The organism is Radiobacillus sp. PE A8.2 (genome assembly GCF_045635475.1).
Lineage (GTDB): Bacteria > Bacillota > Bacilli > Bacillales > Amphibacillaceae > JBJGXI01.
This window is the reverse complement of sequence record NZ_JBJGXI010000012.1, coordinates 1-57,671: the sequence shown is the minus strand read 5'-3', so window position 1 is coordinate 57,671 and position 57,671 is coordinate 1. Positions and strand designations below refer to the sequence as shown.

Genomic DNA, 57,671 nt, shown 5'->3' with positions numbered 1-57,671 from the left:
TTCCAATTGAGCAATCATAATTCGCGCCATAATATCCATTGCCCGATAAGATTTTCGTGGTAACAATGGATGGCTAACAGCTTGATTATATTTTTCGGAAAAATATTTCGCATCTTCTTCATCATAAAAATCCTCAAGTCCAAGTGGGTTACCGTTTTGGTCTTTCCATCCCATTATTTGTTTCACTTGATGTGGGCAAAAAGTGTGCCATTCACCAATGCTTTTACCATCTTCATCGATTTGTTCTAGTTTTTCCATGAACAAATCTGGAATCGATACACCAGTAAACACATCGTGCGCTTTACGGCGTTCATCCCCATTGTTAGTTTTTAAATCTAGGAATCCATTCATAATATCTTTGTGGAATACATCTAAAAAAATAGCAACTGCCCCTTGACGCTGACCTAATTGATCGACACTGACCGCTGTATCATTCAGCAATCTTATCCATGGTACAACACCAGAGGAATTGCCTTTGAATTTTTTGATATCGGAACCTAGAGCTCTCACTTTTCCATAATAAATGCCAATCCCGCCGCCGTCCTTACTAAGGCGAGCGATATCCCAATTGTTTAAGTAGATGCCGTCTAAAGAATCGTCAACTGTATCGATAAAGCAGGAAGATAGTTGTCCATAGCTTTTGCCGGCATTTGATAATGTTGGCGTTGCTACTGTCATATGTAAATTACTAAGTGCCCAGTATGCTTCTTCTATAAGCTCCAACCTTACAGAAGGGGCTTCATTTTGCATAATTGTCATCGCAATGACCATAAAACGCTCCTGTGGTAATTCATAAACATTTCGCTCATGGTCTCTTGCTATATATCTGTCCGCAAATAAAAACAAGCCAATATAATTAAATAGTTTGTCTTTCTGTGGGTCAATCGCTTGAGCTAAAGCATTAATTTCCTGCTCGGAATAGTGATCTAATAGATTAGTAGAATAAATACCTTTATCCGTTAATGTTTCAATTAACTCGTAAAAATTTCCGTATAATTGCGTACTGTCATATTTTCTGTTACGGGCAGCCTCCTGATACAACTGACGCAAATAGAAACGCGCAGAAGCATATGTCCAATCGGGCTGATCCATCGCAATATTATTTAAAGCATAAAACAACGCTTCTTGATTGGCTTGTTGCTCTCCATTTGATAATTCAGAAATGCGTTGTTTAATTTCAGTAATATTAAGATTATACTGGTTGGAAACTTCTTCTAATTCCTCTAATACTGCATGGATTTCTGATTTCAATTGTGTTGTCACTAAAAAACCTCCCATAAAATAATAAAAACCGCTCAAATTAGCGAGCGGAAGAAACGATAACACAAAAAATCAGAAACAATGTTCTTAATTTTTTGAAGCCATCGTTTCATCATCCCAATCCCCGAGAATTTTGAAACTTGAAAGTTAAGACAGGTTTCCTGACTTATGATCAACCTACTAAAAGCCCTTCCCATACTTTCCGTAATTTTTACGGGTAAGCATCAGTGGTATGCTCTGTTCGTCTCACTTACAGTTGCGGGGGCAGTTCTGGCGTGTACCAGATTCCCTTTACGCCCAAATAGGCATCTTAACTTCCGGCGGTACAATATGTGGTTTTGAGTTTGTGAAATAAAAACTATATATAGTATATTATAGCAATTGTTGCTATAATTCAACAAAATTTAAAAAATTTTATCTTTTGTTTTATGGGAATTTTAATCTGTACTACTAGCAAATCATCCTATAAACTTACTCATCAAACAAGTTCATACTCAAGTACCGTTCTCCTGAATCTGGCGCGATACAGACAACTTTCTTTCCTTTTCCTAATCGTTTGGAAATTTCGATAGCCGCATAAACGGCAGCACCACCAGATAATCCTAGAAAAATGCCTTCTTTACTGGCAAGCTCTTTGAACATGTTGACAGCTTCATCATCTGCAATTTGAATAATTTCATCATAAACGCTTGTATTTAAGATCGCTGGGATAAATCCAGGACTTGTACCAACTAATTTATGCTTTCCTGGTTTTCCTCCAGAGAGAACAGGTGAGCCTTTAGGTTCCACAACTGCGACATATAAGTTAGGAATTTTCTCCTTTAGTGTTTCCCCGGTTCCAGTCACCGTTCCACCTGTACCAGCAGTTGCTATAAAGGCATCCAAGTCCCCATCCATTTGCTCATAAATTTCTAAAGCTGTTGTTTTGCGATGAATATCTGGGTTGGCCCTATTTTCAAATTGCTGTGGGATAAAGCTATTAGGAATTTCTGCTTGTAATTGTTTAGCTTTTTCAATCGCTCCAGGCATTTTTTGAGCACTTGGTGTTAAGACAACTTTTGCTCCATAAGCTTGCAATATATTAATCCGCTCTTTTGTCATGTTATCAGGCATCACTAAAATAGCTTGATACCCTTTGGCAGCAGCCGTCATTGCTAGACCAATACCTGTGTTTCCACTAGTCGGTTCGATAATTGTGTCCCCAGGCTTAATTAAGTCTTGCTCTTCGGCTGCCTTAATCATATTAAAGGCAGCACGGTCCTTGACACTGCCTGATGGGTTAAACATCTCTAATTTAACATAAACGTCTGCTGCGCCTTCTGGTACAATTTTATTTAAACGGACAATTGGAGTGTCTCCAATTAGTTCTGTGATATTATTAACAACTTTCATGTATTAGCATCCTCCTAATAATCCAATCATTAGTCTCACAACTGATCACTTATTTAACAGGTCCATCCCATTCAAGCATGCCACCAGTCATATTGCTCACCTTGAAACCTTGTTCCTCTAAAAATTCACACGCCGCAGCACTTCTACGTCCTGAGCGACAAACAACGATATAATCTTTTGATTGATCTAATTCTTCAAACCTCGTGTCAACAAAACCAAGCGGTATATGAATAGCATCAGGTATAATCCCTTGAGCTACTTCTTCATCTTCTCGTACATCTAAAATCTTTACATCTTTATTATTTTTCAAAAGCTCTTCTACTTCATTTGGGTTTACTTCACGCATGATATTTTCCTCCAATAATTTAATGAACACTTTCGTTTGCTATCTATATAGTAACAACTTGTGATTATGTTAGCCAATAATTTTGTCTGCTTATGTATAACTTCTTTATAGGCTTAAGCCTTTTTCGCAGAGTTTGTTGTTTTTTATATCATGTTTGAAGTTAACTCCGTCGTAGTTTGACAAGTGCTTGACCCGCTACGGAAATGCCCTTCGCTTTCCGCGGGGGGCTAGTGAGCCTCCTCGCGCCTTCGCGCGAGGCCACTGAAAAAGTCCGATAAATTTTGAAAAAAGTGAATACCAAAAAAATCCATCCCCACTTTCCGCCTAAAAATCAGAAGTAAATCGAACTGGTTTCTCCACTTTTCTATAGAAAAGTAGCAAGATTTTGGGATAGTGTTTTTGAAAAAACTTCATTTTTAACAGACAAAGACTTTTTCAGTGGCCTTCCTTCGCGCTGCGGGGTCTCACTTACGCCGCTAGTCCCGCAGGAGTCGAAGGGCATTTCCTCCGCTGTTAGCTGGATTGCTCCTTACGTCGGGTGATTGGAGCTCCAGGCAGTCGACTCCTGCGGGAACAGCACGGGCTGAAGATCCACTCAGAAGCCGTGCCCGCGGAAAGCGACTGCCTGGAGCGGAAATCACGAGCACTACGTTACGACGGAGTTTAGTTATTTTGCGTACTAACATCAAACATTTAGAAAACAGTCTAGACTTATTAGCGTAGTCTTTACGATTAGACAGTTGATTCCTAATTAAGCTAAAATAGGTAATGATTGTTTAAAGAGAAAGGAATTCAATAAATGAGTGTATATGTAGTGGCTTCATCGATTGCTGTCATGGCAATTATCATTGGCCTAGGGTCCTTTATGGCATTACGATTGCCGGTTACTAAAGAATTAAAAACAGCGCTTATGTTTATTATTATAAATTTTGCCGTACCTGCAATCATTTTAAATGGTGTGTTTAATACGAAAGTAACCGACAGTCTCTTGCATAAAGTATTGATTATTTTTATCGTATCAATTGTATATCATATTATTGCACTGGTAGTGACGGTAGTAGCTGCAAAATTGTTTGGTTTTTCTGGTATCCATGCAAATAAAATGAGCATTCTTGCTAGCTTTGGTAATACCGGATTTATAGGTATTCCGTTATGCGCTACTATTTTCGGGCCTGTCGGGGGCTTATTAGCTGCCATTTTTGATGCGGCTTTAGATCTGGTCATTTTTACAGTTGCAATTCACATGCTGAAGCAAGAAGGGAAATTCCATATCCGACAATTAAAATCAGTCATTAATCCTCCACTAATCGCGATATGTTTCGGTTTAGTCGCTTTTGCGGCAGGATTTGAAGCGCCTCAATCTGTTAAACTATTAACAGACATGCTTTCTGGAATAGCTGGACCATTAGCAATGCTATATATTGGTATGTTAATTCCGCCGTTAGTGAAAGCAAAAAAACTTACTGCAGTTCCTGGTATGTGGTTTCCGCTTAGTTTTCGCTTACTAATTATTCCCGTGTTAACGATGATTGTATTATCAGTCTCGTTCTTTGATCTCGAGATTAAACAAATTGTTATTATTCAAGCAGCTATGCCTACTTTCATGTTAGCAACTGTGTTATTTGCAAAGTATGCAAATGACGAAGAGACAGCGGTAATTACAACGATTTATTCCACATTACTCTCACTAATTACAATACCTATTATATCCTTATTCGTTGTATGGCTTACAGATTTTGGTTGACAAAAATCTAGCTTTTACATATCAAAAAAAGGGAGCTTGTTTGGCTCCCTTTTTTTGATATAAGACAATTTCAGACTTACCTTATACAGCTAACTGCATCATATATAGTTCACAGTAAAGTTTAATACTTCTATATACGGATACGGATAACTAAAAAAATCAGTATCATGAAATTGACTAATATATGAAATTATAAATTGAAAAAGCTAAATTTAAAACAAGATTGGCCATGGCCGATTTTATTACCTTACACTTTGTTGAATTTTTCTACTAGATTAATAAGTTAAACAGTTGCTGATCTTTGTTAATTTCGATATAAGTGAAACCATTCTCAATCATTCGAGTGACTAAAGGCTGATAGTCTTCTTTGTGTTTTAGCTCAATACCAACGAGGACAGGTCCCTTATCACGATTGTTTTTCTTTGTATATTCAAATCGTGTAATGTCATCTGTTTTGCCTAGACATTCTCCAATGAATTCACGAAGCGCACCCGCGCGTTGCGGAAAGTTAACAATGAAATAGTGTTTATATCCTTCGTAAATTAATGATCTTTCTTTGATATCTTGCATTCTATCAATATCATTGTTTCCGCCACTTATGATACACACAATGTTCTTCCCCTTAATTTCATCTTTGTACTGGTCAAGCGCAGCAACTGGTAATGCGCCAGCAGGTTCAGCAACAATTGCATTCTCATTATATAAATCCAGCAACGTTGTACATACTTTACCTTCAGGGACAACAACAATATCATCAATCACTTCTTTACCTATTTCAAAAGTGATATTACCTACTTTTTTTACACTTGCACCGTCTACAAATTTATCAATTTTATCAAGGTTAACGACACGGTCTTGGTCAAGTGCCGTTTTCATCGAAGGTGCGCCCATTGGTTCAACTCCGATCATTTTAGTGCTTGGACTAATACTTTTAATATACGAACCTACCCCTGATATTAATCCACCACCGCCAACAGACATGAACATATGAGATATAGGTTCTTCAATTTCATCCAATACTTCTAAACCAATTGTTCCTTGTCCTGCAATTGTGCGATGGTCATCGAATGGGTGAATAAATGCCATCTGATGATTGTTGCAATATTCCATGGCTGTTTCAAATGAGTCATCAAATGTATCTCCGGTTAAGACTACTTCAACAAAGTCCCCACCAAAGAATGAAACGCGTGATACTTTTTGCCTTGGAGTTGTACTAGGCATGAATATCACACCTTTTACTTGAAGTGCTTTACAAGAGTATGCAACTCCTTGTGCATGGTTTCCTGCACTAGCACAGACAACACCAGAATTAAGCTCTTCAGGAGAAAGACCTTGCATCAGGTTATAAGCCCCTCTAATTTTAAATGAACGAACAACTTGCTGATCCTCTCTTTTTAAATAGACGTTACACTCGTAACGTTCAGATAAAATGGTATCCTTTTGCAAAGGGGTTCGAACAACAATATCTTTTAATACTTGATTAGCAATAATAATGTCCTTTATTGGAACGGATTTTGTTTTTGTACTCATACGATAGATCCTTCCTACAGTGAAATGGTTATGAATCATACTAACACAATCAAGAGGATTAGAAAACATATGAACAACACTTTTTTCAGAAAATAAACACTCTTTCCATAATTTGATCACAAAAAGAAACCAACTCGTGTATTTACATGAGTTGGTTAGCTTCTTTATTAGATTGCATTCTGCACGTCTAGATGATTTTTATTAGACGCAAATGTGGTGCTCAAAGCCGCTTTTTCGTCTTTGGATAGAAATGAGGCTTGAATACTATTCAAACTTAATTGATGTAGTTCTTCAACCGTAAACTTATATTTCTCCGCTAAAACAATCCATTCTTTAGTTAGCGTTGTATTGGATACTGTTAGATTATCTGTATTTACTGTAACCAACAATCCGCGATCAAAATAGTCACGGATGGGATAATCATTCCAACCATTACATGTTTTTGTTTGTATATTACTGATTGGACACATTTCTAATGGGATTTGTTTTAAATGTATGGAGTCTAATAGATCAAGATTATCTCTTAAACGAACACCATGACCGATTCTATTAGCTCCCAACTGATTGACAGCTACATCAATATTTTCTGGACCAGCTGCCTCTCCTGCATGTATGGTGATTGGTAAATCTTTCTTGTTTGCTAATTCGAACACTTGATGAAATAATTGTGCGGGATAAGTCGCTTCATCCCCCGCTAGATCAACTGCAACTAATCCAGCATCGACAAATCCAGTTGCTGCTTCAATAACCTCTTTGTTTTCTTCAATAGAATGATGACGTAAGCAACAAGCAATCGCATTTGCTTTTACACCATACATACGTTCACCTTTCTTTAATCCGTTAATGACCGCTTCGATTACTTGTTCCAAGGATAACCCTTTTTTTCGATGTAATTGTGGTCCAAAGCGCACCTCGATATATTTGCAATTTTGTTTAAATGCTTGCTCAACTGTTTCCATTGCAACTTGTTCTAATCCATATCTGCTATGCAATACACGTGAGACTAATTCAAACTTACTTAAGTAAGTAGTTAAGCTATCGCAATTATCATCTATTTGCATTAAACCCCTCAGTTGACGTTCATCATAAACGGGTAACTTAATCTTCTCTCTTTTTGCTAAAGATAAAACCGTTTTCGGCTTTACACTGCCATCTAAATGCAAATGAAGATCAATTTTCGGCATTTCCGTAATCCGGGCGTATAAATCATTCAAAATATCAATCTCCTTTTCGATTTAAATAATTTTAGAATATTTTAACTATTCTAACGCATTATTTCTTCACTTACTATTAACTTGTGAAGTTTCATGACAAGGAAATTTATAATAAAGTTAAAAAATATTCGCGGCTCTATAAGTGAGTTATATCAGAAGTGAAGTAAAATGCGACGTAGTGCTAGATGCAAAGTGGCGAAAAGATTGAGAGACCAGTTCGGTGGTTCTTTGCGACCACCAGCGTCCTTATTTAACTAAAAGGTACATGAATCATGTTAATTTTTAGTAAATAAGTGCTTTCATGTCCGCTAAATCGTCAATTCTGTAACTTCAAGCGAAATAGGCGCCCTCGTGTCCGCTTATCCTTGCCGGGGCCACACGACCTTCGTACCACACCGTGAAGGAAAGGGCGTACTTTGAAAGGCACTTTGAGTGAGTAGATGTTATACTTGTGCTTATGAGTGAAAGCGAAGTGCATTTCCGGAACGGGTCAAGCACTCTCTGTAAGGTTACGTCATGAGTTTAGTTCAAATTCGTCCTAATTTATATAAAGGTTCAGGAAAACCTTCTACTTTTTACAAATCAGGTCCTAAATTCATGTCAGTTCTTGCTGTAATTTCATAGAAAATAGCATCATCTGCGGTTGCCCAGGAAATAATTATCTTTAATTTCCTAGATTAACCTGTTTTATTTTCTGAGTTGATTTCTTCTTGGTAAAATTCATATGTCATTTCGTCAGGCATAATCATACTTATTTAAGCCTTATCTTAGTCAAAGAAAAAACAGCGTTCCAATTGAATCGCTGTTTTTCCATTGTCCCATTTATGATAGAGCTTTTGTTAATTGTGGTACGATTTGTTTTTTTCTAGATACGACTCCTTTGAGTGTTGCGATGTCGTTATCTAAGACAACATTAAATGCTGATTCAACTGCCGCTTTCTTATCACCAACAGCTAACACATCAGAATCATTTGTTAATATGTTTGTGACTACAAAAACAAATAAATCTAAGTTACTTGCTTTGATCGAGTTTAAAATTTCTGTTTCTAATTCAGCTTTGTTTTTTAAAATGTCTTCTGTATCAACAGTGTTCACTTGCGCAACTTCAACGAGATGCGCTCCCATGTTAAACTGTTTTGCATCAAGAGATATTAATTCTTTAATAGATGTGTCACTGAAGTCAGTTCCAGCTTTTAGCATTTCTAAACCATATTGTTCAGCATCTACATCAGCAATTGCAGCTAGTTCTTTTGCAGCTTTTACATCTTCGTCTGTGCATGTAGGTGATTTGAATAATAATGTATCAGATATAATCGCAGAAAGCATTAATCCAGCAGTTGACTTGGAAATTTGAACATTATGTTCTTTATACAACTTATTTAATATCGTTGCAGTACAGCCTACTGGCTCTGCTCTATAATATAAAGGATCACTTGTTTCAAAATTAGCAATACGGTGGTGGTCAATTACTTCGATCACTTGAACCTGATCAATGTCTTCTGCACTTTGTTGTTTTTCGTTGTGATCAACAAGAATTACTTGCTCAACTTCATTTGCAACAGCGCTGACGAAGCGAGGTTGATCGATTTTGAAATAGTCTAAAGCAAACTGTGTTTCTCCACTAACTTCACCTAAACGAACTGCTTCAGCCTCGTAACCTAGTCGTTTTTTTAATTCTGCATAAGCGATAGCTGAACTAATTGTATCCGTATCTGGGTTTTTGTGTCCGAAGACAAGTACTTTTTTCATCGAATTCCTCCATTTATGGTTTGATTTGTCCATCTCCACGAATAATATATTTGGTTGATGTTAGTGCTGGTAATCCCATCGGTCCCCTTGCATGCAACTTTTGTGTGCTAATTCCTATTTCTGCACCAAAACCAAATTCAAAACCATCCGTAAAGCGAGTGGATGCATTATGATAAAGTGCTGCTGCATCTACATTCGTAAAAAATTGTAGCACATTTTCTTCCTTTTCGGTAATAATTGCTTCAGAATGTTTCGATCCGTACGTATTTATGTGCATAACTGCTACATCTACATGGTCTACTATTTTTACAGCAAGAATTTTAGCTAAATATTCGGTTTTCCAATCGTCCTCATTAGCATCTGCAATGCTAGCATATTGCTGGGATTGTTTATCCCCTCTAAGCTCAACTCCGTGAGATTCAAGTGTAGCAACAAGTTCAGGTAAATATTGTTTAGCCCATGCTTGATGGATAATCACAGTTTCAATTGCATTGCAGACGGATGGGCGTTGCGTTTTAGCGTTTACCGCAATCTCGATTGCCATTTGTTTATTTGCTGTTTCATCGATAAATAAATGACAGTTTCCTGCTCCAGTTTCCAACACAGGAACAGACGCCTGTTCTACAACCGTTTGAATTAATTTTTGTCCACCACGAGGAATTAACACATCAAGGTATTCGTTCAATTTAAACATCTGTGCAGCTGTCTCTCTACTTATATCCTCGATTAACTGGACGGAATCCTCTGGTAGCTCAGATTTTTCCAAAGCACGGTGAATCACTTTTACTAGCGCCCTATTAGAATGAATGGCTGAAGAGCTGCCTCTAAGTAGCACAGCGTTACCTGTTTTTAAACAAAGACTTGCAGCATCAACGGTCACGTTTGGGCGTGCTTCATAGATCATACCGACAACACCGAGTGGGACGCGAATTTTCTGGATGTTAATGCCGTTTGGTCGTTTCCAGGCTTCCATTGTTTCACCTACTGGATCTGTTAACTCGGTTAATTGCCGCAAAGCTTCTGCCATATCATGAATACGTGCTTCTGTAAGTAAAAGACGGTCTAGTAGTGAATCATGTAATCCGTTTTGTTTCCCTGAAGCAATATCTTTTTGATTTTCTTCTAAAATAAATGCGGTATCCGCAGATAATTGATCAGCAATTAATAAAAGCGCGTCATTTTTTTGCGCAGTAGACTTATTCGCTATACGAAATGCGGCGTCCTTTACTTTTTTTGCTTTTACTAATAAGTCACTTTGATTGGTTATTATATCAGTCATTGTATAACCTCCTTTAATGATAACACGAGACGATCCCGGTGAATTACTTCTGGTCGTGGGCGATTTGTTTGCCGCATCGCTTCACTGCTCAGTTTTCCTTTAATCAAAAGTATATCGTCTGAAGAATAGTTCACTTGTCCTTTAGCTATTGTTTGGCCATCCATGTTAGTTATTTCAACAACGGCACCGGTATCAAAGCTACCTTCTATGTGACTAATTCCTGCTGGTAGCAAGCTTTTCCCCGCATGTGTAATGGCTTGTTCTGCCCCGTGATCGATTATTATCTTGCCAGCAATCGAAGAATGAAAAGCAATCCATTGTTTTTGCTTACGCAAGCTTTGCGTATGATCGTCACCAATATAAGTGCCGTCACCTGTGCCATTAACAATATCGAGTAATTTTTCCTCACCTGACCCTGAGCCGACGAACACATGAACCCCTAGCGATAATGCCGTTTGTGATGCCATTAATTTTGATTTCATACCACCTGTTCCAAACTTTGAATTCGAATCGTTGTTCGTTTGTTGTAATATTGCTTCGGTGATCTCCGGCAATATGTCATAACGTTTTGCCAATGGCATGGTTTTCGGATTTCCGTTATAAAGGCCATTAATATCGGTCAACAATATTAGAAAATCCGCATTAATCAGACCACTAACTAATGCCGAAAGCATGTCATTGTCACCAAAAGTCAGCTCATCAATTGCAACAGAATCATTTTCATTAATTATCGGGATAACCGATCTTTTTAAAAGCTCAGCCAGCGTGTTATAAACATTGCTATATTGCTCTTGATTAATAAATACATCTCTCGTTAAAAGGAGCTGCGAAGTAATTACGTTATATTGTTTAAAAGCCTCTGTGTATGCCTGGACGAGTAATCCTTGACCAACTGCAGCTGCCGCTTGTTTACCTGCGACTGTTACCGGACGCGCTGGATAACCTAAATATCCAAATCCGGCTGCAACAGCACCAGAAGAAATTAAAATTACTTCATAGCCTTGTTCACGAAGTTTTGCAATAGCTGCGACGTGTTCTGTTAATTTTCGCGTACTTAGTCCACCTTTTGTATTTGTTAATGAACTACTTCCTATTTTGACGACAATTCTTTTTCTTCCCATTGAACCACGCTTCTTTCTCCAAACTAAAAACCCTTTTCATCCAAACAATGTCATGTAAGGACGAAAAGGGTTTATTCCGCGGTACCACCTTAGTTGATATCTAATAAATAAATAGATATCCTCTTATACCTTTAACGCAGGAAACGGTCGAGTTATTAGCTCAACAGCTCAAAGGATAGGTTCAATCAATCGGTAACGTTGGAATCTTTCAGCCGGTGAATTCCATTCTCTTTCGTGCCGAGTATAATCTATTGGTCCTTATCATATGCCGAATGCTATTGTTAGCAATTATTATGCTTTACAAATGTATGATTGTCAATAATTTTTACAAAATTTAAACTATTTGTATTGCCATTGAATCCAATCGCCGCTATCAATTTCCTGTAAACCATCTGTACGGTCTTTCGAATAAACATATACAAGCGCTTTGTAACTTTGGTCACTTGCATATACAGTTTGAATAATTCTTTCATATTCATTATTCTCATGTTATCACCAAAAAAAGTCTCTAGACGATCCAACTTCTCTAACAACTGCTCAGTTACATTATATATTTCTCCAATCACCCGGTCATAACCACCTGTTACTAGAGCAGGATAGCCTTTTTCTGTGTCATATAACGTACCATACAAATATGCTTCTGATGTAACTAGATGTGCATGCTCCATAAACGAATGATTGCTAGCCCCTTGTCTTAATGTTCCATATACAAAAACATAATTCCCCATTTTGTTCCCCTTTTACAGCTATTTTTAAACAGATTAAGTTTTATTCGTCAATGAAATTGAGTAAACATACTTTACATATGAGAAAGAACTAAAAACAGTACAAGCATGAATTTTGTGGACAACTTTTAAAAAGCAAAAACATTACATATAAATTTAGGGAGTCTAGTGAAAGGTTGGAACTCACGACTTGCGCAAAGATGAAGGTAGCTACATTTCTCCTCATTTTAGTTTTATGTACGCTAATGTTGTTTACTATTGGAGGTGAAAATAGTAACTGAAGTTTATCTAGTAGAGAGTACTTCTGTGTAGTTGCGTTACTCCCATGAATCGAAAATTTCAGAACATATTTGCTCAGGTGATGAGGTGACACCATAGGCGATTGAACGAAAGTGATCTAATCATCCATAATTTCGAGATTTATCTTTATCAAAAAATAGTATCAATCGGACACTTTATTAAGAAGTGTCCGAAATTTTTGTTGCTTGTATTAACTCTCATTTTCAAGGTCTATTTCGACCTTTTTTCCGCCTACTGTTAGATAAGAATAAACTTCTAGTTCCGGTTTAACTTTAGATAATCCTGCTAAGTATGGTTTTACTAGGTCTTTAAAATCTTCAAAAACCCCTTCTTCTTGCAATTGACCGTAAACATACATTTTTTGTCCTTCAGTTAAGAACGCCATATAACCAACTGCCTTATTCTTATCGTCTACAATATTTAATACTTGCGCATCTTCCTTGAAAAATTCTGGAGAAAAGTATATTTGCATACATTTGTCCTCCTTTGCTTTATACATTAGAATTAGTATATTTATTATCACCTTTACTTACCTAGCATGGTTGAATAAAGCAAAAACATACCTGTATGACAAAGTGAAATTATGGAAGCTATCATGATCGATCTATTATTTCTTCTGCAATCAATTGGTAAGACCTTAGTCGGCTTTTATAATCATAGGTGATCGTAACAATCATGATTTCGTCTACTTGATATTTTTGTTGAATTTCTGTTAATTGTTTTTTTATTTGTTCGGGGTTGCCTACAATTAATTTTTCCTTTCTAGCATCCATCTCTATTTTGTCTTCGTTTGTAAACGAATAATTTAGTAATTCTTTTAATGATGGCAGATGGCTTAATTCGATTCCTTTTGAACTCTGTAACCACCAAAAGTTGGTTAGTTGTGCTATTTCTTCCGCCTCTTCTGTCGTATTTGCACAAATTACCGACAATGTTAGTAACGAATATGGATTTGATAACTGCTTACCTGGTTTAAAATGGCTACGATATGTATTAATAATCTCTTTTCCATCCTGATCACTCATAAATAATCCAAATGCGTATCCGGAACCTTTCATTGCTGCGAGCTTAGCGCTTTTCACACTCGTGCCTAGCATCCAAACCGCTGGAGGTATATTGGGGATTGGTGCTGCTTTTGTTTTTTTATAAAAATGATCATCAGGAAAATCATCGTTTAGAAAATGAAGAAGTTCTTCTATTTTATCAGGCATATTCCGGACGTTTTCTAAAAAGTTACCTGAAAGAGCCATGGAAGCTTCTGCAGATCCTCCTGGAGCCCGACCGACTCCAATATCTATTCGATCAGGAAATAGCGTTGCCAAAAGATTGTAAATTTCTGCTACCTTGTAAGGCTTGTAATGTGGAAGCAAGACTGCTCCAGATCCAATCCGTAATGTAGATGTATGGGCTCCAATATAGCTGAGCATAACTTCTGGTGCTGAACTTGCTAATTGCTTCATTCCATGGTGTTCAGCAATCCAATAACGAGTATAGCCGTAGTGCTCTGCTAATTGCGCCAGCTTCATCGATTCAACTAAGGCGTCTTGTGGTTCTTTTCCAAATGCAATCGGTGATTGGTCCAATATACTTAACTTCATAGGTGATCAACTTCCTTTTCGTAAATGAAATGAATAAAGAGCATTCTATAGCAAGAATGCTCTTTTATCTTGGCGCTTATTCGTAAGGTTTGTTGCATTTTAAAGTTCATAATTGAAGTGAAATGCGTCGTAGTGCATAGGTGCTCACTGATCATACATGTGCACCGCTCCGTCCCTACACTTTGCTTTCCGCGGGGGGCTAGTGAGCCTCGCGCCTTCGCGCTCCGGGGTCTCACTTACGCCGCTAGTCCCGTAGGAGTCAAATTGTAGGGACTACGCTTCATTAAAGGTGTTTAACACTAAGTTACGACGTATACTAGCTGATTTTGCACAATAACAATTTTGAAAACAGCCTGTAGCATAATGTTATTCCACTTCTACAATCCAACCAAATGGATCTGCTTCAGCTCCATATTGAATCCCAGTTAGTGTATCATATAACTTTTTCGCAATTGGGCCAATCTCACCATTGTTTATTTTTAGCTTATCGTCATTCCAAGCTAATTCCCCAACAGGTGAAATAACTGCAGCAGTGCCAGATCCAAATGCTTCTTCCAAGTGTCCATCTTGGTACGCTTGATAAATGTCATCCATTGAAATTTGTTTTTCAATCACAGGGATTTCCCATTTCTTTAAAAGCTCGATCACTGAGTTACGCGTTACACCTTCTAATATACTGCCATTTAACGCTGGTGTAACAATTTCTCCATTTATTTTAAAGAAGATATTCATACTGCCTACTTCTTCAATATAATTTCTTTCAACGCCGTCTAACCATAGTACTTGCGCATAGCCTTGTTCAGCTACAACTTCTTGTGCTTTCAAACTAGCAGCATAGTTTCCAGCCGTTTTTGCTTCTCCTGTTCCACCTGAGACTGCTCGAACAAACTTTGATTCGACTGCAATTTTTATTGGGTTAATGCCTTCTTTATAGTAAGCGCCAACTGGTGATAAGATAATGATGAATTGGTACTTCTTAGATGGAGCAACACCAAGGTATGGCTCAGTTGAAATGATAAATGGACGAACATACAACGATGTTCCAGGTGCCGTTGGAATCCAGTCCTTGTCTATGCTAACTAACTTTTTAATCGCTTCTAAACCAAAATCTTCATCAATTCTTGGAATGCACATGCGGTCGTTAGAGCGATTTAGTCTTTCCATATTTTTTTCAGGACGAAACAATTGCACGTTTCCTTGCTTTGTTACGTAGGCCTTTAAGCCTTCAAAAACAGTTTGACCATAGTGAAAAACAATTGCTGCAGGGTCTAGTACAAGGTTCTGATAGGGCACAATTCGAGGACTATGCCACCCTGTACTAGCTTCATAATCCATAATAAACATATGATCAGAATAAATCCGACCAAATTCAAGTTGGTTAGATTGCGGTATTTCCTTTTTATTTTCGGTTAATGTAACTGTGATAGAATTTTGATCCATAGTTGAAACTCCTTATCGAAAGTGATGAAATAGTAAATATTGTCTGTATCACTATTTTATTACTAAACTACTGTATAAAACAACAAATTAAGATTATATAGAGAATAATTTTAAAAACAAGCAACCCCACACTCTCTAATTAGTATGGGGACTCATTTCTATAATTGTTGAAGTGCATAAATAAAGCGATCCACCTCTCCATCAGAATTGTAAGGTGCTAAGCCGGCTCGGATCCAGCCGCCATCGGGATTTACTCCGAGTACATCCCCTATAGTAGAAGCATAAAAGTGCCCACATGCAACAAAAATAGCATGCTTTTCTGCTAAATATTCACATACTTGCTGTGGCGTATACCCTTCAACCCGGAAAGCAATCGTCGGTGTTTTTGCTACAGATGGACCAGCGTGAGTTAAGCTGACTTTGTCTATCTTTGCTAATGCTTCCCTGATTTTAGTTGCTAATCTGTTTTCATGTGACTCTATAGCATGATAGCCATTAATAATTTTTTCACGCCGAGTTCTACCTTCACCAAGAGATGCGTAAAATTCAATTGCCGGTTGAATACCTGCAATCCCCTCATGATTTTGTGTACCTGTCTCAAATTTATCCGGTATGTAGTCAGGGGCTGGCACTAGCTTATAAGGTACTAGGCTTTCCAACAACTTTTTTTTAATCGCAGCAATACCGATGTGTGGTCCGAAAAATTTATAGGCGGAGCATAATAAAATGTCTGCTCCTAATTGATCGCGATCGATGGCAATGTGTGGTGCAGCATGTACTGCATCAACAGCAACTAGTGCACTGACTTCTTTCGCACGTTTTGAAACTGTTTCCACGTCAACAATTGTTCCAATTGCGTTTGATGCATAACCGACAGCTACTAAGCGTGTCTTGTCATTAATTATCTTATTTAAATTACTAGTATCGAGTGTTAATGTTTGTTTGTTAATAGGTATCCATCGTACTTTGACACCACGTTCTTCAGCTATTACCAGCCAAGGGTCTACATTTGCACGGTGGTCCATTTCGGTAACGACGATTTCATCACCCGGATTCCACGTTTTAGCGAGTGCTCTTGAGATAGCTAGTGTTAATGTCGTCATATTGGCACCAAAAGCCACTTCTTTCGGATCAACAACCAAGAAATCAGCTACAGCCTTTTTAGCATCAACTATAATAGCTTCGGTTTCCCAACTGGATGGAAATGCACCGTGAAGATTAGCTCCGCCTCGTTCCATATAATTCGATATAGCTTTAATGGAGGAACTAATGACTTGTGATCCACCTGGTCCATCGAAATATGCAACTGGTTGATCATGATACGTTCTAGAAAGAGCGGGAAACTGTGAACGTACGTCATTAATTGGATATACCACTACTTTTTGTGTCATTAGAAATCATCTCCCCTTTGCAAATACTGTACAGCACCTAAAAATAATATTCGACAAAACTGCTATTATTCCCTTTTCAATCATACAAATATTTATCTGTTTTTGCTAATACTACAGAGCAATTATGTTACTATATCACTATATTTAATTAGGAGATGTCGATATGGAATCTATTACACAAGGTGAAAGAGTACATAGGTTTGAAGCAGCATTTAATCGTATCCACAAAAAACTTATAAACCTAAAGGGTCATTCAAAAGCATATGTTTCCTACGGAGAAGCTCTACAGGCGGCAAAAAAACTTCATAACGTTGTACTATATAATTATGACATTCTTAAACAATTTGGCAGGCTGCGTAATGCTCTTGTACATCGAAAAGTACGGGAAGACTTTTATATTGCTGAACCCCATGAAGAAATTGTTATAGAAATTGAAAAAATATGTCATCTATTACACGAACCACCAATCGCTTTAACTGTTGCTTCACAGCCTGTGATAACGTTTCACCCAAAAGATAGCTTACAGAGGATTTTAGAATCAATAAAAGAAAATGGATTTTCACAATTCCCTATTTATGATGAACATGGTTTTTGCGGATTACTGACAGAAGGTGGAATAGCAAAATGGCTAGCCTGTAATATTGAGCATAGTCGGGTATCATTATTGAATATTACTACAGCAGACATTTTACCTTATGAAAAAAAACATAATGTGCGTTTTCTTAGTAGAGAAAGTACGATTTACGATCTCGAAGCTACTTTTGAAGGAAGTTTTGAAAAAAACATGAAACTTGAGGCAATCCTAATAACTGAATCAGGAAAAGAACTTCATAGACCTATTGGTATTGTCTCTTCATGGGACTTAGTAAAAATTGATCACACTACTATTTCAATTGCTAGTCATGTATAAAGAATCGAGAATTATATTTGTAGCGGAGGTTAAATGAATGAGAGAAGTAATTAGTCTTATGGCTGAGATTGTAAATCAAATACACGATGTATTAATTACCATATTCGACGGATTGGGCTTTGGTTTATCTGATAAAGACCTCCATTTTTGGATTATTGGAATAATAGGGATTGTGACATTCTTCCTTGTTTATGCAAGCTTTAAACTAATCGAAAAATGGAAGTGGAGTATTACTGTTATTTCATTTATATACACCTTTACTGTCATGGTGGTATTAGTATTTGCTATCGAAATTCAGCAGGCGATAACTAACAGGGGTAATATGGAGTTTGCCGACGCTGTTATTGGATTGTGGGGATTTGTTGTCTTTTTCGTAGTTTATGCTCTGCTTGCTCTGATCATTTATTTTACTGTCCAATTTATGAAAAATCGAAAAAAGTAATGATAACTAACATATTATCGTTAAAGTGTTCCCAAATCTTCATATATATGGCATGTTTTTTATACAAAAACCCCTAATTTCACCCATAAAGGAATGAAATTAGGGGTTTTATATTTGTAGTTACACAGCTAATACAGTTGGCAGTGTAGATGCACCCATTAGATGCTCATCTACACAGCGAGCAACCTCACGACCTTCGTTAATTGCCCAAACAATTAAGCTTTGGCCTCTACGAGAGTCTCCAGCAGTAAATACGCCATCGACGTTCGTTTTGAACTCGCCGTATACAGCATCTACTTTACGATTTTTAATGTCTACACCGAACTGCTTAAGTACCGGTTGTTCTGGTCCTTCAAAACCAATAGCAATCAACACAAGCTGTGCTGGCCATACTTTTTCAGTGCCAGGAATTTCTTCGTAAACAAACATACCGTTTTCGTCGGTAACTTTTCTCATTTGCATGGTGTGCAACTCTTTTAACTTACCATTTTCATCGGCAACGAATTTCTTCGTTTGGATTGAATATTGACGCGGGTCTTCACCGAAATTCTCTTGTGCTTCTTTATGTGCATACTCCAAACTAAATACGTGTGGATACTCAGGCCACATGTTTGCAGACGTACGCGCTAATGGAAGTTGCGGGTGTTTACCAAACTGTACAACACTATTACATTTGTGACGAACAGCCGTTGCGATACAGTCAGCACCCGTATCTCCACCACCAATTACAATAACATCTTTTCCTTCTGCATTAATATAGTTTCCGTCTTCTAAGTTAGAATCTAGTAAACTTTTTGTTGATGCCTTTAGGAAATCCATCGCGTAATGTACACCTTCACTGTTACGACCTTGTATTTCTAAATTACGTTGTTTTTGTGCACCTGTACAAAGAATAACAGAGTCAAAGTCATTTTTTAGCTGCTCTGCGGTAATGTCTTTACCTACTTCTGTATTGGTTACGAACACAACACCTTCTTGTTCAAGTAAACGAACACGGCGTTCAACAACATCTTTTTCAAGTTTAACGTTAGGAATACCGTAAGTTAACAAGCCACCAATACGATCATCACGTTCATAAACGGTAACAGAATGGCCGGCTTGGTTAAGCTGGTCAGCACTCGCTAATCCAGCTGGTCCAGAGCCAACAATGGCAACTTTTTTCCCTGTACGTTTTGTAGGGATTTTTGGACTAATCCAGCCCATTTCAAACCCCTTATCTATTATCGCGCGTTCAATATTTTTAATTGCTACTGCTGGATCAGAAATTGCTACAGTACAAGACCCCTCACAAGGAGCAGGACATACCCTTCCAGTAAATTCAGGAAAGTTATTAGTTTTCATTAATCGCTCTAATGCTTCTTTCCATTTCCCTTTATATACAAGGTCATTCCATTCTGGAATTAAATTGTAGACTGGACATCCTGATGTTGCTCCGTTAACATCCATCCCAATATGACAGAAAGGTGTACCACAATCCATGCAGCGTGCTCCCTGTCTGCTTAAGACTTCATCAGAGAAAGGAGCAGCATATTCTTTCCAGTCTTTTATACGGGTACGCGGATCTCTTTCTTGTGCTTCTTCACGCTGTATTTCCATAAATCCAGTTGCTTTCCCCATTTTGCTCTCTCCTTTCTTACTGCACCACTGCTTGTTTTGTAACAGGAACAGGTTTATTTTGTTTCTTCGCTTGGAATGCTTCTAATTGTGCATCATCATCATTCAAGCCGGTTTGTTTATAAGCTTCTATACGCTGAAGCATTGATTTATACTCTGTTGGAATTACTTTTACAAACTTTTGTGTTGCTTCTTCAAAATTATCTAATATCGCAGCAGCCTTACTGCTGTTCGTATATTTGAAATGGTTTTCAATCATTGTTTTCAATTCTGAAATCTCTTCATCAGCTTGTAATGATTCAAATTCAATCATTTCCGTATTTGCAAGGTGTTTAAATTGTGCTTGGTCCTCAGCATATACGTATGCAATACCACCAGACATACCTGCACCAAAGTTTTTGCCAACATCTCCTAATACTACGACGCGGCCACCTGTCATATACTCAAGGCCGTGGTCACCGATACCTTCAACTACTACACTGACACCACTATTTCTCACAGCAAATCGTTCACCTGCACAGCCATTGATATAAGCTTCACCTGATGTTGCACCATATAATGCAACATTACCTGCGATCACGTTTTTACTTGGAGAAATAGTAGATTCTTTTGGTGAGGAAACGATAATCTTTCCGCCAGAAAGTCCCTTACCAACATAATCATTGGCATCTCCCGTTAAGATCAACGACATACCTTTAGGTACAAATGCCCCAAAGCTTTGACCCGCAGAGCCATTAAATCGAAGGGTAATTGTATCTTCAGGTAATCCTTCTTCTCCATAACGTTTGGAAACTTCACTACCAACAATTGTACCTACTACACGGTTGATGTTTTTAATTGGAAAACTTAAATCAACTTTTTGCTTAGAATCTATTGCAGAACCTACAGCAGGTAAAATAGCTGTTATATCAAGTGACTGATCAATTTTATGGTTTTGTGGCGTACGGAAAGTCCGGCTGCCAGCATTTTCAGGCTGATATAGTAATGTGCTTAGATCTAGATCTTTCGCTTTCCAATGAGATTTAGCGCGATCACTAACTTGAAGAACTTCTGTGTGTCCAACCATCTCGTCAAGATTATGGAAACCTAGCTCCGCCATGATTTCGCGTACTTCTTCTGCAATGAAATGCATGAAGTTAACGATATGATCTGGATCCCCGATAAACTTTTTACGCAATTCAGGATTTTGTGTTGCCACACCTACAGGACAAGTATCCATATGGCATACACGCATCATTACACAGCCTAAGACTACAAGCGGCGCTGTAGCAAAGCCGAACTCTTCGGCACCTAATAAAGCAGCCATAACGACATCTTTACCAGTCATTAATTTGCCATCTGTCTCAAGTACGACACGATCACGAAGACCGTTTAGCATCAGTGTTTGATGAGCTTCTGCTAAGCCAAGCTCCCAAGGTAATCCTGTATGTTTAATACTTGTTTTCGGTGATGCACCAGTTCCACCATCATAACCACTTATACAAATGACATCAGCTGCACCTTTTGCTACACCGGCTGCGATTGTACCTACTCCAGCTTTTGCAACAAGTTTTACGCTAATACGTGCATCACGATTGGCATTTTTTAAATCATGGATTAATTGTGCTAAATCCTCAATAGAATAAATATCATGGTGAGGTGGTGGTGAGATTAATCCAACTCCTGGTGTTGAACTACGTACGTCTGCTACCCATGGATAAACCTTTGTACCAGGTAACTGACCGCCTTCACCAGGCTTAGCACCTTGTGCCATTTTTATTTGTAATTCATCAGCGTTCACCAAGTAATGGCTTTTCACACCGAATCTACCAGAAGCTACTTGTTTAATCGCACTTCTAGCAGTGTCACCATTCTCATCAATTAAGAATCGTTTTGGATCTTCTCCACCTTCACCACTGTTCGATTTACCACCAATTCGGTTCATCGCAATAGCTAGTGCTTCATGAGCTTCTTGACTTAAAGATCCGAATGACATTGCACCAGTTTTAAAGCGACGGACAATAGAGTCAACAGATTCTACATCGTCAATCGAAATAGACTCTCGTTCAGAATTAAAAGTGAATAGATTTCTTAAGAAACCGATTCTTTCTTCATTAGCTGCCTGTGTGTATTCTTTGAATAGATTATAGTCTCCACGACGACAAGCCCATTGCAATGTGTGTATTGTTTTCGGATTAAACGCGTGATGTTCACCCGTTTTTCTCCATTGAAAGTCACTACCTGCTTCTAAAGTCTTGTCAATTGTTTCCGCATAAGCGAGTTGATGACGACCACTAGCTTCCTTACCGATTGTATCCAGTCCAATCCCACTTAGTTGGGAAGCTGTCCCGGTAAAGTGCTGGTCGATCACTTCTTTACTAATCCCAATTGCTTCAAATATTTGTGCACCACGATAACTTTGCACGGTTGAAATACCCATCTTAGACATTACTTTTACAACGCCTTCGGTTACACCTTCAATGTAACTTTTGACGGCTTCTTCGTAGCTAACATCTAAGTTATTATTTTCAATTTCACTCTTATAAGTTGCAAATGCTAGATACGGGTTAATCGCATCTACACCATAGCCTAATAAAGCAGCGAAATGATGTACTTCTCTTGTTTCTCCGCTTTCAATTATTAAGCTAACCTTTGTCCTACTACCTTGACGAACAAGATGCTGGTGCAATGCACTAACAGCTAACAAAGCAGGAACAGGAATTTTCTTTGTATTCATATTCCGATCGGATAATATTAGCAAATTAGCCCCTGCTGCAATTGCATCTTCTGCCTTTTGGAAGATAGCAGAAAGTCCTGATTCTAAATCGCTTGTAAATAACGAATCAATCACTGCGCTATTAAAACCTTCATATCTATTATCTACTAATTGATTTAATTGATAGTTTGATATAACTGGTGATTGTAATTGAATTCGTTTCGCATTGTTTTGATCTGGGTGCAAAATATTCCCTTCAGGTCCTAACCATGTCATTGTTGATGTTACAATTTGTTCTCTATAAGCATCAATAGGAGGATTAGTAACCTGTGCAAAAAGCTGTTTGAAATAATTAAACAACGTTTGTGGTCGTTCTGATAATACTGCTAACGGCATATCATTACCCATCGCACCAATTGGATCCTTACCATCTGCTACTAAAGGAAGTAAGTACTTATGAATATCTTCATACGTATATCCGAAGGCACTTTGACGAGTGAATAAATCTTGTACTTGATCACCATTAACTTCCGAAAATTCTTCATCTATTTTAACAACTGCATTTTCCAGCCATTCTTGATATGGCTTTTCTTGCGCCATTTCTGTTTTAATTTCTTCATCAGAAATAATTCTACCTTCTTCTAAATCAATTAACAGCATTTTGCCTGGACTTAGGCGGTCTTTATACATTACGTTATCTTCATCGATATCAATTACGCCTACTTCTGATGAATAGACAATATAGTCATCCTTTGTAACATAATACCTAGCAGGGCGTAATCCATTACGGTCTAAAATGGCACCAATTTTCTTGCCATCTGTAAACGTAATCGATGTAGGACCGTCCCATTGCTCCATTAATGTACTGTGATACTCATAAAAAGCACGTTTTTCTTTTGAAATATGTGGATTTTTCTTCCATGGTTCAGGAATTAACATCATTGCTGAGTGCGCGATATTACGACCAGCTAATGTAAAAAATTCAAGTGCATTATCTAATACAGAAGAATCACTGCCTTCTGCATTTAGAATAGGAAGTATTTTATTTAAATCCTCACCAAATGCATCAGATACAAATTGTTGCTCTCGTGCTCGCATCCAGTTTATATTTCCACGCATTGTGTTAATTTCACCATTATGAATTAAATAACGATTTGGGTGTGCTCTTTCCCAGCTCGGAAATGTATTTGTACTAAAGCGTGAATGAACTAATGAGAAAGCAGATACGAATGCTTCGTCTTGTAAATCTAAATAAAAGGCATCCACCTGTTCAGGTGTTAACAACCCTTTATAAACAATTGTTTTGTTAGATAGACTAGCAAAATAAGCTCGTAGTTCTTCTTTCTCCGCCCAATTTTCTGCTTGCTTTCTTATAACATACAGCTTTCTTTCAAATGTTACTTCATCTTGAATAGATTCGTTTGCACCAATAAATACTTGTCGAACAACTGGACAAGTTTTCTGTGCATTTATTCCGACTTTTCTGACATCTACTGGCACATCTCTCCAACCTAATAGGTTTTGTCCTTCTTGACTGATAAGAGCATTAATTTTGTTTTCCAAAGCTTGGCGTTCTTGATCATCTTTTGTGAAGAAGACCATACCTACACCATAGCGACCTTTTTCAGGTAATTGGATATCAGAGCATTGTTTACGGAAGAACTCATCAGGGATTTGCACCATTAATCCGGCGCCATCACCTGTATTTGGATCGCTTCCTTGCCCACCGCGGTGATCTAAATGGCAAAGCATTTCTAATCCTTTTTTTACGATATCATGCGTTGCTTTGCCTTTCATATGTGCATATAACCCAATTCCACACGCGTCATGCTCAAATTCAGGACGGTAGAGACCTTGTGCTTTAGGCATCTGATTGTAACTCATACTATACGCCCCCGTTTACTTCTATTCCCTTTTAAGGTGTCTTAGTACTATTGTAGGTTTTATTATTAATGCAAACAATATATAATATAGATTAGATCGTTCTCATATTGATATCAATTAGCAAGGAGTGAGGAAAATGGAGTTACGGCAATTATACTATTTTAAAGAGGTAGCTGAGCGTGAGCACGTTTCAGAAGCAGCGGTTCACCTCCATGTTGCTCAATCTGCGATTAGCAGACAAATCTCTAATTTAGAGGCCGAACTAGGAGTAAAATTATTTGAACGCGAAGGCCGTAACGTTAAACTAACGCAAATAGGGAGAATATTTTTAACACATACGAAAACGGCGATTAAAGCAATTGAACATGCCAAAAAGCAAATTGATGAATATTTGGATCCAGAGCGTGGCTCAATTTGGATTGGATTTCCGACAAGTTTGGCTAGTCACTTGTTACCTACGGTTATATCTGAATTTAAGCAGAAACATCCAAACATTGCCTTCCAACTACGGCAAGGCTCTTATAAGTTTCTTGTAGATGCAGTCAAAAATCGTGAAATAGATTTAGCCTTTCTCGGACCAGTTCCTACGAATGATCCGGATATAAATGGAAAAATCCTTTTTTCTGAGAGTATTTCGGCACTTTTACCTGCATCTCATCCATTGGCAGAGCGAAAAAGTTTAAATCTAAGTGACTTACGGAAAGAGGAATTTGTATTATTTCCCGAAGGATATGTACTACACAAAATAGCTGTAGACGGCTGTAGACAAGCTGGATTTACACCTAAAATCTCATCCTACGGTGAGGATTTAGATGCAATTAAAGGATTAGTCTCTGCTGGCATTGGTGTTACCATATTACCTGAAAGTACGTTCTATGAGGCTACACCTCGATTCACGAAAAAAATACCTATTGATCATCCGCAACTAGGACGAACTGTTGGTATTATTAGGCCGAAAAATCGTAACTTGGCACCGTCGGAAAAAGTGTTTTATGATTTTGTAATTGATTTCTTTTCCATGCTGCAACAATTTCAAGATTAGCAAGACGCAGACTTTGTCATATCAAAGTACAAATGATAGTGCAGACTGCATTTCGGGTTAAATAAAGCATAGCAATGAACACATGAATTTGCCATTAAGTATTGGTTAATCGTTAATTCATTGCCACAAGCACCACATAAAATGGCTTTTGAATCAAATTCATTAGTTGACCAAAGCGCTATTTTATGTTGTTGCACTTGTTCATGGCATTTATAGCATGGATAATATTTTTTGCAACAAGCGAATTTAATGGCAATAATATCGGATTTTGATGCGTAATGTTGACATCTTGTGTAATTATCTACAACAAGACCGAATACTTTTATTCCGTTTTTCTTCATTAATATATACCTCTTATTTTTATTTAGATGAGTCAAAAGGAGGTTATGGTAAAGACCATAACCTTATCTTTTAGTATTTGTTTTTTTTGCCCGTTGTTCCGATTGTGATTGAGGGCGTTGATTCGCTTCATCTTCTGTCAAACCTTGTGGATTAACACTTGTATCTAGTTTTTGATTACTTCTAGTATTTCTTTTTTGACTCAATGGAAACACCTCCGAAACTTAGCGTTCCATAAAGTACATTAATTATCCAAAATTGTAGCTGCTATTTTGCTATTGAGATATTTTCTAGTGCTTTCATCCATCTATTTGTGTTTTTGAACTCCAAATCTTGTAAAAACGATGTGACTATTTGATCATCCATGCTCCACTGTCCCTCTTCAAGCGAACAGGAAATTGGTACCTCACAGAATATTTTCGCTAATCTTTTAGAAAGGTGAAGGGAATCGAGACTTACTTCAATCTTATTTCTAACACCTTTAGGCAAAGAATCTAAATGGACTAGCAGGTTTTCAACTGTATCATATTCCTTAATAAGTTTTAGTGCCGTTTTTTCTCCTATTCCCTTTACACCAGGATAATTATCTGCTGAATCCCCCATTAATGCTTTTATATCAACGACTTGTGCTGGAGAGATTCCCATCTGTTCAGAAAAATTATGACTATCATATACATTATAATTCCCGACTCCTTTTACCATAATCGCGACGGATACATGATCATCAACCAATTGCAGCATGTCTTTATCACCTGTTACAACAATTACTTCTTCATATTGTTTGTACAATTGTGCGAGCGTTCCAATACAATCATCTGCTTCGTAGCCCTTTAATCCAATGTTTGGAACATTAAATGCTGTTGTGACTTCTTTGATTAAATCGAACTGTGGAATTAATTCCACGGGTGGTTGATCTCGGTTTGCTTTGTATTCCGGGAACCATTCTGTTCGAAAAGTTTTACTTCCCATATCCCAACAGCAAATAACATGGGTTGGTTGAAATGTTTCTATTGCATTTGTAAAATAATTTAAAAAGCCAAAAATTCCATTCCTTGGAACACCTTTACTATTGATCATATAGTTACCAGAAAAGGCTGTCGCAAAAAAGCCTTTAAATAATAACGCCATCCCATCAACGAGCAACACTTTATTTCTGTTAGTCATATAAACTACCATTCCTTACTTTTTTATTCTTCGCACATGTTAGATTAATCGATATCAAGTTCATATAAGGGTAATACTACCGTAAAGGTGCTCCCTTTGTCTACGGTACTTTCTGCTAATATTTTACCTTTGTGACTGGATATAATTTTTTGGGATACCATTAAGCCTAATCCAGTCCCCTTTTCTTTTGAAGTGTAGAAAGATGTACCGATTTCCTTAAGTTTATCTGGTGCAATTCCACAACCGTTATCAATCACTTCAATAACTACTTCCTTAGCTTGAGGATATAAATTTATTTCGATTATTCCTTCTAACGAACATGCTTCCATAGCATTTTTTATTAAATTTAAGATTACTTGTTTTATTTGTACTTTTTCTCCCCAAATATATAGACATTTCCTTGGCTTGGACCATTTGAATTGCAGCATTTTATCATCTGTTCGATTGTTAAATAAAAACAAAACTTCATCAATTACCTCTTGCACTACTACAATAGTAAATTCTTCTTTGTTTGGTTTCGCAAATGCTAGTAAATCTTCGGCAATTTTTTCAATACTCTCAATTTCCTTGTTTAAGATAGATATATAATCTTTGGTTTTAATCGTGCCTGCTTCCATGAGTTTTAAAAATCCTTTAATTGTAGTTAAAGGGTTCTTGATCTCATGTACAACACCTGCACTTAATTCTCCAATTACCGCTAATTTCTCAGACTGCCGTAACATACTTTCAGCTTTTATTTGATTTGTAATTTCCCTTGTATCTACTACAACACGTTGTTCCCCATACTTATATACAAATATGTTAGCTTTAGATTCAACCCACACATAGTGATTTTCCTTATGTTTAAGGCGATAGCGCACATAATTAGATGATATGTTTGTTGCTAACAGTTTTTTTTGGGCATTAATTACTATTTGGAAATCTTCAGGATGAACGAATTCGACTAATTGTTTTCCGATTATTTCATGAGGTTCATAATTTAGAATATGGATTACAGAAGGAGAAATATAATGAATTGTACCGTCTAAACCAATTTCAGTGACTATATCAGAGATGTTTTCACTTAACAACCAATAATAATGTTCGTTTTCTATATTGTTATCTACATGATGGAAATGTAATTGAACATAATTACCTTCATTTTTGTTATACGGAGTGAACGAAATCCACACGGGAATAATGTCTCCATCTTTTTTAATAAGCTTTTGCAGCATCGGTTGAATAGCCCGATTTTGTTGAAAAGCTAAATCTAAGCTGCTTTCGAAAATTATGTAATCATCTGGGTGGATAATTTCACTCCAATTAAATGTTTCAACTGTTTCATATCCTAACAAGCGACGGGCATATGTATTCGCATAAATAAACTCTTGATTTGAAACGATAGCGATTCCAGTCATTGCATTTTTTATTACATGATTAAAATCAATCAATTTGACAGATCTTGTCACAAAATCACTCCCCTACTGTAAATTAAACAGGAAAATTGATTGGTTGTAAATAAATAGTTTTGATTGAGTATCGAAGTGTAAAATGTTATAGTTACGTTACTTTATAGTAATTTAAGTTGGAGTTGAGATAGATGAGTGAGCTATTAGAAAAAGCAACTTTTGCTGGCGGATGTTTTTGGTGCATGGTCAAGCCGTTCGACCAGTGGGATGGTGTTTACGCGGTTGTTTCAGGATATACAGGTGGAGAAATTGAAAACCCTACCTATGAACTTGTTAAAACGGGGGAATCAGGACACTTTGAAGCAGTGGAAATTACCTATGACCCTAAAATAATAAGCTATGATAAAATCCTAGAACTATATTGGCCTCAGATTGACCCTACTGATGATGGTGGTCAATTTCATGATCGTGGTCCTCAATACAGAACCGCAATTTTTTATCATAATAAACAACAAAAACAAAAGTCAGAATCATCAAAACAGCAATTAAGCCATAGTGGTAAGTTTAAACAACCTATCGTTACCGAAATTTTACCTGCGTCTCCTTTTTATCCAGCAGAGGAATTTCATCAAGATTTTTATAAAAAGGAAAAAGAAGCTTATGATATCGATCGAAATAAATCTGGTAGAGATGAGTTTATAGAGCAAAATTGGAAGTAATATCAAAAAGAGGTCATTCAACACGAATGATCTCTTTTTATTTGGTTTTAGGCAGAGTTAATTTTTAAAAAACTCATAATAGAATTAAAATCCGGCGTAACGTAGTGCTCGTGATTTCCGCACCAGGTTTACGTCGAAGTTTAGCTATTTTACGCAGTAACGAAAATCTATAAGAAAAAAGCCTAACATTCCTCCATCTTATTTACATAATCTACTTATGGTCTACTCTGAATGTAATAAGAATTTTTCCATTGAAACAACGTCCAGCTGTGTGCCGTCTTCTTTTGTCACAATAAATTCGTTAAAGATCTTATACCCCAACGATCGATATAAATACAGATTTTGTTGAACGGATTTACGCACTTTGCACCATATCCGCTTACACGCTCTTTCTTGAGCATACGTTTCCAACCATGTAATGACTTTTTTTGCATTGCCTTTTCCATGATAACTTGGTAAAACAGATAATCGGTAAAAATATAAGCTGTCGTATTTTACAGTAAAGCGGGCCATTGCTATTGGTTGGTGCTTATCGTAGCATATTACCGCTCGTTCACCATCGGTTTCCATAGCAAATTGAATGGATTGAACGGTTTCTTCCAGCGCATTAGATGGAATTGTTTGATTGTATATGGCAAATGCATCGATCATTAATTGATGAATGATTGGCGCATCTTCAGCCGTTGCTAATTTAAATGTCATATCTTTTTCCCCTGTTAACGAATCGATTGTTCACCTAAAATGAACTTACGAGCTAATTGTACCATGTCCTCGTCCACTTCTGTAACTTCTTCTTTATATGGTTTAATATTGTATCCAAAATGATAAACATATCCATTATAATACGTGTATATTTCATTTGCATTCGTTCCAACAGTGAAGAACGTGTTATCTTCTGCTGTATAGTCATAATAGGAATACACCAGAGCACTTGGACTTGTTCGTACGATTTGAAATAAAGGTACTCCGGGAAGTAATTCCTCATGTAATAAAGGATTTCCTACTGAATCAGTATCTTCTTTCGTAAAATCATAATTTGCTAAAGGATTTTCGTTAACTTCAGTCATAGATACGATAAAAAACTGCTCAGAGGATATGCCTTTATAGGTGAATTGCACCTGATGAACAATATCTCCATCTTGATCTTCAGAAGTTACTAAGAATGCCTTCTTCTCATCCACATCAAAGGGAATTTGTTCATCATTTTGCAAATGAACATTTGCATTCATTTTTTCTGGCATCACTTGCATCATGCTTGTAAAATCTAGCGGTTTATAGTACGTTCCTTGTGTTCTTTTGTCTAACTCATCTACACCTTTAAAATATTCACTGTAAGTAAATCCAATTTGGTATCCGTTAACTTGAACTAATTTTGATTGTGATGCTTGATTGTTAAAAGGTAGAATCGCATGATTTGTAATAACAAGACCAATAAATAATAAAAACACAATCGTACTAGTTACCGCTACCATAGATCTAACATACCAATTTTTGATACTTTTTCGCCTGTTATTATGTCTGATCATACCTAGGATATCTTGTTTCCTTTGGTTAGACAGCTTAGCTGTTTGTGGTAAGGAGCGAAGTTGGTTTTCTAGCTCTTCCTTATTCATATTTGGACACCTCCTTTTTTAATGCTTCAAGGGCACGGTGGTATGTAACACGAACTTTGTTATTACTCCATTTTAAAATAGTTGCTGTTTCCTCAACGGAGAATTCCTTCATTCCTCGAAGCAATAACACTTCACGATAATTTTGTTTCAGACGCTGAATAGCTTGGATTAGTTCACTTTTTTGTTCATTCAATTGATAAATTTGTTCAGGTGTTTTAATAATAGGTAAACTGTCTTTATATGAATTGATTTTTATTTTATCATTTCTAACCTGTCGTCTTCTTGCATCATCAATAGCTACATTGCGTGCAATTTGGAATAACCACGTTTTTGGATTGGCATCTTTTCGGTAAGATGCCAGTCCCTTGATCGCTTTTATGTATACGTCTTGAACCAAATCTTCTACGTCACTATGTCCACGATAGTAAATTAAAAAGTTATAAACGTCGTCGCTATACTTATAAAACCATTCTTCCATCCTGGTGTCGTCAATCCCCATTTGATGCCCTCCTAACTTCTCACTAATATAGACGATTAACTAACCTTAGCATTACAGTTTTTTAACAAAATATTTTTTCTAAAAGAATGTTGTGTTGCGGAAAACATCCTAATATGCGTCGTAACTTGGAGAGTGCTTGCACCGCTCCGGAAATCCACTTCGCTTTCCGCGGGGGGGGCTAGTGAGCCTCCTCGAACTGCGTTCTGCGGGGTCTCACTTACGCCACTAGTCCCGCAGGAGTCGAAGTGGATTTCCTACGCTGCTAACGGGATTGCTCTTTGCGTCGGGTGATTGGAGCTCCGGGCAGTCGACTCCTGCGGGACAGCGCGAGCTGAAGATCCACTCAGAAGCGCATTTTGCTTCTGAGTTAGCTGAAGCCGTGCCCGCGGAAAGCGACTGCCCGGAGCGGAAATCACGAGTACTACGACGGATTTTACTTCAACTATGTAATAAAAAAACAACAAACTTTACGAAAAGTGCTAATAAAAAAATAAAAGAGTGAATTACCACTCTTTTATTTCCGGACGGTCCCCTTTGCTATTGCCTTTTTTAGCAAAGCGATTATTCAATTCGGATTTCACATCAGATAGAGTAATGTTTTGGTTAGCCAATAACACAAAGCTATGATAGATAAGATCACTTACTTCATTAATTATCTCCTGCTTATCCTCATTCTTAGCTGCAATTACTACTTCACCGGCTTCCTCGATCACTTTTTTACCAATTTTGTCGATGCCTTTATCAAATAAATAATTAGTGTAGGAATTTTCTTGTTTCGTCGATTTGCGTTCAACAATCTCTACCATTACTTGGTCAATTATAGAAGCGGCATTGTTAACTGAAGCGTCTGATACTTCACCTGTAGCGAGGTCAATGGAACGATAGAAACAAGATTGTTCTCCAGTATGGCAGGCAGGTCCGGCAGGGGTAACCCTTACGATGAGCGTGTCTTCATCACAATCAATTTGGATAGACTCAACGGTTTGAATATTCCTTGAGGTGGCACCTTTATTCCATAGTGCTTGTTTGGAACGAGAATAGAACCATGTTTGTTTCGTTTCGATGGTCTTGTCATACGCTTCTTCATTCATATAGGCGAGCATTAGTACGTCATTTGTTTGATCATCAATCACAACAGCGGGTACTAGTCCTTTGCTAAAATCAGGCTTCACGAATGTTCACTCCTTGCTGTGTACAGGATTGTTTTACTTCTGCAATCGAAAACGTTTCTTCATGAAATATCGATGCGGCCAAAGCAGCAGATACGTCAGTTTCTTTAAATACTTCCGGAAAATGATCTGGATGGCCACAGCCACCTGATGCAATTACAGGGATTCGAACAGCATCAACAACGGCTTGTGTTAACCGTAAATCAAATCCATCTTTTACCCCATCTGTGTCGACACTCGTTAGTAAGATTTCTCCTGCCCCTTTTTGTTCAGCAGTTTTTGCCCATTCGATCGCATCAATCCCAGTATCTTTACTACCACCATGTGTCATCACGTGCCAGCCATCATCAAAGCGCTTCGCATCAATCGCAACAACGATACATTGTGCACCAAATCGTTCTGAACCTTCCGTAATAAGGTCGGGGTTGGCTACAGCAGCTGAATTCATACCAACCTTGTCCGCTCCTGCTTTCAGTAACCGTGTCACATCATCGATGGTTCGGACACCGCCGCCAACAGTAAACGGGACAAATACTTGTTCCGCTGTTTCCCTGACAATGTCAACCATCGTTTGTCTACCTTCGTTTGTTGCAGAAATGTCCAAAAATATGATTTCATCTGCACCTTGCTTTGAATAAGCAGATGCCATCGCAACCGGGTCACCTAATTCACGCAACGAAACAAAATTCGTACCTTTCACGACTTTCCCTTCTTTTACGTCTAAACAAGGGATTATTCGTTTCACGATCATTTGGTTGCCCCCTTTAATGTTACCTTTCCATCATAAATTGCTTTACCGACGATAACCTCTTCAATGCCAATTGCCGATAGCTCCTCAATGTCTGTATTACTTGAAACACCGCCAGAAGCAACAATCTTACAATCTACTGCTTTTAACAGAGCTTCTAGTTCCGTTAAATTTGGTCCTGTTAACGTGCCATCTCTAGAGATGTCCGTGAATACAATCGTCTTAACACCTAATTGCTCCATCTGTATTGCAAATTCTATATAATTTACTTCCGAAACTGTTTCCCAGCCCCTAGTTGCTACTTTGCCATTTTTCGCGTCAATTCCAACGACGATATGGTCGGCATATTTAGCTAATGCAGCTTTTAAAAACTGCTCGTCTTCTAAAGCAGCCGTTCCTAACACGAGCCGACTAACACCAATTTCAACTAGTTTTTCAACGGTTTCCATTGAACGGATACCACCACCAACTTGGATCGGTACAGAGGATTGTGATACAAGCTTGGCAATTAAATCATATTGTCTTGCTTCCCCATGCCGTGCCCCGTCCAAGTCGACAATGTGAACGATTTCTGCACCGTCTTCTATGAATTGAGCGAGTTGTGATTCGGGGTCACTTCCTACTTGGGTCGTTTGATCAAAATCGCCTTGGTATAGTCGGACACACTTTCCATCGATTAAATCTATTGCAGGTAATATTTTCATTGATTTGCCTCCTGTAGAAATGCTTTTAAGATACCTACACCAACTTCCCCACTTTTTTCCGGGTGGAATTGGATGCCAAAAACATTGCCTTTTCTTACGATCGCAGGGATTTCGGTTCCATAATCGGTTGTAGCTACGAGGTTTTCTTGATTCGTTCTCGCTTCAAAAGAATGCACGAAATACACATGCTTATCTTGATAAGAATCGAACGCTTCATGACCATTTTTAATGGTAAGTGCGTTCCACCCTATATGAGGAAGTAAATAATCTGTTTCTATTTTCTCAACGGTACCAGGGATCAAATCTAATCCTCTAGACTCTCCATGCTCAAAGCCTTTAGTAAATAAGAGCTGCATACCTAAACAGATTCCTAAAAACGGTTTTTCTGCTGCTAGTTGTTGCAACGTTTCTGTTAAATCACGTGCTTCAATCTCTTTCATCGCCGCATTAAATGAACCAACACCAGGCAAAATAATGTGCGATGCAGCAGCTAATTGTTGTTTATCATCCGTTAAAACTGTGTCATAACCTAATCGTTTAAATGCTGTGGCTACGCTAGCAACGTTACCCATACCATAATCAACAATTGCGATCATTCGATTAACCCCTTTGTCGAATTTACACCTTTTATTTCTGGATTAATACGGATCGCTTCGGCGAGTGAACGACCTAATGCTTTAAAGATTGCTTCCACTTTGTGGTGGGTATTCTCTCCGTAAAGCACACGTGCGTGCAAGGTAATTCCTGCTTGGAAGGCAAATGCCTGAAGAAATTCTCGAACCAATTCTGTATCGAAGTTACCTAGTTTCGGATTCGTTAATTGTGCATCAAAAACGAGAAACGGTCGGCCACTTATATCTAGTGACACAAACCCAAGCGTTTCATCCATTGGAACGTAAGCACTACCGTACCTGTTGATCTGCTTTTTATCGCCTAGAGCTTCTCGTATTACTTGCCCTAACACAATACCAACATCCTCAACGGTATGGTGGCTGTCAATATGTAAATCACCATCAGCTTTTACTACAAGACCGATACGTCCGTGTCTGGCGAGCAACTCGAGCATGTGATCAAAAAAGCCAACTCCAGTGTTGATGGTAACTTCTGTACTGTCATCTAAATTACAAGCTACAGATATATAGGTTTCATTTGTTTTTCTTTCCTTGCTAGCTGTCCGCATTGCTCTCCCTACCTTTCATTATTTAAACGTACTTGAACTGCTCTTGCATGTCCTTCTAACTTCTCTTCTTTTGCAATTTGCATAACTGGTTTAGCTGCATCATTTAACGCCTGCTCGGAATAATATAAAAAGGTTGTTTTCTTTATAAAATCATCAACAGATAGCCCAGATGAGAATCTCGCTGTGCCTGAAGTAGGCAATACATGGTTTGGACCCGCAAAATAATCACCTAACGCTTCTGGCGTGTGATGGCCTAGAAATACAGAACCTGCATGTTTGATCATTCCTAAGTAATTCATAGGGTTATCAAGTTGAATTTCTAAGTGTTCTGGTGCAAGTTTGTTAGACAACTCAAATGCTTCATGAATATCAGTTACTACAACAGCAGCACCTTTATTTGATAGTGATCTTTCGGCAATATCTTTTCTCGGTAGCACTGCACATTGTTTAGCTAGCTCTTCCTTTGTATCCAATATTAATTGTTCAGAAGTAGAAAATAAAAAAGCTCGAGCATTTTGGTCGTGTTCTGCTTGGGCAATTAAATCGGCAGCGACATATGCTGGGTTTGCTGTATCGTCGGCTATGATTGCCACTTCAGATGGCCCAGCGATCATATCAATACCTACATCACCGTAAACTAAAGATTTTGCTGCAGCGACATAAGCATTTCCGGGTCCGACAATTTTGTCTACCGATGGAATAGACTCCGTGCCATAGGCAAGTGCAGCAATCGCTTGTATCCCACCAATTTTATATATTTTTGTTACACCAACGATATCTGCTGCGACGGAAAAAATCGGTGAAATTGTTTCGCCGTTACGTGCTGGTGTAACCATGATCACTTCTTCGACTCCGGCTAGGACTGCAGGTATCGCGTTCATTAATACAGTTGATGGATAGCTTGCCGTTCCTCCTGGTACATAAATACCTACTTTTTCAATCGGACGGTATAACTGTCCAGAAATAACATGTTCATTTACATCCATAAACCGAGAATTTTGCAGTTGTTTACGATGAAAAGCTTTTATGTTTTCTGCAGCCTGTTTGAGTGATTCAATCGTTTCGGGAGCAACTGCTTGCCATGCATTTTCTCTTTCTTCAGCTGTTACTTCCCAACTAGTCGGAACAGCACCATCAAACTTCTCAACATATTTTTTTAAAGCATTGTCTCCATTTGACCGAATCTCGGCAATGACTTGTTTAGCAGTTTCCAATGCTTCATTATCAGTTCCACCTGCTTTACTACCTGTTAAAAAAGCTTGCTGAAATGCTTCAGGTGTATAATTAGGAATCATTACACGCTAACTCCCTTCTGAAAAGATTGAATAACGGGTGCTAGCACGTCGCGTTTAATTTTTAATGATGAGCGATTTGCTATAATGCGTGCACTGAATTGCATAAACTCTTCTTTTACAACCAATCCATTTTCTTTTAACGTTGTTCCTGTTTCTACGATATCTACAATACCATCGGCTAAGCCCAATATTGGCGCTAATTCAACAGATCCCTCCAGTTTGAAAATATCAACGGACTCCCCTTTTTGGCGGAAAAATTCTTTTGTTATGTTTGTATATTTGCTAGCAATTCTTCGTTTTCTGTTTGGCCACTCTTTTCCATCTTCTACTGCCAGTGCCATACGACATTGTCCAAATGGTAAGGGAAACAGACTATACACGTCAGGTTGGAATTCGGCTAATATATCTTCACCAACGATTCCTAAATCAGCAATACCATGCTCGACATACGTAGTTACATCTACACCTTTTGCAAATACGAATAGAAAATCATCGGTTTCAACTCGTAGCTTTCTTCCTTTGTTTTTTAATGGTTCGATATCATAAGAAAGGGATTGAAAATATTCTAAAAATTGCTTTTCCAAGCGCCCCTTTGTTAGTGCAATGCACGGCTTCATACTTCAACCACCTTGTACTGATTATTTTCGTTCACTATTTTTATAATTTTATCATAACGTTGTTGATTAACTAATTCATACTGGACATCAACAATCGCACCCGGGTAACTGCTACGAAGATTTTCTGCATATACATGAGATTCTTCCGATGCTAATATACAAATTCTTTCCCGATTTTCTGAGAAAGATAAGTTTTCAGCAAGTACATCAACATCAAACGCAAGACCAACTGCAGATTTTTTATCTTCAAATTGCTCGTATAATTTATCGTAGCGCCCCCCTGAAAAACATGTAGCACCATTCTCTTTTAAATATCCACGAAACATTGTTCCACAATAATAAGGAAGGTTTTTTACACGTCCTAAATCAACGATAACATCTTCAACTCCAGTTTCCTTCACCACGTTTGCAAGTTGCTTCAAGTGTTGCACAATTGCTAATAGTTTAGGGTTGTTTTGCCATTTTTGTTCATACGATTCTATTACATCAAATGAACCATAAGCCTCGATCACATCAGTTAATTCGGTTGCTTCCCGTTCCGAACCTACCGATGTGACAAGCTGATACACTTCATCGCTTCGTTTATCATGCATTGCCTGACGCAATTTTTCTAATTTTTCTTCACTAATTTCTAAATTCGCTGTTAGTTCTTCAAAAATACCAGTGTGACCGAGTTCAATTAAATAATTGCTTATGTTTAATTCTTTTAAATAAGCAACCGCAGTTAACAGGCACTCACTTTCTCCAAGGAAAATAGGTGTATGGACAATTTCGATTCCTGCCTGACTGCTTTCAATTCCGTCTTTATCTCTGCGAAAAACAGACCCTTGATACGACCATTTTAATTGAGATGGATGCTGTTTCACAAGCGCGCGAGCTATTGCAGCAGTCCAGTCTGGTCGAAGTACTTCAATCTCGCCATCACGATCAAACCATTTCAGCATATTTGTCAGAGACATACCGGCATAAGGGTTGGTAAAAGTTTCTGCATATTCAACTACCGGTGTAGAGATTTGCTTGAATCCACGTTTAAAAGTTAGGTTACGAAATAATTCGTACGCTTTAAATCGATTATTAATGGAATTTCCGATTTCATCTTGGCTTCCTGCAGGTAAAAACATAAATATATTCACGTCCTAATTGTTAGTTCTTTACCACACCATCACTCTACTATGGTAAAGTGTTTTCTGTTACTATGAATCTAACACATATGAAGCACACCGTCAAATACTTTTATTGTTCTTTTTTGTCGATTATGTTTATTATAGTAAAAAGAGGGGGAAATAACGATGCATTTGGTTGGAGATTTTCATATACATTCAAATTATTGCCCGCATGGGACGAATGATCAGATGGAAACTTATGTACAAGCAGCAATAAGTCAAGGTCTGGTGTACTTAACTTTTACAGAACATGCGCCATTACCTGGTGGCTTTGAGGATCCTACTCCAGATCGAGATAGTGCCATGAGTTTGACAGATGTTGAGTCATATATTAAAGAAATTAATCGACTGAAAGATAAGTATAACAATAAAATAACGATTTATGTTGGATTTGAAATGGATTACATTGAAGGTTTTGAATCGGAAACCCGTGCATTTCTTGACCAGTGGGGTCCATTAATAGATGATGCAATCTTATCTGTGCATATGGTAAAGGCTCCTAATGGAGAATATGTTTGTGTTGATTTTAGTGAACAAGAATTTGCCCGAATAATCGAACTGTTTTCTAGTGTTGATGAAGTGTATGCAAGTTATTATCGAACTGTAGATCAAGCCATTCAAGCTAATTTAGGTATTTATAAGCCGAAACGTATTGGCCATCTAACGCTAATTGAAAAGTTTTCTTTAAAATATCCTGCCACACAATCATTTAACGCTGAGATCATCAAGATTCTAGATGCAATGAAGGCTAAAGAGTTAGAACTTGACCTGAACACGGCAGGGTTTTACAAAGAACTTTGCCAAACATCCTATCCAAGTCAGACCGTGATAGAGCTGGCACAATCAAGAAATATACCGTTCGTATTTGGTTCTGATAGTCATACCGCAGAGCACGTCGCTAGAGGATTAGATTTATTACCAAAAGCTGTTCAATTAAATTTACCACAAGGATTAACAACACAATTAGAAAGGTACTAGGCAAATGCCTAGTACCTTTTCTTAATCTAATTTTTGATCTATGGTGCCTTCAAAATAATCATCTTCTACTTGCTCCTGCGTTTCTGCTAAGCCTTGTTCAAATTGCGTTTTTCCTTGATGATTCTTTGGCTCATAGTTCTTTTCTGCTATGTTTTCACTATCTTTGATATCTACTTTATTTTTCTTCGGCATACTGCTCCTCCTCATCAACTTTCTTAACGTTAAGTTGAGTCGAAGAAGGTTATTCTATACCTTCATTTTGCAAAATTTCATCAAAATAATTCAGTTTACTTTGTAATTCTTCTACATCTATTTCTGTCGTGAGTGCATGGGTAAATCCTAGATAGTACTGCTCTATACTATTGCTTGCTTTTTGTTTTACTTCCTCAGCGATTAACTCCCAGTTTTTCTGATAATGTGTGATGATCTTGTTCTGATTTTCTTCTAGATAGTCATTCACATGTGGAGTAAGTATTTCTAGAACACGCTCTTTCATTACTTCTTTTTCATTTTGTTCAAAAAATGCCTTTGGTGTTTTAAACAATTTAAGCGCTGATGCGAATGCTTGTAGTTCTAACGAATCAAAAGCATTTTTAAAACTAGGTGATTTTAGTGAGTTTTCATCAATAGAAGCTAGATCTAATTCTGGCTCTACCGTTTGACACAGGCTATTCAGCTGCTGATTAAACTCCTCTGCTTTCTTGTTAATAAAAGCTTCCATCCGTAATGAAACGGCTCGAAGTTCCTGACTAAGCTCAAACCCAACTTCGTTAATTAACTGTTTAATGTTTGATTTTAGCTGTTCGTTAGCTTCTTTGCCTTTTCCATTAACTGTAGCAGGATTGATATGTTCTTTAAAAACGTCACTAAATTGAATGGTCATTCGTTGACCAACATAATATACTTGTTTATCAATCTTTTGAGAAATTTCCTTCATGTAGTTACTATAGTCGAAAGTGTTAAGTTCATCATAAAGTAATTTCTGCTCGTTTTTGTACGTTACTAATAATGTTTCTTTTTCCTGATTACTTCTCGAAGCAGATGCTATATAGGCTGACAATTGTTTTTGTACGCGACGAATATCATGAACGGCTGATTGCACGAGAATCTCTAGCAATTCTTCTTGCATAAAATGATAAAATGATTCTTCAAATACAGGCATGCCTGATGTGTTAATTGTTTCCGTTCCTTGTTTTGCTTGTAAAGCTTGGTGACTGGAAACAGGGAACATTCTCGGTTTTTGTATACCATATGATTGTAGTTTTTCTTTTACGTAGTTCGTAACAAGATTTAATTCTTGGTCATCTTTGGCTAAATCCTTAGCATTAATCAAGAAAAACATTTTGTCTAAGCTAAACGCGTCCTTTACCCGGCCTAGCTGCTGCAAAAAGGTTCGATCTGCTTTAGAAAAAGCATGATTATAATAAGTTACAAACAAGATTGCATCTGCATTTTTAATATACTCAAAGGCTACATTCGTATGTCTCTGATTAATGGAATCTGCTCCTGGTGTATCCACTAATGTAATCCCTTGTCTCGTTAACGGACAGTCATAAAATAATTCCATCCAATCGACGTAACATGCTAGTGATTCCTCAACGACAAATCTGGGAAACTGGTCGAGAGCTATCGTATTCTGTTTACCTAAGTTAACTTTTACTTCTTGATATCCTTGAATAAGTGCTTGCAAAAATGTATGTTGCTTAACATCTATCTCATTATTATTCGGGATATATTCCTGTTCCAACCAGGTGATCCATTCAGATAAAGCTACACCCTTAGTGTTTTTTGTCTCGGTCATTTGTCTAATTTCTTCAACAATTGCAGCTTCTGTCTTAAATTGTACATTGACAGTCCGGTCAGAATGGACGCTATCAGGAGGACTTATCTTATTAATCGTCGCAGTTGTTGGATTTGGCGACACGGGTAAAATGTTCTCACCGATTAGTGCATTTGCAAACGATGATTTCCCTGCACTAAACGCACCAAATAATGCGACAGTATAATGTCGATTGGCCAAGCGTTGTTGCTTTGTTTCTAAATCATCCTGTATCCCTTTAAATCCAGGCATCTGATCGATTTTTTTTCTTGTTTCTGTTACGTATTTTAGCGCTTGTGCTGCTGATATTTGTTTGTTTTGTTTGTTAGTTTCTTTAATATTAACCTCTTCGATCTCTGAACTGGAGAAAGATGTATCATTGTTGGATTGCTTTTCGTAAAGCACACATTTATTATCTCTTGAATTAATTTTATCTTTAATTGTTGCCAAATCAATTTGAACATTCTGATCTTGTTGCAATTGAAGAATTGTTGCCTGTTCCTCGGAAACACCAGTGTCAATTTCTTTTAGCTTCTGTACGATTTGCTGATAACTTTCCTGTTCCTGTAATTCTTTTTCTAGTTGATTTTGTTCGGTTTGCACGTGGTGGCGAACTGCACCTATAATCTTTTCGTGAATATCTAAAGCTGCGTTTTTAAATGACTTTTTAATATCATTTGCCAGATCATCCGTATAGACGAGTAAATATTCACCCGTCATACTAGCTCCGTGCTTAATTAGCTCGGGAAGTCTTTGTTTTGGATAAGTTATTGTTAGCTGTTGAATAGCATTGAATATCGATTGATCTTGAATTTGTTGATCTTTTGCCACCTGTAACAGCTTTTCTCGTAACTTCCACTCGATATTAGCTTGAACGGAAGACATTAGTGCATCATAGAAGCTATCTAACCGATGTTGTTGCTCTAAGGCAATCTTTTTCTTCGATGAAAATAGACCAGGTTTAAATTTTGTTTGTTGTGATGTTAAGAACGCTTGTGCCAATTCTCTTAATTCAAATGGCATCAAATATGCATTCTTCAATGTATCATCCACCGTGTGGCGGAGTTGATTTTCTACTGTGGTTGGCTTTTGTTTAAGTGTATGAAGCTTTTCCTGCTTCCGTTCAAGCTCCTGAGTAGATAGATCATGTTTTTTAAACGCTTCCAGTTTTTGTACAAGTTCGGCTTTCTCCGTTTGATTAGTTTCTGACAACCAATCGATATATTCATCAATAATTACCGTTAGCGATTGTTCCAACGTATATTCGATCCTGTTCGCTGTCTCTGTCATCAATTCGTGTATTTTATTTTGCAAAACATGTAGCTGATTTCGCTTATGGTCACAATTCTTTAACGAGGTAAAATAAATCGCTTCTGGATGAATGCCCCAAGCGTTCATCGTCTGCTCTACGCTTGTTTGAAAGGCTTCCCATGTTAACTCTTCAGATTTATGCTTATCGATTTGATTAACGATAATATAGAGTGGCTTCCCTTTATCCTGCATTTCTTTTAGGAAATGTAAGTTCACTTCTGATTGAACATGATTGTAGTCCATAACATAAAAAAGTACATCAACAGTATGTAAAGAAGACTCGGTAATCACACGATCGGCATCATTCGATGAATCGATACCAGGTGTATCTAAGATTGCTACGTTCTCTGGTATAGCGTCAGTTCGTTTATGTATGTCAACTCTTGCTATCGCGTCACCATCGGTACAATACTTCTGTAATTGTTCAAGATCATACGGTTCGAGCAATTTCATTGGTTGTTGATTATAAAAGTATATTAATGCGCTTCCATCACCTGACGTAATACTAACCACATTTGCACTAGTTGGAATTGGGCTTTGTGGTAGAATTTCTTCACCAATTAAAAAATTAATCATTGAAGATTTCCCCGCTGAAAAATGTCCAGCAAAACAAATGTTAATCTCTTGGCGGTCTACTTTTTCGATTAAATCAAGTATTTTATTCGCTTGCTCATCATTACCAGCTTGCGCTATTCTGTGATAAATCGCAGCTGCATTGTTTGTTTTTGATAACACGGTTACCCCCATTAGTAACGTATCCCCTTTGTTTAACTTTGTTCTTTATTTTTCTCATTATACTTTTTTCTATAACGATTGACCACCGTCTTTGTTATAAACATCACGTTTTTATAGTATAAACTTCTACATAAAAATAAAACAGACATTAAATCTGTTTTGTTTATAGACTGTTTTATAAAAGGTTTACTTCACAAAATAGCTAAACTCCGTCGCAACTTGGAGAGTGCTAGCACCGCTCCGGAAATCCACTTCGCTTTCCGCGGGGGGCTAGTGAGCCTCCTCGTCGCTTCGCTCCTGCGGGGTCTCACATACGCCACTAGTCCCGCAGGACAAGGAAAGCTACGACAGCGATACATCGCACGAAGAAAATTGGGTTTTATTTTCGAGGAGTCGAAGTGGATTTCCTACGCTCTGAACGGGATTTCTCTTTGCGTCGGGTGATTGGAGCTCCGGGCAGTCGACTCCAGCGGGAATAGCGCGAGCTGAAGATCCACTCAGAAGCGCACTTTGGGACTGCGATTACTCGTCCCACCGAAAACATTTGCTTCTGAGTTAGCTGAAGCCGTGCCCGCGGAAAGCGACTGCTCGGAGCGGAAATCACGAGCACTAAGTTAAGACGCATATCATTTCATTTCTGAAATTTTCATGCAAAAAACTGTACGATTGATAGGAGTACTATAAGTCTATTATTCACGTATTTGATTGTATTTACCACCAAAATATAAGAGTGGTTTTGCGTCATCCATGTTTAGTTCTGTTACTTCTGCAATGAAAATCATGTGATCACCAGCAGTGGCGGTCTCTTTTACGAAACAAGAAAGCGTAACGAGTGAGTCTTTTAAAACTGGATTTCCATCTAACGAGGTGAAATTAATTTTTTCAGGTTTATCCATTTGTTTTGCAAAAATCATTGAATAGTCTTTTTGTTTCTCCGTAAGTACACTTATTCCAAACTGTTTCGTTTTTTGTAATGTTTGGTACAAACTTGCTTTATTATCTATTGAAATAGCAATAAGTTTCGGTTCTAAAGATACCGACATAAATGCATTAACGGTAATACCGTGAACTTCCCCATGTTCGTCTTTCGTGGTAACGACAGTGATGCCTGTTGCAAATTTGCCCATAGCATCTCTAAATAATCGATTATCCATATTATATCCCCTTTAACTAAATCATGTGTGTTGTTAAAAGGATATCACTATTACGTTTTAATTTGAATAAAATTGCTCCACTACTACAGTTGAAGCAAAAAACTCCAATCACTTGATTGGAGTTTACTAAGTTAGTCTTGATTTTCTTCTGGAAATGCTTTTGTATACGATACTACTGGCCAAACATCGATAACTTCACCAACTTGATCGGAATCAATAACAAACGATCCATTGCTAACACGGTCGCTAGCTGAAAGTTCCAACGGGTAAATCGTTTGTATTGGTCCATTGGATGTTGCAAATTGGATGGACTCTGTTTCCTTTACAAGATAAAAACCAACCACTCGATGTGGTTTTCGTTTTAATTCTCTTAGCATAGTTGTTCCCCGTTTTGCACGTGAAGCTTTTTCAAATTCACTAATCTTAATTCGCTTACAAGCGCCACGTTGCGTAACGATTAGTAGACTAGGATGATCGGTAAGGTCATCAAAAACCTGTCCATTGACAACGAATTCATCGTCCTTCAATAGAATTGCCTTTACCCCTGCAGCACGTTGACCGATCGGTGCTACCTCAGATTCGTGGTACCAAAGACTATAACCCTTATTGGAAACGATGAAAATGTCTGAGTGTCCTTCAGTAAGTTGAACACTTAGCACACGATCATCTTTCTTTAAATTAACCGCAATTAGTGCTTTTGAATAACGTTGCGCCTCATAGAGCTTTAATTCACTCCGCTTAATCATGCCATTTTTGGTAATAAACACAAGATATTTTTCTTCAGAAAAATCACGAATCGGAATGGCTTGGATAATCGTCTCGTCTTTGTCGATCGTCACGACGTTCGATATGTGTTGTCCGATATCTTTCCAACGAATATCAGGTAATTCATGAACTGGAGCATAAATATAACGCCCTTTACTTGTAAAAACAAGCAAGGTATCTGTTGTGTTTATTTCAAATAGGGAAACAAGATGATCTCCGTCTTTGATTGCTAAGTCCTCCTCGTTGGACGCCGCATATGATCTCAGACTCGTACGTTTTAAATAGCCATCCTTCGTTACAGAAACGACTACATCCTCGCTAGCTACCATAACCTCTAAATTAATCTTTAACTCTTCTATTTCAGCTTCGATAACTGTTTTTCGGTTATCGGCGTACTTTTTCTTTATTCCTTTTAGATCATTTTTTATCACAGTTAATAATTTGGACTCATTGTTTAGAATCGATTCTAGTTCATCAATCTTCTTTTGAAGCTCACTCGCTTCTTGTTGAAGTGCCGTAATATCAGTGTTTGTTAATCGGTAAAGCTGTAAGTTAACGATTGATTCTGCTTGTGGCTCTGTAAAACCATATGCGGCCATAATTCTATTTTTTGCATCTTGCTTATCCTTTGATGCGCGAATCGTTGCGATTAATTCATCTAAAATTGAAATCGCTTTGATTAAACCTTGTACAATATGCGCTCTTTCCTGGGCTTTACGCAACTCATAGTTAGATTGACGCGTAACAACCTCTTTCTGATGCGCAATATATGACTCAAGCATCGATGATAGGTTTAAGAGCTTTGGTGTCTTATCTTTAATAGCAACCATATTAAAATGGTACATGATTTGGAGGTCGGTATTTTTGTACAAAAAGTTTAAAATTCCAGCACTATCGGCATCTTTTTTTAATTCGATGACAATCCGAAGACCTGTTCGATCTGTTTCATCACGAACTTCAGCGATCCCTTCAACTTTACGATCCATTCGCAATTCATCCATACGTTTAACTAGAGTCGCCTTATTGACTTCATATGGGATTTCATCGATAACAATTTGTTCTCTACTGCTTCGTAACTTTTCTATCTCGGCTCTACCTCGGACAACAATTTTGCCCTTACCTGTTTTATAAGCTTGTTTAATGCCATCGATTCCTTGGATAATACCACCAGTTGGAAAATCAGGACCTTTCATAATTTCGACGAGTTCATCTATCGTAATTGAAGGGTTGTCAATTTTTTTGATGACAGCATCAATTACTTCTCCTAGATTATGAGGAGGTATTTCCGTTGCATACCCTGCAGAGATACCTGTTGAACCATTTACTAATAAGTTAGGAAACTTTGCTGGAAGCACGACCGGTTCATTTATTGTATCGTCAAAGTTTGGTATAAAATCAACCGTTTCTTTATCTATATCACGAATGAGTTCAGAGGCTATACTTGATAGACGCGCCTCGGTATAACGCATCGCTGCAGGTGGATCCCCATCAACACTTCCGTTGTTTCCATGCATCTCAACTAGCACATTTCGAATTTTCCATTGTTGACTAAGACGAACCATTGCCTCGTAGACTGAACTATCACCATGTGGGTGATAGTTACCAATCACATTACCAACGGTTTTCGCAGATTTACGAAACGGTTTATCGTTTGTATTTTTTTCTTCATACATAGCATACAGAATACGCCGCTGTACGGGTTTAAGACCATCGCGGACATCTGGAAGTGCCCGGTCTTGAATAATATATTTACTATACCTTCCGAAGCGATCACCAATCACGTCTTCTAAAGGTAAGTCCAGATACTTTTCTGTTTGTGACAACCGTGTATCCCCCTTTAGGATTGTATATTTTCATTGTCTATAATATTGGTTTCTTCTTCGAGACCAAACTGCACATGGGATTCGATCCACTTTCTTCGAGGTTCTACTTTATCTCCCATTAGCGTTGCAACACGTCGTTCTGCTCTAGCCAGGTCATCTATTTTAACACGAATAAGCGTGCGCGTTTCTGGATTCATTGTCGTTTCCCATAATTGGTCGGCATTCATTTCCCCTAAACCTTTATAACGTTGTAGGATGTAGCCGTTTTTCATTTCGTTTGCTGCTTTACGCATTTCTTCCTCATTCCACGCATATTTAATTTGTTCTTTCTTTCCTTTACCTTTGGATATTTTATAAAGTGGTGGTAAAGCAATATAAATTTTGCCAGCTTCGATTAGCTGACGCATATATCGATAGAAAAAGGTGAGTAATAATACTTGAATATGCGCACCGTCGGTATCAGCATCGGTCATGATAATAATTTTGTCATATGCAACATCATCTAGATTAAAATCACCGCCAACACCTGCGCCTATCGTGTGAATAATCGTAGAAATCTCTTCATTCTTAAAAATATCAGCGAGTTTAGCTTTTTCCGTATTGATTACTTTTCCTCGCAATGGAAGTACAGCTTGGAATTTACGATCTCTTCCTTGTTTCGCTGAACCACCAGCAGAATCACCCTCAACTAAATAAAGTTCATTTTTATCTGGGTTACGCGACTGTGCAGGTGTAAGTTTTCCGCTTAAAATAGAGTCTCTACGCTTTTTCTTTTTACCTGTGCGCGCTTCTTCTCTAGCTTTTCGTGCTGCTTCACGGGCTTCTTTTGCACGTACTGCTTTTTTGATGAGCATACCCGAGATATCCGGATTTTCCTCTAAAAAGTAGGAAAGGTTTTCAGAAATAATGGAATCAACAGCAGAACGTGCTTCTGAAGTTCCTAATTTCCCCTTCGTTTGGCCTTCAAACTGAAGCTTTTGTTCTGGTATACGAACCGAAACAATTGCTGTGAAGCCTTCACGAATATCGCTTCCTTCTAAATTTTTATCTTTTTCTTTTAGCATGTTCGTCTTACGCGCATGATCGTTAAAGATCCGAGTAATTGCTGCTCTAGTTCCAGATTCATGGGTACCACCGTCTTTTGTACGTACGTTATTAACAAAAGATAACATGCTTTCTGCATAACCATCGTTAAATTGAAATGCGAACTCTACTTCAATATCTTGGTTTTCACCCTCAAAAAAGACTACCGGATGAAGCGAGTCTTTCTCTTCATTTAAATAGGCAACAAATGATTTTAAACCATCAGGATATTGATACGTTTCATCTGCATCGTTTCTTTCATCGATCACTTCAATTTTTAAACCTTTCAGCAGAAAAGCTGATTCACGCAATCGTTCAGATAACGTTTCAAACTGATATGTTGTTGATGAAAATACAGTTGGATCTGGCTTGAAATGGATTGTTGTACCTGATTTATTCGTCTTTCCTTTTTTCTCAAGTGTTGTAACTGGGACACCACCGTTTTCAAAACGTTGATAATAGGTAAATCCATCACGGTAAATGGTAACTTCTAGCAGCTCTGATAAGGCATTAACTACTGATGCACCTACACCGTGAAGTCCACCACTTGTTTTGTAGCCACCTTGACCAAATTTCCCTCCTGCATGAAGTACAGTGAAGATTACCTCTGGTGTTGGTCGGCCTGTTCTATGCATCCCTGTAGGCATTCCTCTTCCTTGGTCTTGAACAGTAATACTATTATCTTTATGTATAATGACGCGAATAAGCTCACCAAATCCTGCCAATACTTCATCTACCGCATTATCGACTATTTCATATACAAGATGGTGAAGCCCACGAGCGTCGGTACTACCAATGTACATACCTGGACGTTTTCTAACGGCCTCTAATCCTTCTAAAACTTGAATCGAGTCATCAGAATATTGCGTTGTTGTTTGTTTAACCACTAAGCTCCCCGGCTCCTTTCTTTCCTTATCTAACATCTTAGAACAGATGTTTGACTGTGTAAAGGCTGTTCCAAATTATACTTTTCCTATTTTAGCTTGTTTTTGGCGAATCGCAAATAGATTTCTGAAAGTTATACGTTATAATATTATAGCCAAAATAAAAAACCCCTGCAAAAACAGGAATTTTCTTATAAGATAATATTTGTGCGTGTGCCTAGCTCCGAACGCTAGAAACTTGGCGAATTCACGAATCGCCTTCGATAAGTCATCATCGATTCGCAAGCTCATCGTGATTCCTTTATCTTTAGTCGATTCGCTCCAGTCGCTACGTTTCTGAACGGCGCTCTGCGCTTTTCTTGTGTCTAGTTCAGAGCGCCAGAAACATGGCGACTTCACGAATCGCCTTCGATAAGTCATCATCGATTCGCAAGCTCATCGTGATTCCTTTATCTTTAGTCGATTCGCTCCAGTCGCTACGTTTCTGAACGGCGCTCTGCGCTTTTCTAAACTACTTACCTATCGTTAACGCGTGTGCAACTTTAATACACAAATCCATGAGTACAGTAAAATCGTGCTCTTTTAAATACTGATAAGCTTCCTCGTTATAAATACCTTGCTGCGCCCAAAAAACGCGGGCATCCGTTTTAACTGCTTCTTTAGCTAGATCGGGTAAATATTCTGAGCGGCGGAACACATTAATAATATCAATGTCATCTTTCACATCGCTTAATGACGGGTAAGCCTTCTCTCCTAAGGAAGAATCAATGTGCGGATTAACCGGTATAATTTTATATCCTGCTTGCTGCATGGCTCTAGCTATTTGATAAGATGTTCGATCCGACGAATTTGATAATCCAACTACAGCTATTGTTTTCGCGTTTTCGAGAATTTCTTTTAATTGTTCTTTTGGTGGTTGTGTGTAAGACATAATTACTCCTTTCAGATTGTTATCAGATATGTGATAAATTCAAGTCATCAATTTCAAGTTTATTTGCAATCTTATATTAGATTGTTGTTATTGCGCAAATTAGCTAAACTCCGTCGTAAGGCAGTGCACGTGATTTCCGCTCCAATCACCCGACGCAAGAAGAAATCCCGTTAGTAGCGGAGGAAATCCACTTCGACTCCTGAGGCCCGGCAAGGGTCATGCAGGCGTTGTCCGACAAGGACGGTTTTAGCCTGTAATCCTTAAGAAGTGGCCTAAGTGAGACCCCGCAGCGCGAAAGCGCGAGGAGGCTCACTAGCCCCCGCGGAAAGCGAAGTGGATTTCCGGAGCGGTGCAAGCACTATCCAAACTACGACGGATTTTTACTTCAATCGAGAACCAAATAAGCAACAAATTTCACAAAAAAGAGCCATTTTTTATAATTTACTTATTTTCTTTCTTATTACTTGTATTATACTGTATTATGGTTACTAAATACTTAATTTTTGTTTTCCCTTTAAGAAACATATCAAAACACTTAAGCTATTTCGTGATAAAATGAATTTGGCAAGCACTATACATAAAAGGAGTATGTTCATATGGAATATTTTTTATTTGCAATTATTGCTTATCTTATCGGTTCCATCCCTTTTGCACTTATAGTTGGTAAAGTAGGATATAAAATTGATATTAGAGAGCATGGAAGTGGTAATTTAGGTGGAACAAACACTTTTCGAGTATTGGGAGTCAAAGCCGGAATTATTGTTACACTAGCAGACATTCTAAAAGGAACATTAGCAGCACAACTACCAAATTTAATTGGTTTTAATGAAATTAATCCATTAATTATCGGTATTGTTGCAGTTGTAGGACATATGTATCCAGTGTTTGCTAGGTTTAAAGGTGGAAAAGCAGTCGCAACATCTGGTGGAATTATTTTAGCAGTAAACCCACTGTTGTTTCTAATTATGTTAACGTCATTTTTTATCGTATTATATCTTTCTAAGTATGTATCTTTGGCATCAATGGTGACAGGTGTAGTGACCGTTTTTGTTACGATTATCCAACAAGAATTCGGGTTAATGGTGGTTGTATCTATTTTAACTATCTTTGTTTTCTATCGACATCGCGCCAATATTAAACGGATAATAGACAAAACGGAACCTAAAATTAAGTGGATGTAATAGTGATAGAGATTGTTTAAAAAGGTCTAATCTTGAATGATTAGGCCTTTTTCTTCTTTTCTTTCTCTATTTTAAATACGAATATCATTCCTTTCGTAAGCTAACAAATCAATAATATTGTCTCTAAACAGGTGAAAAAAATTGAATAATAGTCGGTTGTTAAGTATACTTTGAAATATCCATGAAATTTCCCTAATTTAGTTGAAAGGAGTCAAACTAAATGAGTATTAACGTCAAACACAAGAAAAATTTACCGAAAAAAATCGATCGACATAAATTATTTGGCTCTGTAGATGCAGGACCAAAAACAAAGCCTGTTGAAAAAGATCAGATGGCTGATTTGCAAAATACAAAAAAAGATTTTTTATTTGATATAGATGCTGTAGGTATTTCCAATGTTAAGCATCCAATTCATGTTACAAGTAATACGGAACCCAAATTACAATCTACCATTGGTACGTTTCGTTTCACTTCCAGCATTAGTAAGGATAGCAAAGGAACGAACATGAGTCGATTCACTGAGCAATTGCATGAATATTATCAAGCTGGATTTGTTATTAATCTGGATACGTTAAAAAAATTTGCAAAAGATTTAGCTGTTCGTTTAAAACAAAAAGATGCAGAAATAGAAGTAACATTCCCATGGTTTTTTGAAAGAAAAGGGCCATCATCAGAGCTGACTGGCATGAATCACGCCGATGCGACGATTAAAGTAAATTATGATTTAGATGTAGGATATACCACATTGGTGAGCTTATCTGGCACGATCACTACGCTTTGCCCCTGCTCAAAGGAAATAAGCGAATACAGCGCTCACAACCAACGTGGCAATGTAACAATGGCTGTAGAGCTTACAGAAGACTATGACGACACAAATGAGGACTGGAAAGAAATCCTACTAGAAGCAGCCGAAAGTAATGCTAGTGCGCGTATTCATCCAGTTTTAAAACGACCTGATGAAAAAATGGTCACAGAGCAGGCATTTGAGAACCCACGATTCGTAGAGGATATTGTCCGCTTAGTCGCCGCTGACTTATATGAAATTCCTTTTATACAAAAGTTTACTATTTCTTGTAGGAACGAAGAGTCGATTCATTTACATGATGCAGTAGCATCACTTAGTTATGATAAAGCCGACGAAAAAGAGTAATGTAAAGAAGGAATAAAAATGAAGCACTTGTTTATCCTGATTATTAAATTTTACCAGAAAGCGATTAGTCCGTTCACGCCACCGAGCTGCAGATTTCTTCCTACTTGTTCACAGTACGGAATCGAGGCTTATCAACGTTTTGGGGCGCTCAAAGGCACCTATTTGACAGTAAAGCGCGTCCTTAAGTGCCACCCTTTTCATCGTGGTGGCTTTGATCCTGTACCAGAAAAAACAAAAAAACACAGACCATAATTCGGCCTGTGTTTTTTTATTACTTGCGATGCACTCTTGTGCGATCGCCGGCAATTTTCTTCCACTTTTTTCTTTCTTCTAGCTGGGCTCGTTTGTCATTTTTCCGAGCCACATATTCTAGTTCCTTTTGCAATTTTTGATAGCTCTTTAACCGATCTTCGGCTAATTGATCATCTTGAATGGCTTGTTGTACCGCACAACCAGGTTCATTAACATGTAAGCAATCACGGAATCGACACGCTTCTGCCAGTGTCTTTATGTCATCAAAATTACCGTCCATCTCATGATTTGATTCCCACAATTGCAATTCTCTCATACCAGGAGTATCGATCACGATACCACCTTGTGGTAAAACAATTAATTCCCGATGTGTTGTTGTATGTTTTCCTTTATCATCATCAGTTCTTATAGCTTGCACTTGTAAGATTTCATTTCCAAAAAGTTTATTTGTTAAGGTAGACTTTCCTGCACCAGATGAACCTAATAAAGCAATTGTTTTTCCTTCTTGCAAATATGGCTGAAGTTGATCCATACCACTATGCTTAGTCGCACTTATTGCTAAAATTGGTACTCCGAATGCTACTTGATCCACTGCGGCAATTTTATCTTCAATATCATTACAAAGATCGCTTTTTGTTAGTACAATTACTGGATTAGCTCCGCTTTCCCATGCCATTACTAAATATCGTTCAATTCTGCGCACATTTAAATCTTTATTTAAAGCATTTACTAGAAATATCGTATCTATATTCGTTGCTATTATTTGCTCTTCTGTTACTTCCCCAGCAACTTTTCTAGAAAACTTACTAACCCTTGGTAATATATGGTGAATCGTTGATTTATTTTCTTCTTGACGAGCTTTGATTATCACCCAATCACCTACCGCGGGATAATCAACTCTACTATTCGCATCATACATAAACTTACCAGATACTTCTGCTAATAATTCACCTGATTCGGTCAGAACACCGTACATTTGCTTATGCTCTTTACACACTCTTGCTACTTGAAAACCTGCTTGCACGTATGGTAACGCTTCTTGTTCTATTGTTTGATTATATCCTAATTGCGTTAATTTCACTTACTAAAACCTCCTGTGGATTAATAAAAGAGACCAATGCTATTGCAGCACGGTCTCCGACAGATTATTGTCATATTGTTGATAACCGTGATCGTTGACACAGTCCACGGCAAAAATCCATTAAGAGTAGAAGGTAATATTTATCCGTTGGGCTGTGTCATAAATACAATTTTTTGAGTTGATCTTTTGAACATATTCATAACACATACCCCCTTTTTATTAGCTTATTTTTATTATACTCTTATTTTCAGAAAAGTAAATATTACAAATTTATATTTGTCACCCATTTTATAATAAATTAAAACGTTCTAATTGCTTCCATTGCTCTTCATGTAACAAGATTGCTCGTTGTCTTTCCCCAAATAGATCAAAATGAGGATATTTCGGGTCATCGTGAATCCATCTTTTATCAAGCTGATACTGCTTACCCCATGCAATTAGTTTATCAAGATCGGAACACCCCACCTTTGTGACCGTATCACAACCAGGAAATCTTTGATCCAGCCAATAATGGGTTAAAAAAGCGATCTCGCCGTGCTTCACCTTCGCCTTCCATGCCATTAATTCCTCACGCTTAACACCAAATGCCATTAAACTTCCACACCAAAGGCTTTTTCATATGCGCGATGCCAATCTGGGAAAGATCTTCTCAGTGAAACCGGACGAAAGCTGTCTTTTTTTACGATCACGTGCTGGGATGTTCCTGTTACAGCAATATTTCCTTCCGGGTCTGATATTTGATAAGCGTATGTTGTCCTTAAGCCATCATAACTTTCCAACCATGTCTTCACACTAGCTTCTTGTCCATAACGAATCGGTTGTTTAAAGGACATTTGCACGTCAATAACAGGAGCAACGATACCTTGCTTTTCCATTTCATAATAGCTTAGCCCTAATTCCTCGATAAATGCTGTTCGACCTATTTCAAACCATACTAAATAATTTGCATGATAAACAACGCCCATTTGATCTGTTTCTTGGTAACGAACTTTTACTTTAGTTTCGGCAATTGTCATTTTTTGTTCCCCCTAATCGTATTCCAAGCATTTTTGAAATCATCTTCTGTTAGTAATTGAAAATGCTGCATCTGATTGTTGCTTATCGCATTTTCCATTCGTAGCGCTTGAAATTGGATCGCTTCATCTATTAAATTAACGATAAAGCGAGCATTACCTTCCACTTGACTGTTTTCTAATTGCATAGTTAAATACGCCCAAGCTTGTTCATCTAATTCATATTGATAGCGTGCTGTATGGAAGGACGTTATTTGCAGAAGTTCATCGGCCTGATAATCTTCAAATGAAAAATATTTCTTAAATCTCGACTCTAATCCTGGATTACTTGAAATAAATCGTTCCATTTCACGTTTATAGCCTGCTAATATGATAACCAAATTCTCATTATGTTTGGTCATTTCATCAACAAGGGTATCGATTGCTTCTTTACCAAAATCATCATGTCCGCGAAATAATGAATATGCTTCATCAATAAACAATACGCCGCCAAGCGCTTCTCGTACTTTCTGTTTCGTTTTTATCGCTGTCTGACCAACATACCCTGCTACTAAATCGCTCCTAGAAGCAAATACAACATGACCTCTTTTAAGTAAGCCGCATTTCTTCAGTATGCTTGAATAAACATTAGCTACAGTTGTTTTTCCTGTACCAGGATTACCGGAAAATACAGCGTGCAATTGTACAGGTACAGTAGGTAGTCCATTTTGCTTTCGCTGTTGTTGTAATCTTACAAAGGATGATAATTTCTTCACTTCCTGTTTCACATTATTTAAACCAACGAGCTGTTCAAGCTGCTGCATAGGCTGTTGATTTGAATCCTTTTCTTCCATGAAATCTAAATCAGCGCTATCTATTCGCATATGCTCGATCCAATTATCATTGCTTTTCAATGTTTTGGCTGCACCTTTTTTAAAGATCGCTTTTAACACCAAATCCTTTACCGTACGAGCATTACCGAACGTATCATCTACTTTTGATTGTTCAATTAAACCAGAAAATGTATGTAAGGCTTCTTCTGTAAAGAAATAATCATTACTTAATGCCGTAGTTTCAGCAATTTGTAATAGCTCCTCCACATTAAAATTAGGTAGAGATATATGATTTTGTTCGGGAAAACGACTACGTAATCCTGGATTAGACCAAAGAAATTGCCTCATCTCTTCCGGATACCCCGCTAAAATGACAGCGAAACGATTGGCATATTCCTTACTGGTCATACTTGAAACCAATGTGTCGATAACCGCTTGACCATAATCGTTTCCAGTCTGTCCCTCGCGTCGTAAACTATATGCTTCATCAATAAATAAAATCCCACCGAGTGATTGTTTTACGTAGCTCATTGTATTTTCTTCACTTTGTCCCAGATATGAACCTACAAGATGAGATCTGTTCACCTCTGTTACTACATTTGTATCCAGCAGTCCTAAATCATAATAGATTGATGCAAGTAGCCGTGCTATTGATGTTTTACCTGTACCTGGATTACCAGTAATAATCATATGTAATCCTGGTTCATCGACCATATGAAATCCTAATTGTTTTCGTTCCTGCTGATATTTTAAATAATAATAATATTGGTGAATGTATTTTTTAATATCATGAAGCCCAATCATCTTATCTAATTGCTCTAATGGATCACTGTGTACCGATTGTTTAAATACATCAGGAAGGTGATCGTAAAGACTGATGCGCAATTGTATAATTTCTTTTACTTGATTATTCAAATCTTGAACAGGCACGGCATTTCTTTTGTTTTCTAACAAGGAAATGGACTCCGAAAGTGTGTCAGAAAGGTGTTGTAGCTTAGATACAATAGAATCAAACACAGTCGAAAGGTGTGATTTATTTTGTGACTGCTTTTGGTGCATTTTATTTGTTTGTTGAAATATCTTATCTAATTCATCGTGTAATTCATTCATTTTCTTTAATTTTGCCGGATCAAAATCGGTTTCCCTTATCGACCATTGATTCAATTTGATCTGGGATAAAGCGGAATAAAAATGAAAGAACTGTTTCAAATGCTTTAGTTCTGCCAAGATTAATGGTTCTGTATCGATATTTTCAGCTTCGATTAGTAATTTATTTGTCATTTGATCGTCATTGAAGTTCCGCTTTAATCTATAGAAAGCAAGTATTGTGTAAAGAATTGCTAAGGACTGATCAGATATATTCAACTGCTGCTGTTTTACTTGATCTAACATCCGTAAAGCTTCTACTTCCTTCAAAGGTGGGTATTGCTGAATCGATTCCCATGATTCAATTTTTTCTTGTAGTTTTTGTCCCAAATTTAAGCCGCCCCCTTCTGCTTGTATTTTATCATAGCCAAGTAAGGAAAGTGGATTAACTTGCTTATTTGATGAAGAAGAGCCCGCTTAACTTAAGTTAAGTGGGCTCACAGAATTAATGTTGTTGATCGCGATATTCATCTTTTATTTCATTTCTCATTGCTTCGATCGATTCTTCACGACGAGCATTTTTATACTTGATTTTTTGTTTTTCATCTTCAGAGGCAAAGCGCATTGTTTCATGAGCAGCTTCTAAATTTTCAATCGTATTTTGAATCATATGCTTAAGCTTGTGAACATTATCGCTTCTGTCGTCTGGGTTCGGTTGGGTGTTATGCTCGCTCATCAAATACCTCCCTAATGACCTTTTGTTTGGATTACTTGAGGCTTTTCTCCGCCTTGAACTTGCATTTGTTTTCCCTTGTTTCCTCCAGCTTCACGATTACGTGTTCCTGGATGGCTTGGTACCCAAGGCTTTGGATTACTTTTTGGATTTCCCATCTTGCATCCCCTTTCTTTTAGGATGTCAAGTGTAGTATTTGTAGAACAAGCACGCCTATTCCATCCTTAATTTAGGAAAGCAAGAGTGCAGACGCCTTTTCACTTCCGAACATTAAGCGCAGTAAACGCTGTAATACTCATATTGTCAAAGGCTCTGTTCTTAAAGTTTGTTGCTTTTTAAACTTCATAGTTGAAGTAACCTCCATCGTAGTACTCGTGATTTCCGCTCCGGGCAGTCGCTTTCCGCGGGCACGGCTTCAGCTAACTCAGAAGCAAATGTTTTCGGTGGGACGAGTAATCGCAGTCCCAAAATGCGCTTCTGAGTGGATCTTCAGCTCGCGCTGTCCCGCAGGAGTCGACTGCCCGGAGCTCCAATCTCCCGACGCAAAGAGAAATCCCGTTAGCAGCGGAGGAAATCCACTTCGACTCCTGCGGGACTAGTGGCCTA

Annotated in this window: 51 protein-coding genes and 1 riboswitch (1 of these 52 running past the window's edge); of the genes, 9 read left to right on the top strand and 42 right to left on the bottom strand. The window is 37.7% G+C overall.

Features of this window, described 5'->3' with window-relative positions:
* The 3 genes from ACI6MV_RS08595 to ACI6MV_RS08585 form a co-directional block, all read right to left on the bottom strand.
* Positions 1–1,278, bottom strand: the 5' portion of a protein-coding gene (locus ACI6MV_RS08595) for a ribonucleoside-diphosphate reductase subunit alpha (RefSeq protein WP_407269872.1). 1,026 nt of this gene lie to the left of the window's left edge; the window shows 1,278 of its 2,304 coding nt (coding positions 1–1,278); the start codon lies at positions 1,276–1,278; the stop codon falls past the left edge of the window.
* Between the two features lie 116 nt (positions 1,279–1,394).
* Positions 1,395–1,588, bottom strand: a riboswitch (cobalamin riboswitch).
* A gap of 143 nt (positions 1,589–1,731) precedes the next feature.
* Positions 1,732–2,652: a cysteine synthase A gene (gene cysK / locus ACI6MV_RS08590; protein ID WP_407269871.1), complete on the bottom strand. Its 921-nt coding sequence runs from the start codon at positions 2,650–2,652 to the stop codon at positions 1,732–1,734.
* 49 nt (positions 2,653–2,701) lie between these two features.
* Positions 2,702–2,998: a rhodanese-like domain-containing protein gene (locus tag ACI6MV_RS08585; RefSeq protein ID WP_407269870.1), complete on the bottom strand. Its 297-nt coding sequence runs from the start codon at positions 2,996–2,998 to the stop codon at positions 2,702–2,704.
* A 799-nt stretch (positions 2,999–3,797) separates the two neighbouring features.
* Here ACI6MV_RS08585 and ACI6MV_RS08580 point away from each other — a divergent pair.
* Positions 3,798–4,742 (top strand): AEC family transporter, encoded by a 945-nt coding sequence (locus ACI6MV_RS08580; protein WP_407269869.1) that lies wholly within the window; start codon positions 3,798–3,800, stop codon positions 4,740–4,742.
* Between the two features lie 270 nt (positions 4,743–5,012).
* Here ACI6MV_RS08580 and ilvA read toward each other — a convergent pair whose 3' ends face one another.
* From ilvA to ACI6MV_RS08525, 10 genes are all read right to left on the bottom strand, one after another.
* On the bottom strand, positions 5,013–6,272 hold the full coding sequence (gene ilvA / locus ACI6MV_RS08575; RefSeq protein WP_407269868.1) for a threonine ammonia-lyase IlvA: 1,260 nt from the start codon (positions 6,270–6,272) through the stop codon (positions 5,013–5,015).
* A gap of 167 nt (positions 6,273–6,439) precedes the next feature.
* A complete protein-coding gene (add, locus tag ACI6MV_RS08570; RefSeq protein ID WP_407269867.1) occupies positions 6,440–7,486 on the bottom strand; it encodes an adenosine deaminase in 1,047 nt (348 codons plus the stop codon).
* Between the two features lie 822 nt (positions 7,487–8,308).
* Positions 8,309–9,235, bottom strand: a complete 927-nt coding sequence (locus ACI6MV_RS08565) for a manganese-dependent inorganic pyrophosphatase (RefSeq protein WP_407269866.1) — start codon at positions 9,233–9,235, stop codon at positions 8,309–8,311.
* Between the two features lie 13 nt (positions 9,236–9,248).
* Positions 9,249–10,514, bottom strand: a complete 1,266-nt coding sequence (locus ACI6MV_RS08560; protein WP_407269865.1) for a glutamate-5-semialdehyde dehydrogenase — start codon at positions 10,512–10,514, stop codon at positions 9,249–9,251.
* Positions 10,511–11,635 carry a glutamate 5-kinase gene (gene proB / locus ACI6MV_RS08555; RefSeq protein ID WP_407269864.1) on the bottom strand — a complete coding sequence of 375 codons (1,125 nt, stop codon included), beginning with the start codon at positions 11,633–11,635 and terminating at the stop codon, positions 10,511–10,513. Before proB ends, ACI6MV_RS08560 begins: the two co-directional genes overlap by 4 nt.
* 281 nt (positions 11,636–11,916) lie before the next feature.
* Positions 11,917–12,363: a gamma-glutamylcyclotransferase family protein gene (locus tag ACI6MV_RS24935; RefSeq protein WP_483880216.1), complete on the bottom strand. Its 447-nt coding sequence runs from the start codon at positions 12,361–12,363 to the stop codon at positions 11,917–11,919.
* A 487-nt stretch (positions 12,364–12,850) separates the two neighbouring features.
* Complete coding sequence (locus tag ACI6MV_RS08540; RefSeq protein ID WP_407269863.1) at positions 12,851–13,132, bottom strand: hypothetical protein; 282 nt, start codon at positions 13,130–13,132, stop codon at positions 12,851–12,853.
* A 121-nt stretch (positions 13,133–13,253) separates the two neighbouring features.
* Entirely contained in the window at positions 13,254–14,258 is a 1,005-nt protein-coding gene (locus ACI6MV_RS08535) for an LLM class flavin-dependent oxidoreductase (RefSeq protein WP_407269862.1), read from the bottom strand.
* A 366-nt stretch (positions 14,259–14,624) separates the two neighbouring features.
* Complete coding sequence (locus ACI6MV_RS08530; protein WP_407269861.1) at positions 14,625–15,698, bottom strand: branched-chain amino acid aminotransferase; 1,074 nt, start codon at positions 15,696–15,698, stop codon at positions 14,625–14,627.
* A gap of 158 nt (positions 15,699–15,856) precedes the next feature.
* Positions 15,857–17,089, bottom strand: a complete 1,233-nt coding sequence (locus ACI6MV_RS08525; protein ID WP_407269860.1) for a cysteine desulfurase-like protein — start codon at positions 17,087–17,089, stop codon at positions 15,857–15,859.
* A 163-nt stretch (positions 17,090–17,252) separates the two neighbouring features.
* On the opposite strand from ACI6MV_RS08525, the gene ACI6MV_RS08520 reads away from it, so the two are divergent.
* Together ACI6MV_RS08520 and ACI6MV_RS08515 are read left to right on the top strand one after the other, a co-directional pair.
* On the top strand, positions 17,253–17,999 hold the full coding sequence (locus ACI6MV_RS08520) for a CBS domain-containing protein (RefSeq protein WP_407269859.1): 747 nt from the start codon (positions 17,253–17,255) through the stop codon (positions 17,997–17,999).
* Positions 18,000–18,036: 37 nt separating this feature from the next.
* A complete protein-coding gene (locus ACI6MV_RS08515; protein WP_407269858.1) occupies positions 18,037–18,441 on the top strand; it encodes a hypothetical protein in 405 nt (134 codons plus the stop codon).
* A gap of 120 nt (positions 18,442–18,561) precedes the next feature.
* On the opposite strand, the gene gltD is transcribed toward ACI6MV_RS08515, so the two are convergent.
* Both gltD and gltB read right to left on the bottom strand, forming a co-directional pair.
* A complete protein-coding gene (gene gltD / locus ACI6MV_RS08510; RefSeq protein WP_407269857.1) occupies positions 18,562–20,058 on the bottom strand; it encodes a glutamate synthase small subunit in 1,497 nt (498 codons plus the stop codon).
* A 16-nt stretch (positions 20,059–20,074) separates the two neighbouring features.
* A complete protein-coding gene (gene gltB / locus ACI6MV_RS08505) occupies positions 20,075–24,634 on the bottom strand; it encodes a glutamate synthase large subunit (RefSeq protein WP_407269856.1) in 4,560 nt (1,519 codons plus the stop codon).
* Positions 24,635–24,770: 136 nt separating this feature from the next.
* Between gltB and gltC the strand changes: the two genes are divergently transcribed.
* Positions 24,771–25,676, top strand: coding sequence for a glutamate biosynthesis transcriptional regulator GltC (gene gltC, locus ACI6MV_RS08500; RefSeq protein ID WP_407269855.1), 906 nt, complete (start codon positions 24,771–24,773; stop codon positions 25,674–25,676).
* Here the strand turns inward: gltC and ACI6MV_RS08495 are convergent.
* From ACI6MV_RS08495 to ACI6MV_RS08480, 4 genes are all read right to left on the bottom strand, one after another.
* Complete coding sequence (locus ACI6MV_RS08495) at positions 25,673–26,017, bottom strand: CHY zinc finger protein (RefSeq protein WP_407269854.1); 345 nt, start codon at positions 26,015–26,017, stop codon at positions 25,673–25,675. The genes gltC and ACI6MV_RS08495 overlap by 4 nt on opposite strands.
* A gap of 63 nt (positions 26,018–26,080) precedes the next feature.
* On the bottom strand, positions 26,081–26,221 hold the full coding sequence (locus tag ACI6MV_RS08490; RefSeq protein ID WP_407269853.1) for a small, acid-soluble spore protein L: 141 nt from the start codon (positions 26,219–26,221) through the stop codon (positions 26,081–26,083).
* A gap of 61 nt (positions 26,222–26,282) precedes the next feature.
* Positions 26,283–27,179 carry a 5'-3' exonuclease gene (locus tag ACI6MV_RS08485; RefSeq protein WP_407269852.1) on the bottom strand — a complete coding sequence of 299 codons (897 nt, stop codon included), beginning with the start codon at positions 27,177–27,179 and terminating at the stop codon, positions 26,283–26,285.
* A 44-nt stretch (positions 27,180–27,223) separates the two neighbouring features.
* Positions 27,224–28,627: an ATP-binding protein gene (locus ACI6MV_RS08480; RefSeq protein WP_407269851.1), complete on the bottom strand. Its 1,404-nt coding sequence runs from the start codon at positions 28,625–28,627 to the stop codon at positions 27,224–27,226.
* 131 nt (positions 28,628–28,758) lie between these two features.
* On the opposite strand from ACI6MV_RS08480, the gene msrA reads away from it, so the two are divergent.
* Positions 28,759–29,286: a peptide-methionine (S)-S-oxide reductase MsrA gene (msrA, locus tag ACI6MV_RS08475; RefSeq protein WP_407269850.1), complete on the top strand. Its 528-nt coding sequence runs from the start codon at positions 28,759–28,761 to the stop codon at positions 29,284–29,286.
* A gap of 222 nt (positions 29,287–29,508) precedes the next feature.
* Here msrA and ACI6MV_RS08470 read toward each other — a convergent pair whose 3' ends face one another.
* From ACI6MV_RS08470 to ACI6MV_RS08420, 11 genes are all read right to left on the bottom strand, one after another.
* Positions 29,509–29,988, bottom strand: a complete 480-nt coding sequence (locus tag ACI6MV_RS08470) for a GNAT family N-acetyltransferase (RefSeq protein WP_407269849.1) — start codon at positions 29,986–29,988, stop codon at positions 29,509–29,511.
* Between the two features lie 14 nt (positions 29,989–30,002).
* Entirely contained in the window at positions 30,003–30,899 is an 897-nt protein-coding gene (locus ACI6MV_RS08465) for a hypothetical protein (RefSeq protein ID WP_407269848.1), read from the bottom strand.
* On the bottom strand, positions 30,892–31,398 hold the full coding sequence (locus tag ACI6MV_RS08460; RefSeq protein ID WP_407269847.1) for an RNA polymerase sigma factor: 507 nt from the start codon (positions 31,396–31,398) through the stop codon (positions 30,892–30,894). The genes ACI6MV_RS08465 and ACI6MV_RS08460 overlap by 8 nt, the downstream gene beginning before the upstream one ends.
* Before the next feature lie 503 nt (positions 31,399–31,901).
* The gene (gene hisIE / locus ACI6MV_RS08455; RefSeq protein ID WP_407269917.1) at positions 31,902–32,501 is read right to left on the bottom strand and encodes a bifunctional phosphoribosyl-AMP cyclohydrolase/phosphoribosyl-ATP diphosphatase HisIE; all 600 of its coding nucleotides are present in this window, start codon (positions 32,499–32,501) and stop codon (positions 31,902–31,904) included.
* Between the two features lie 58 nt (positions 32,502–32,559).
* Positions 32,560–33,318: an imidazole glycerol phosphate synthase subunit HisF gene (gene hisF / locus ACI6MV_RS08450; RefSeq protein ID WP_407269846.1), complete on the bottom strand. Its 759-nt coding sequence runs from the start codon at positions 33,316–33,318 to the stop codon at positions 32,560–32,562.
* Positions 33,315–34,019 (bottom strand): 1-(5-phosphoribosyl)-5-[(5-phosphoribosylamino)methylideneamino]imidazole-4-carboxamide isomerase, encoded by a 705-nt coding sequence (gene hisA, locus ACI6MV_RS08445; protein WP_407269845.1) that lies wholly within the window; start codon positions 34,017–34,019, stop codon positions 33,315–33,317. Before hisA ends, hisF begins: the two co-directional genes overlap by 4 nt.
* The gene (hisH, locus tag ACI6MV_RS08440) at positions 34,016–34,615 is read right to left on the bottom strand and encodes an imidazole glycerol phosphate synthase subunit HisH (protein ID WP_407269844.1); all 600 of its coding nucleotides are present in this window, start codon (positions 34,613–34,615) and stop codon (positions 34,016–34,018) included. Before hisH ends, hisA begins: the two co-directional genes overlap by 4 nt.
* Complete coding sequence (gene hisB, locus ACI6MV_RS08435) at positions 34,612–35,199, bottom strand: imidazoleglycerol-phosphate dehydratase HisB (protein ID WP_407269843.1); 588 nt, start codon at positions 35,197–35,199, stop codon at positions 34,612–34,614. The genes hisH and hisB overlap by 4 nt, the downstream gene beginning before the upstream one ends.
* 8 nt (positions 35,200–35,207) lie before the next feature.
* Entirely contained in the window at positions 35,208–36,494 is a 1,287-nt protein-coding gene (hisD, locus tag ACI6MV_RS08430; RefSeq protein ID WP_407269842.1) for a histidinol dehydrogenase, read from the bottom strand.
* Positions 36,494–37,111 (bottom strand): ATP phosphoribosyltransferase, encoded by a 618-nt coding sequence (gene hisG / locus ACI6MV_RS08425; protein ID WP_407269841.1) that lies wholly within the window; start codon positions 37,109–37,111, stop codon positions 36,494–36,496. Before hisG ends, hisD begins: the two co-directional genes overlap by 1 nt.
* Positions 37,108–38,244, bottom strand: coding sequence for an ATP phosphoribosyltransferase regulatory subunit (locus tag ACI6MV_RS08420; protein ID WP_407269840.1), 1,137 nt, complete (start codon positions 38,242–38,244; stop codon positions 37,108–37,110). Before ACI6MV_RS08420 ends, hisG begins: the two co-directional genes overlap by 4 nt.
* 156 nt (positions 38,245–38,400) lie before the next feature.
* On the opposite strand from ACI6MV_RS08420, the gene hisJ reads away from it, so the two are divergent.
* A complete protein-coding gene (hisJ, locus tag ACI6MV_RS08415) occupies positions 38,401–39,252 on the top strand; it encodes a histidinol-phosphatase HisJ (RefSeq protein ID WP_407269839.1) in 852 nt (283 codons plus the stop codon).
* Positions 39,253–39,273: 21 nt separating this feature from the next.
* Here the strand turns inward: hisJ and ACI6MV_RS08410 are convergent, their stop codons facing one another.
* The 6 genes from ACI6MV_RS08410 to ACI6MV_RS08385 all read right to left on the bottom strand — a co-directional run bounded on the left by ACI6MV_RS08410 (position 39,274) and on the right by ACI6MV_RS08385 (position 49,757).
* Positions 39,274–39,444 carry a YozQ family protein gene (locus tag ACI6MV_RS08410; RefSeq protein WP_407269838.1) on the bottom strand — a complete coding sequence of 57 codons (171 nt, stop codon included), beginning with the start codon at positions 39,442–39,444 and terminating at the stop codon, positions 39,274–39,276.
* Positions 39,445–39,493: 49 nt separating this feature from the next.
* Positions 39,494–43,129, bottom strand: a complete 3,636-nt coding sequence (locus ACI6MV_RS08405) for a dynamin family protein (RefSeq protein WP_407269837.1) — start codon at positions 43,127–43,129, stop codon at positions 39,494–39,496.
* A 677-nt stretch (positions 43,130–43,806) separates the two neighbouring features.
* Positions 43,807–44,271 carry a flavin reductase family protein gene (locus tag ACI6MV_RS08400; protein WP_407269836.1) on the bottom strand — a complete coding sequence of 155 codons (465 nt, stop codon included), beginning with the start codon at positions 44,269–44,271 and terminating at the stop codon, positions 43,807–43,809.
* Between the two features lie 131 nt (positions 44,272–44,402).
* Positions 44,403–46,859, bottom strand: a complete 2,457-nt coding sequence (parC, locus tag ACI6MV_RS08395; protein WP_407269835.1) for a DNA topoisomerase IV subunit A — start codon at positions 46,857–46,859, stop codon at positions 44,403–44,405.
* 14 nt (positions 46,860–46,873) lie between these two features.
* Positions 46,874–48,829 (bottom strand): DNA topoisomerase IV subunit B, encoded by a 1,956-nt coding sequence (gene parE / locus ACI6MV_RS08390; protein WP_407269834.1) that lies wholly within the window; start codon positions 48,827–48,829, stop codon positions 46,874–46,876.
* 508 nt (positions 48,830–49,337) lie between these two features.
* Positions 49,338–49,757: a CoA-binding protein gene (locus tag ACI6MV_RS08385; protein WP_407269833.1), complete on the bottom strand. Its 420-nt coding sequence runs from the start codon at positions 49,755–49,757 to the stop codon at positions 49,338–49,340.
* 596 nt (positions 49,758–50,353) lie between these two features.
* On the opposite strand from ACI6MV_RS08385, the gene plsY reads away from it, so the two are divergent.
* The 3 genes from plsY (at position 50,354) to yidD (ending at position 52,340) form a co-directional block, all read left to right on the top strand.
* On the top strand, positions 50,354–50,938 hold the full coding sequence (plsY, locus tag ACI6MV_RS08380) for a glycerol-3-phosphate 1-O-acyltransferase PlsY (RefSeq protein ID WP_407269832.1): 585 nt from the start codon (positions 50,354–50,356) through the stop codon (positions 50,936–50,938).
* 220 nt (positions 50,939–51,158) lie between these two features.
* Entirely contained in the window at positions 51,159–52,088 is a 930-nt protein-coding gene (gene folE2, locus ACI6MV_RS08375) for a GTP cyclohydrolase FolE2 (protein ID WP_407269831.1), read from the top strand.
* A gap of 18 nt (positions 52,089–52,106) precedes the next feature.
* Entirely contained in the window at positions 52,107–52,340 is a 234-nt protein-coding gene (gene yidD, locus ACI6MV_RS08370; RefSeq protein WP_407269830.1) for a membrane protein insertion efficiency factor YidD, read from the top strand.
* Positions 52,341–52,359: 19 nt separating this feature from the next.
* On the opposite strand, the gene rsgA is transcribed toward yidD, so the two are convergent.
* From rsgA to ACI6MV_RS08340, 6 genes are all read right to left on the bottom strand, one after another.
* Positions 52,360–53,421, bottom strand: coding sequence for a ribosome small subunit-dependent GTPase A (rsgA, locus tag ACI6MV_RS08365; protein WP_407269829.1), 1,062 nt, complete (start codon positions 53,419–53,421; stop codon positions 52,360–52,362).
* Positions 53,422–53,709: 288 nt separating this feature from the next.
* Positions 53,710–54,012, bottom strand: a complete 303-nt coding sequence (locus ACI6MV_RS08360; protein ID WP_407269828.1) for a hypothetical protein — start codon at positions 54,010–54,012, stop codon at positions 53,710–53,712.
* The gene (locus ACI6MV_RS08355) at positions 54,012–54,437 is read right to left on the bottom strand and encodes an acyl-CoA thioesterase (RefSeq protein ID WP_407269827.1); all 426 of its coding nucleotides are present in this window, start codon (positions 54,435–54,437) and stop codon (positions 54,012–54,014) included. Before ACI6MV_RS08355 ends, ACI6MV_RS08360 begins: the two co-directional genes overlap by 1 nt.
* Positions 54,434–56,722 carry an AAA family ATPase gene (locus tag ACI6MV_RS08350; RefSeq protein WP_407269826.1) on the bottom strand — a complete coding sequence of 763 codons (2,289 nt, stop codon included), beginning with the start codon at positions 56,720–56,722 and terminating at the stop codon, positions 54,434–54,436. Before ACI6MV_RS08350 ends, ACI6MV_RS08355 begins: the two co-directional genes overlap by 4 nt.
* A gap of 115 nt (positions 56,723–56,837) precedes the next feature.
* Positions 56,838–57,068, bottom strand: a complete 231-nt coding sequence (gene tlp, locus ACI6MV_RS08345; RefSeq protein WP_407269825.1) for a small acid-soluble spore protein Tlp — start codon at positions 57,066–57,068, stop codon at positions 56,838–56,840.
* Between the two features lie 11 nt (positions 57,069–57,079).
* The gene (locus tag ACI6MV_RS08340) at positions 57,080–57,223 is read right to left on the bottom strand and encodes an acid-soluble spore protein N (RefSeq protein WP_407269824.1); all 144 of its coding nucleotides are present in this window, start codon (positions 57,221–57,223) and stop codon (positions 57,080–57,082) included.
* Between the last annotated feature and the right edge of the window lie 448 nt (positions 57,224–57,671).

Bases quoted from the DNA above. Each gene is read 5' to 3' on its own strand.
- ACI6MV_RS08565 (WP_407269866.1), bottom strand. From the start codon at position 9,235: ATGAAAAAAGTACTTGTCTTCGGACACAAAAACCCAGATACGGATACA.
- hisIE (WP_407269917.1), bottom strand. From the start codon at position 32,501: ATGCTCGCCTATATGAATGAAGAAGCGTATGACAAGACCATCGAAACG.
- gltC (WP_407269855.1), top strand. From the start codon at position 24,771: ATGGAGTTACGGCAATTATACTATTTTAAAGAGGTAGCTGAGCGTGAG.
- ACI6MV_RS08400 (WP_407269836.1), bottom strand. From the start codon at position 44,271: ATGGATAATCGATTATTTAGAGATGCTATGGGCAAATTTGCAACAGGC.
- ACI6MV_RS08585 (WP_407269870.1), bottom strand. From the start codon at position 2,998: ATGCGTGAAGTAAACCCAAATGAAGTAGAAGAGCTTTTGAAAAATAAT.
- ilvA (WP_407269868.1), bottom strand. From the start codon at position 6,272: ATGAGTACAAAAACAAAATCCGTTCCAATAAAGGACATTATTATTGCT.
- gltB (WP_407269856.1), bottom strand. From the start codon at position 24,634: ATGAGTTACAATCAGATGCCTAAAGCACAAGGTCTCTACCGTCCTGAA.
- hisA (WP_407269845.1), bottom strand. From the start codon at position 34,019: ATGAAAATATTACCTGCAATAGATTTAATCGATGGAAAGTGTGTCCGA.
- msrA (WP_407269850.1), top strand. From the start codon at position 28,759: ATGAGTGAGCTATTAGAAAAAGCAACTTTTGCTGGCGGATGTTTTTGG.
- hisF (WP_407269846.1), bottom strand. From the start codon at position 33,318: ATGATCGTGAAACGAATAATCCCTTGTTTAGACGTAAAAGAAGGGAAA.
- plsY (WP_407269832.1), top strand. From the start codon at position 50,354: ATGGAATATTTTTTATTTGCAATTATTGCTTATCTTATCGGTTCCATC.
- ACI6MV_RS08515 (WP_407269858.1), top strand. From the start codon at position 18,037: ATGAGAGAAGTAATTAGTCTTATGGCTGAGATTGTAAATCAAATACAC.
- ACI6MV_RS08385 (WP_407269833.1), bottom strand. From the start codon at position 49,757: ATGTCTTACACACAACCACCAAAAGAACAATTAAAAGAAATTCTCGAA.
- ACI6MV_RS08360 (WP_407269828.1), bottom strand. From the start codon at position 54,012: ATGGCATTTGGTGTTAAGCGTGAGGAATTAATGGCATGGAAGGCGAAG.
- hisB (WP_407269843.1), bottom strand. From the start codon at position 35,199: ATGCGGACAGCTAGCAAGGAAAGAAAAACAAATGAAACCTATATATCT.
- folE2 (WP_407269831.1), top strand. From the start codon at position 51,159: ATGAGTATTAACGTCAAACACAAGAAAAATTTACCGAAAAAAATCGAT.
- ACI6MV_RS08520 (WP_407269859.1), top strand. From the start codon at position 17,253: ATGGAATCTATTACACAAGGTGAAAGAGTACATAGGTTTGAAGCAGCA.
- hisD (WP_407269842.1), bottom strand. From the start codon at position 36,494: ATGATTCCTAATTATACACCTGAAGCATTTCAGCAAGCTTTTTTAACA.
- ACI6MV_RS08460 (WP_407269847.1), bottom strand. From the start codon at position 31,398: ATGGGGATTGACGACACCAGGATGGAAGAATGGTTTTATAAGTATAGC.
- hisH (WP_407269844.1), bottom strand. From the start codon at position 34,615: ATGATCGCAATTGTTGATTATGGTATGGGTAACGTTGCTAGCGTAGCC.
- ACI6MV_RS08540 (WP_407269863.1), bottom strand. From the start codon at position 13,132: ATGCAAATATACTTTTCTCCAGAATTTTTCAAGGAAGATGCGCAAGTA.
- ACI6MV_RS08560 (WP_407269865.1), bottom strand. From the start codon at position 10,514: ATGACTGATATAATAACCAATCAAAGTGACTTATTAGTAAAAGCAAAA.
- ACI6MV_RS08485 (WP_407269852.1), bottom strand. From the start codon at position 27,179: ATGACTAACAGAAATAAAGTGTTGCTCGTTGATGGGATGGCGTTATTA.
- hisG (WP_407269841.1), bottom strand. From the start codon at position 37,111: ATGAAGCCGTGCATTGCACTAACAAAGGGGCGCTTGGAAAAGCAATTT.
- cysK (WP_407269871.1), bottom strand. From the start codon at position 2,652: ATGAAAGTTGTTAATAATATCACAGAACTAATTGGAGACACTCCAATT.
- ACI6MV_RS08470 (WP_407269849.1), bottom strand. From the start codon at position 29,988: ATGACATTTAAATTAGCAACGGCTGAAGATGCGCCAATCATTCATCAA.
- ACI6MV_RS08535 (WP_407269862.1), bottom strand. From the start codon at position 14,258: ATGAAGTTAAGTATATTGGACCAATCACCGATTGCATTTGGAAAAGAA.
- ACI6MV_RS08340 (WP_407269824.1), bottom strand. From the start codon at position 57,223: ATGGGAAATCCAAAAAGTAATCCAAAGCCTTGGGTACCAAGCCATCCA.
- ACI6MV_RS08355 (WP_407269827.1), bottom strand. From the start codon at position 54,437: ATGACAATTGCCGAAACTAAAGTAAAAGTTCGTTACCAAGAAACAGAT.
- gltD (WP_407269857.1), bottom strand. From the start codon at position 20,058: ATGGGGAAAGCAACTGGATTTATGGAAATACAGCGTGAAGAAGCACAA.
- yidD (WP_407269830.1), top strand. From the start codon at position 52,107: ATGAAGCACTTGTTTATCCTGATTATTAAATTTTACCAGAAAGCGATT.
- hisJ (WP_407269839.1), top strand. From the start codon at position 38,401: ATGCATTTGGTTGGAGATTTTCATATACATTCAAATTATTGCCCGCAT.
- ACI6MV_RS08530 (WP_407269861.1), bottom strand. From the start codon at position 15,698: ATGGATCAAAATTCTATCACAGTTACATTAACCGAAAATAAAAAGGAA.
- ACI6MV_RS24935 (WP_483880216.1), bottom strand. From the start codon at position 12,363: ATGGGGAATTATGTTTTTGTATATGGAACATTAAGACAAGGGGCTAGC.
- ACI6MV_RS08525 (WP_407269860.1), bottom strand. From the start codon at position 17,089: ATGACACAAAAAGTAGTGGTATATCCAATTAATGACGTACGTTCACAG.
- ACI6MV_RS08405 (WP_407269837.1), bottom strand. From the start codon at position 43,129: ATGGGGGTAACCGTGTTATCAAAAACAAACAATGCAGCTGCGATTTAT.
- ACI6MV_RS08410 (WP_407269838.1), bottom strand. From the start codon at position 39,444: ATGCCGAAGAAAAATAAAGTAGATATCAAAGATAGTGAAAACATAGCA.
- ACI6MV_RS08495 (WP_407269854.1), bottom strand. From the start codon at position 26,017: ATGAAGAAAAACGGAATAAAAGTATTCGGTCTTGTTGTAGATAATTAC.
- proB (WP_407269864.1), bottom strand. From the start codon at position 11,635: ATGGGAAGAAAAAGAATTGTCGTCAAAATAGGAAGTAGTTCATTAACA.
- tlp (WP_407269825.1), bottom strand. From the start codon at position 57,068: ATGAGCGAGCATAACACCCAACCGAACCCAGACGACAGAAGCGATAAT.
- ACI6MV_RS08580 (WP_407269869.1), top strand. From the start codon at position 3,798: ATGAGTGTATATGTAGTGGCTTCATCGATTGCTGTCATGGCAATTATC.
- ACI6MV_RS08465 (WP_407269848.1), bottom strand. From the start codon at position 30,899: ATGAATAAGGAAGAGCTAGAAAACCAACTTCGCTCCTTACCACAAACA.